The sequence below is a fragment of the Providencia sp. UF-183 genome, assembly GCF_058246155.1.
The window spans coordinates 57672-101710 of record NZ_JBSICD010000018.1 but is presented as its reverse complement, the minus strand read 5'-3'; the positions used below and the strand labels follow the sequence as shown (position 1 = coordinate 101710).

Annotated in this window: 37 protein-coding genes (1 of these 37 only partly in view); 25 read left to right on the top strand and 12 right to left on the bottom strand. The window is 44.3% G+C overall.

Annotation, left to right across the window (positions count from 1 at the left end):
* Positions 1 to 158: 158 nt before the first annotated feature.
* Together AC4IFT_RS16380 and AC4IFT_RS16375 are read right to left on the bottom strand one after the other, a co-directional pair.
* Positions 159 to 2417 (bottom strand): hypothetical protein, encoded by a 2259-nt coding sequence (locus tag AC4IFT_RS16380; RefSeq protein WP_490751918.1) that lies wholly within the window; start codon positions 2415 to 2417, stop codon positions 159 to 161.
* A 13-nt stretch (positions 2418 to 2430) separates the two neighbouring features.
* Positions 2431 to 4944, bottom strand: coding sequence for a type VI secretion system Vgr family protein (locus AC4IFT_RS16375; RefSeq protein ID WP_490751916.1), 2514 nt, complete (start codon positions 4942 to 4944; stop codon positions 2431 to 2433).
* Positions 4945 to 4947: 3 nt separating this feature from the next.
* Between AC4IFT_RS16375 and AC4IFT_RS16370 the strand changes: the two genes are divergently transcribed.
* Both AC4IFT_RS16370 and AC4IFT_RS16365 read left to right on the top strand, forming a co-directional pair.
* Positions 4948 to 5157, top strand: coding sequence for a hypothetical protein (locus AC4IFT_RS16370; RefSeq protein ID WP_490751914.1), 210 nt, complete (start codon positions 4948 to 4950; stop codon positions 5155 to 5157).
* 699 nt (positions 5158 to 5856) lie between these two features.
* Positions 5857 to 6636, top strand: coding sequence for an acetoin reductase (locus tag AC4IFT_RS16365; RefSeq protein WP_219246482.1), 780 nt, complete (start codon positions 5857 to 5859; stop codon positions 6634 to 6636).
* Between the two features lie 65 nt (positions 6637 to 6701).
* Here AC4IFT_RS16365 and AC4IFT_RS16360 read toward each other — a convergent pair whose 3' ends face one another.
* Positions 6702 to 7577: an alpha/beta fold hydrolase gene (locus AC4IFT_RS16360; RefSeq protein ID WP_490733657.1), complete on the bottom strand. Its 876-nt coding sequence runs from the start codon at positions 7575 to 7577 to the stop codon at positions 6702 to 6704.
* Positions 7578 to 7724: 147 nt separating this feature from the next.
* On the opposite strand from AC4IFT_RS16360, the gene AC4IFT_RS16355 reads away from it, so the two are divergent.
* A complete protein-coding gene (locus AC4IFT_RS16355; protein WP_273804555.1) occupies positions 7725 to 7973 on the top strand; it encodes a helix-hairpin-helix domain-containing protein in 249 nt (82 codons plus the stop codon).
* On the opposite strand, the gene AC4IFT_RS16350 is transcribed toward AC4IFT_RS16355, so the two are convergent.
* The 7 genes from AC4IFT_RS16350 to leuA form a co-directional block, all read right to left on the bottom strand.
* Complete coding sequence (locus AC4IFT_RS16350; RefSeq protein ID WP_273804554.1) at positions 7970 to 8701, bottom strand: TerC family protein; 732 nt, start codon at positions 8699 to 8701, stop codon at positions 7970 to 7972. The two genes, AC4IFT_RS16355 and AC4IFT_RS16350, sit on opposite strands and share 4 nt — an antisense overlap.
* Before the next feature lie 70 nt (positions 8702 to 8771).
* Positions 8772 to 9455 (bottom strand): DNA mismatch repair endonuclease MutH, encoded by a 684-nt coding sequence (gene mutH, locus AC4IFT_RS16345; RefSeq protein WP_490733652.1) that lies wholly within the window; start codon positions 9453 to 9455, stop codon positions 8772 to 8774.
* A gap of 564 nt (positions 9456 to 10019) precedes the next feature.
* The gene (gene sgrR, locus AC4IFT_RS16340; protein WP_490751912.1) at positions 10020 to 11699 is read right to left on the bottom strand and encodes an HTH-type transcriptional regulator SgrR; all 1680 of its coding nucleotides are present in this window, start codon (positions 11697 to 11699) and stop codon (positions 10020 to 10022) included.
* A 518-nt stretch (positions 11700 to 12217) separates the two neighbouring features.
* Positions 12218 to 12820: a 3-isopropylmalate dehydratase small subunit gene (leuD, locus tag AC4IFT_RS16335; RefSeq protein WP_490733648.1), complete on the bottom strand. Its 603-nt coding sequence runs from the start codon at positions 12818 to 12820 to the stop codon at positions 12218 to 12220.
* 11 nt (positions 12821 to 12831) lie between these two features.
* Positions 12832 to 14235, bottom strand: coding sequence for a 3-isopropylmalate dehydratase large subunit (gene leuC / locus AC4IFT_RS16330; RefSeq protein WP_490733646.1), 1404 nt, complete (start codon positions 14233 to 14235; stop codon positions 12832 to 12834).
* Positions 14236 to 14237: 2 nt separating this feature from the next.
* Positions 14238 to 15326 (bottom strand): 3-isopropylmalate dehydrogenase, encoded by a 1089-nt coding sequence (gene leuB, locus AC4IFT_RS16325; protein WP_490751910.1) that lies wholly within the window; start codon positions 15324 to 15326, stop codon positions 14238 to 14240.
* 2 nt (positions 15327 to 15328) lie between these two features.
* Positions 15329 to 16906, bottom strand: a complete 1578-nt coding sequence (gene leuA, locus AC4IFT_RS16320) for a 2-isopropylmalate synthase (RefSeq protein ID WP_490751909.1) — start codon at positions 16904 to 16906, stop codon at positions 15329 to 15331.
* 909 nt (positions 16907 to 17815) lie between these two features.
* Between leuA and leuO the strand changes: the two genes are divergently transcribed.
* Both leuO and AC4IFT_RS16310 read left to right on the top strand, forming a co-directional pair.
* Positions 17816 to 18784, top strand: a complete 969-nt coding sequence (leuO, locus tag AC4IFT_RS16315; protein ID WP_490733640.1) for a transcriptional regulator LeuO — start codon at positions 17816 to 17818, stop codon at positions 18782 to 18784.
* A 256-nt stretch (positions 18785 to 19040) separates the two neighbouring features.
* Positions 19041 to 20873 (top strand): AMP-dependent synthetase/ligase, encoded by a 1833-nt coding sequence (locus tag AC4IFT_RS16310; RefSeq protein WP_490751907.1) that lies wholly within the window; start codon positions 19041 to 19043, stop codon positions 20871 to 20873.
* Here the strand turns inward: AC4IFT_RS16310 and AC4IFT_RS16305 are convergent.
* Positions 20864 to 21034: a hypothetical protein gene (locus AC4IFT_RS16305; protein ID WP_490751905.1), complete on the bottom strand. Its 171-nt coding sequence runs from the start codon at positions 21032 to 21034 to the stop codon at positions 20864 to 20866. The two genes, AC4IFT_RS16310 and AC4IFT_RS16305, sit on opposite strands and share 10 nt — an antisense overlap.
* Positions 21035 to 21227: 193 nt before the next feature.
* On the opposite strand from AC4IFT_RS16305, the gene ilvI reads away from it, so the two are divergent.
* The 19 genes from ilvI (at position 21228) to lpxC (ending at position 43008) form a co-directional block, all read left to right on the top strand.
* Positions 21228 to 22955, top strand: a complete 1728-nt coding sequence (ilvI, locus tag AC4IFT_RS16300) for an acetolactate synthase 3 large subunit (RefSeq protein ID WP_490733636.1) — start codon at positions 21228 to 21230, stop codon at positions 22953 to 22955.
* Positions 22956 to 22957: 2 nt separating this feature from the next.
* Complete coding sequence (ilvN, locus tag AC4IFT_RS16295) at positions 22958 to 23449, top strand: acetolactate synthase small subunit (RefSeq protein ID WP_206082710.1); 492 nt, start codon at positions 22958 to 22960, stop codon at positions 23447 to 23449.
* Positions 23450 to 23533: 84 nt separating this feature from the next.
* Entirely contained in the window at positions 23534 to 24544 is a 1011-nt protein-coding gene (gene cra / locus AC4IFT_RS16290; RefSeq protein ID WP_490733634.1) for a catabolite repressor/activator, read from the top strand.
* A 695-nt stretch (positions 24545 to 25239) separates the two neighbouring features.
* Positions 25240 to 25698, top strand: a complete 459-nt coding sequence (mraZ, locus tag AC4IFT_RS16285; RefSeq protein WP_206082708.1) for a division/cell wall cluster transcriptional repressor MraZ — start codon at positions 25240 to 25242, stop codon at positions 25696 to 25698.
* Between the two features lie 2 nt (positions 25699 to 25700).
* Positions 25701 to 26654 carry a 16S rRNA (cytosine(1402)-N(4))-methyltransferase RsmH gene (rsmH, locus tag AC4IFT_RS16280; protein WP_490733632.1) on the top strand — a complete coding sequence of 318 codons (954 nt, stop codon included), beginning with the start codon at positions 25701 to 25703 and terminating at the stop codon, positions 26652 to 26654.
* A complete protein-coding gene (gene ftsL / locus AC4IFT_RS16275) occupies positions 26654 to 26974 on the top strand; it encodes a cell division protein FtsL (protein ID WP_206082706.1) in 321 nt (106 codons plus the stop codon). Before rsmH ends, ftsL begins: the two co-directional genes overlap by 1 nt.
* A gap of 12 nt (positions 26975 to 26986) precedes the next feature.
* Positions 26987 to 28753 carry a peptidoglycan glycosyltransferase FtsI gene (gene ftsI, locus AC4IFT_RS16270; protein WP_490733630.1) on the top strand — a complete coding sequence of 589 codons (1767 nt, stop codon included), beginning with the start codon at positions 26987 to 26989 and terminating at the stop codon, positions 28751 to 28753.
* Positions 28740 to 30227, top strand: a complete 1488-nt coding sequence (gene murE / locus AC4IFT_RS16265) for a UDP-N-acetylmuramoyl-L-alanyl-D-glutamate--2,6-diaminopimelate ligase (protein ID WP_490751903.1) — start codon at positions 28740 to 28742, stop codon at positions 30225 to 30227. The genes ftsI and murE overlap by 14 nt, the downstream gene beginning before the upstream one ends.
* On the top strand, positions 30224 to 31588 hold the full coding sequence (murF, locus tag AC4IFT_RS16260; RefSeq protein ID WP_490751901.1) for a UDP-N-acetylmuramoyl-tripeptide--D-alanyl-D-alanine ligase: 1365 nt from the start codon (positions 30224 to 30226) through the stop codon (positions 31586 to 31588). The genes murE and murF overlap by 4 nt, the downstream gene beginning before the upstream one ends.
* Complete coding sequence (gene mraY, locus AC4IFT_RS16255; protein ID WP_353242965.1) at positions 31582 to 32664, top strand: phospho-N-acetylmuramoyl-pentapeptide-transferase; 1083 nt, start codon at positions 31582 to 31584, stop codon at positions 32662 to 32664. Before murF ends, mraY begins: the two co-directional genes overlap by 7 nt.
* A 1-nt stretch (position 32665) precedes the next feature.
* On the top strand, positions 32666 to 33976 hold the full coding sequence (murD, locus tag AC4IFT_RS16250; protein ID WP_490751899.1) for a UDP-N-acetylmuramoyl-L-alanine--D-glutamate ligase: 1311 nt from the start codon (positions 32666 to 32668) through the stop codon (positions 33974 to 33976).
* Positions 33976 to 35169, top strand: coding sequence for a cell division protein FtsW (ftsW, locus tag AC4IFT_RS16245; protein WP_490733623.1), 1194 nt, complete (start codon positions 33976 to 33978; stop codon positions 35167 to 35169). The genes murD and ftsW overlap by 1 nt, the downstream gene beginning before the upstream one ends.
* Entirely contained in the window at positions 35166 to 36239 is a 1074-nt protein-coding gene (murG, locus tag AC4IFT_RS16240) for an undecaprenyldiphospho-muramoylpentapeptide beta-N-acetylglucosaminyltransferase (RefSeq protein ID WP_490751897.1), read from the top strand. The genes ftsW and murG overlap by 4 nt, the downstream gene beginning before the upstream one ends.
* A 44-nt stretch (positions 36240 to 36283) precedes the next feature.
* Positions 36284 to 37747 (top strand): UDP-N-acetylmuramate--L-alanine ligase, encoded by a 1464-nt coding sequence (gene murC / locus AC4IFT_RS16235; protein ID WP_225819189.1) that lies wholly within the window; start codon positions 36284 to 36286, stop codon positions 37745 to 37747.
* Positions 37748 to 37749: 2 nt separating this feature from the next.
* Positions 37750 to 38670: a D-alanine--D-alanine ligase gene (locus tag AC4IFT_RS16230; protein ID WP_490751896.1), complete on the top strand. Its 921-nt coding sequence runs from the start codon at positions 37750 to 37752 to the stop codon at positions 38668 to 38670.
* 1 nt (position 38671) lies between these two features.
* Complete coding sequence (gene ftsQ, locus AC4IFT_RS16225; protein ID WP_490751894.1) at positions 38672 to 39478, top strand: cell division protein FtsQ; 807 nt, start codon at positions 38672 to 38674, stop codon at positions 39476 to 39478.
* A gap of 35 nt (positions 39479 to 39513) precedes the next feature.
* Positions 39514 to 40770, top strand: coding sequence for a cell division protein FtsA (ftsA, locus tag AC4IFT_RS16220; protein WP_225819186.1), 1257 nt, complete (start codon positions 39514 to 39516; stop codon positions 40768 to 40770).
* Between the two features lie 60 nt (positions 40771 to 40830).
* Positions 40831 to 41991, top strand: a complete 1161-nt coding sequence (ftsZ, locus tag AC4IFT_RS16215) for a cell division protein FtsZ (RefSeq protein ID WP_206082694.1) — start codon at positions 40831 to 40833, stop codon at positions 41989 to 41991.
* 99 nt (positions 41992 to 42090) lie between these two features.
* Positions 42091 to 43008 (top strand): UDP-3-O-acyl-N-acetylglucosamine deacetylase, encoded by a 918-nt coding sequence (gene lpxC, locus AC4IFT_RS16210; RefSeq protein ID WP_206082693.1) that lies wholly within the window; start codon positions 42091 to 42093, stop codon positions 43006 to 43008.
* Between the two features lie 27 nt (positions 43009 to 43035).
* Here the strand turns inward: lpxC and AC4IFT_RS16205 are convergent, their stop codons facing one another.
* Complete coding sequence (locus tag AC4IFT_RS16205) at positions 43036 to 43557, bottom strand: DUF721 domain-containing protein (protein WP_490733615.1); 522 nt, start codon at positions 43555 to 43557, stop codon at positions 43036 to 43038.
* 77 nt (positions 43558 to 43634) lie between these two features.
* Here AC4IFT_RS16205 and secM point away from each other — a divergent pair, with 77 nt between their 5' ends.
* Positions 43635 to 44039, top strand: partial view of a secA translation cis-regulator SecM gene (gene secM / locus AC4IFT_RS16200; protein WP_490733613.1) — the 5' portion only. It continues 123 nt past the right edge of the window; 405 of the gene's 528 nt are visible here — the first part of the coding sequence; the start codon lies at positions 43635 to 43637; its stop codon lies beyond the right edge, outside the window.

Genomic DNA, 44039 nt, shown 5'->3' with positions numbered 1-44039 from the left:
ATAAACACCATATTGTTTAGCGAATCATTAACCAGTTGTTGTTTCTGACTTTCTTGCTCGGCGGTGAGTTGTTGATCACAGCCTGTTGTGAGTAAAATGGCACTTAATAAAAGATAGATAGCGTTATAATTCATGCAAACCTCGCGGTTATTGGTGGGTTATTTGGTAAAGAAAATTGTTGACTGGCTTTCAACCATCCCAGCAGTAACAAATTCTTGATAGGGCTCATTGGCATAACTATGGGCTAATGTGTCATCGGGTAAGCGCTGCTCTATTTTGCTAAAAATATCGGCGTAATGGCTGGGGTTAATCATTGGTGTCGGGATCAGCGGGGCAACTTTTTTACTTAACCCATGGTTAGGGATAAGCTTTGATTCCTCCCCCATTTTCATAAATGTTGCAATGCGTAATTTATTTTCAGTAATGCTCTCTTTGGTTTCGGAGGGAATTAAGCTGGCGTGTTGCAAAATATTGTCAAAATCCCGCCTTGACTGTGCCCAGCGCAGTATATGCAATATGGCACGTTTGCGTTGGCTAAACACCGCCATGGCCTCACCACTGGCTTGTGCATGGCTGGCAGGGCTCATATAGTCATCCCAAAAATTATGTTCGAGTAAGGAGGCGATGGCTGCACCTTTGGTTTCTGGGGGGCAATATTTTAAAAACTCACCTTGGGTTTTTATAATGGTTTCCATTAAGGCCACACGTTTATTTTTATTTTTCCAAGAGTCAGATAATTTATCCATTACCTGATTTATCTCCCTTAATGCAATATTTGATATTTCCATACCAATTAATAAGGGTAACGAGCAAACGGCATAAAAGTCTGCCGGCTCCATCATGGCAACAAGTTTTTGATAATCCATATTTTTTAGCATATAACCAAAACAGGGCATAAAATCCTGCATAATTTTATCTGCATTGATTTCAAAAGAGGTACTGCCTTTGGCGCCCGCCCCCCAGCAAAGCCCCCCTTGAACGGTGACGAGGATTTTGCCATTAAAGTAAGTAAAGGCCAATGTCCCCGATGCCCCCGCGCCGAGTAGCCCCTCAATGCCTGCACTTAGCTCACCTAAGGTGGCAAAACCGTCGTTTTCTGTGGCGGGTTTTTCCGGGTTACGCCACAGCAGTTCGCCAGACATTTTTGCCCCCACTTTTATCCCCGCGAACACTTCCCCTTGAGCCACAACGCCAAGGTCATTGGCTTGTTTTGTGATATCAATCCCTTTGATTTCATTAAGGTCTTTGGGTTCATCCACCGCGGTCTTTGACGGTATACCCATAATGCCATTTTGTGAAAAATTGGCACTGCCTTGCAGCCCAACACTGGCGCCTATATGGCCGCTAAGGGATAGAACAAGGTCAAAGCGTAATGCGCCCATTAGGGCGAGCTCATCAGTGCCTCGTTTCGGGTAGCGAATTTGAATACCTTGGCGGCAAGGCAAATGCACTTTCCCTTGTGTTTGGGCTTCCGCTAAGGCTAAGTTAGCATACAGCGCCACTTTGGCACTGGCTTTGGGGTTGGAGGCATCCCCAAGATTGCCTTTGGTTAATTCGAGGTCGCCACTGCCACCAAAACTAAAGCGCATTAATTGGGCGTTTTTATCAAAAGAGGCGTATTTACCGCGATAAGGCGGGGTTTCATTTAAGCTCTCATTGATGTTTTCAGCCCAGTGATATAAGCCACTGACCCAGTTATCATCATCTTTATAATCTTCAAAGATACTGTAATTTTTATTTTTAATTTCAAAGAGTTGGTATTTTAACGTGGGGGCAATTTCAGACAGTTGTTTTTTTAGCTCTTGCGTATCAATTTTTTTAACGGTGATTTCTTCATTCGTTTCATTGTTTTTAACCGTTTCGGTTTTAACCAATGTGCTGGTTTCGCTTTTAATATCCTCTGTGCCTAATTTATGGACAATATGGCGCTCGCCGAGTTTGTTTGAGCGAATATAGCTGTATTTGAATTCACCGCCTTTTTTTAACTGGATTAATTCCAAAATACTGTTGTCGAAACCGGTTGAATTTGAATCCAAAGAGGTGGTTGGAATTTCTTCGCCTTGGGCGTCTTCTGGGATTGCATTAAGTTCTTTAATGATGGTATTCAGTTCTTCAGAGGCCACATCATAGTCTTGGTAGAGCGCTAAGAGCTCGTGCTGATAATTTTGAGGGTTTCTTTCCCTCAGCCTAAGGGGATATTTATCATTGAGTTCATCAATTTTAAACTGTAGCACGCGCTTTTTGATGACGAGGTCGCAAAGGTATTGGCTTTCCCTTTCGAGTTCATCATTGGGCACTTCAATCAGTTCATGGGTATTGGGGTGGTAATACAAGACAGGCCCACAGGTTGAAAAGGCATCGGTGCTGCCGGTTCCGCAATTGGTCTTTGATGTGGTTTGGTTTTTGGTATTTGACATAACTCGGCCTTGTTTAACGGTGGATTTTTATCGAGATTTTTTGTGGGGTTGGCGTATAAATTTCCACCGTTTTTCCATGTTCATCTGATTTCCCTTCATAAACTTCACCATCTTCCGTTGTCAGGGTGTAAAGCGTCTTGACAAGGATTTCATGGGTGATTTCATCTTTTAGCGTAAATTGTTCACGAAAACCGGTTGGAATGACCTGTGAAGGCAGCTGCAAATTAGCCGGTCCCATTTTTTGGACACTCGTGGTTTTTAAAATGACATTATTTGGTGTGCCGACTTCGATATTTCCATTGGCAATTTTGATATAGGCTCCGCCACAACTTAAGATAATTTCCTTTTTGGCGCTGATATGAATGGCATCTTCTAACGATTCAACGGCGATATGTTTTTTCGCCAACAGGGACATGCCATCGTTTTGAGCTTCAACGTTGATATCCCCGTTTTTTGCCATCACATTAATGCCTTTTGCTTGGGCAAATAAGTTAGCGGAATGCCTTGCATTGAAGGTGAGGTGCTGATTAGCGCTTAAGTTAATATGTTGATTTGCCGTTAACGCAATACTCTCTTCCCCTGAGCCAAAATGTAATGCCTTGGGCGAAAAGACCCCAATGCCCGCAGGGGCATGAACCAGTATGGCGGGGTCAGTCAGGCCTTTGACTTGCTGCTTAAGGTTATCTTGTGACGCTAAATCGCTGGCCTCTGCACCGCTGGTTTCGGCGGACTTCGACAAACTTCGTGCAATTGCCAGCGCTTGCTCCAGTTGGGCAATGGCCTCTTCCATCGCCAGCACATCGCCGCCGGCTTTCTCTTGCTTATCGGTGGAGATAAACAACCCTTTACCCGCGCGAATTGCGCCCCAGCTGTCGGTGCGCAGCTCAAAGCCATCGCCGCGTTTTTTTCCCTCACTATCCACCAAATGCCCCAAATTGAGCTGGGTTTTACCGCCGTATTCGGTACTGACTTTAATGTGCTCTTCCCCGCGGCGGTCTTCCATGCGCAGTTTGTTATTGGCGGGGGTGCGAATCACATTACGGGTGCGGTTGAGTTCCGTGATGTGATCGGGGTGGACGGAATCGTGCAGGGCGTGGGCGATATACGGCCTGTCGGGGTCACCCTCGTGGAAGGCAATCGCCACCTCGGTGCCTTGAATTAACGGAAAATGCATCCCATAAGTTCTGCCCGCGTAAGGCTTGGCAAGGCGCACGGGCATGCTTTCAAACCCCGCGGGCTTGTCGTCACGGTCGGCGTCAAACTTAACCCAATAATGGCCGTTTTCGTTTTGGCGGGCGTAGATGTCGCTCTCAATCGGGCTGGTGACACGGGCGGTTAAGGTGCCTGAAATCACTGGGCGGGGTTTTAGCTCAGGGCGCCAGCAGATGGCTTCTGTGTACGGCACGGCATCAAATTTCACGATAAGTGCGTTGGCGCGGCTGGCAGCAAAGTGCAAACGGGTTAATAACACGGGGGATTGAAATACCGTCGGCAGGGTGGAAATCGGCGAATTATCAGTGATTTTCAGCACCATCAATGGCACCACATCGGGGGCGGTGGTTTTCCCGTTCAATAAGGTTTGGCACGCCAGAAAGCGCTCGAGGTCTAAGTGTGCCCAAAAGTTCGCGGTTTCAGGCTCGGGCTGATATTTGTCCCCGCGAGTGAGGTGGCGCGCTTTGTAGTGGTAGACGTCACCGTATCTCGGCGTCTCATTTTCCCCGTGGCTTCTATCCACCACTCTGGAAACCAGTGGGTCATCGGCAATCAGCGGGTTGTAATCTTTGGTAAAAACACTGTTTTCAACCACTTGGTGGCGCAATGCTAAGCCCCAAACACTGTCGGCGTGGTTATCACTGAGCCCCGATGGGCTGTTTAATGGCAGGGATTTGCCGTAAATATAGCCGCGCTGGCTGTCGGTAAAGTTAATCACCTCGGTTTGGGTGTCGGGTTGTAGGGTAAAGTGATAAAAAATCCCCACCTCGCTAAGCAAACGCTCAATAAACTGCTTGTCATTTTCGTTAATTTGGTTGATTTGCAGGCGCTTGGGGTATTTTTGTTTCAACGTAAATTCAAACTGCCAGCCTTTAAAGTTGTGGTCACGCAGGACTTGCTCTACCACTTGGGGTATTGATTGGTTGATAAAAAAGCGGTGGGTGCGAAATTGGTGGCGCAGCAGGGCAAAAAATGGCTCGATAACCAGTTGGTAGCGCGCTTCGTCCGCCGAGCCCGATAAGCGCTGGAAATCCGTTACTGTGCCGTGTACCCGCTTGGTGACGGTGCGCGTTGCCACACCCAGCATGGTGGTGGCGGGGGCGTTAAAGGTTAACGTGGTATAGCGTCGCAACAGTTGCTCGGGTTGCAGGTCTTTATCGGTGCTGGTAAAGGTGATTTCGTAGCGATAGGTGTCGCTAACGGCTTCATCCCCGGTGAAGTGCTCCACATCCAACAAGCCTTGGTAGCCTTGCACGTCAAGCTGGTAGCGGTTTTGCCCGGGTAACAGGGCTTCGGCGATTTCGGGGGCTAGCATGTTTTGGCTCCATTTATTCAGTTGTCGTTAAGTACGCTACCGCCCATCACCACTCGCTTAGGTGCATTAGCATTTGTTTTCAGGGCTTTATCAAACATCAAACAGCCAATTGGCTGGTACCTAAAATTAATTATGGGTTGGTGTGTGCCATCAAATGGAGGGCGCTTTCTGTGGCTTGCATTTGCCTGCGTTTATGTAGCAATTGGCTGTTAAACGTAATGGGTTGAAAATGGCCTAACATTAAAGTCCCTCCTTTTACTGTTTATGTTTATTTTGAATGGTTAATTGTTCAACTATAGAAATTAATACGTAATAATTTGGCTTAAATTGAATTTTTTACTTATACGGAGACTTTAAGGTTAAATCAACTTTTCTTATCAATTGTTGATTTGCCGAAATTTGAGTTATTTTTGATTGGAGTTGTTCTTTTTTTAAATAAATCGATGATTATCAATGTATTGTAATTTTATTTTAATGGTTTATGTAAAGCGTTCTAATAAAACAATTAATTTGTAACATTAAGTTTCAATGCGTTTAATGTGTAATTGATAAATAAATTTACTCTTATTAAGGGTGTAAGCTGAATAGCTAATTAAGAGGGCAAATAAACACAATTTAGATGGAAGGAGGGTGAGTGTTTTTCCTTACTCGCTTTTTACTCATAGCGTGTCACTTTCGCATTTTTTGTTTACTCATATGAGAATGATTTTTATTAACAAATACCTGTTAATTTACGAATTCGTGTACTTTTCGTTGGTGAGTAAAATAAATAGCGCTATCCGATAGTGAAATGTTTTTTATAAGTTCCAAATGGTAGGTTAAAATCATTTCTTTGTAACTTATTGTTATTATTGTTAACTTATAGACTATGGTGGACTAGTCATTTTGGCTATAAATAAGTAGGAGAACAGTATGGCTTTAAATAACAAAGTTATTTTAGTGACCGGAGCAGCACAGGGAATTGGTCGCGGTATTGCACTGCGTTTAGCAAAAGAAGGCGCAGATATTGCACTGGTCGATTTGAAAAAAGACAAGCTGCAAGATGTGGCAAAAGAAATTGAAGCATTAGGCCGTAAAGTGACAACATTTGCTGCGGATATCAGCCAACGTGACCAAGTGTTTGCCGCAGTTGCTCATGCAGAAGCTGAGCTAGGTGGTTTTGATGTGATGATCAACAACGCAGGGATTGCGCAAGTTAAGCCAATCGCTGATGTTCGCCAAGAAGATATGGATTTAATCTTCAAAATCAACGTGGATGGCACCATGTGGGGTATTCAAGCTGCCAGTGAGAAATTCCAAGAGCGTAAGCACAAAGGGAAAATTATCAATGCCTCTTCCATTGCAGGCCATGACGGTTTCGCTATGTTAGGTGTGTATTCAGCGACAAAATTTGCGGTACGCGCTTTAACACAAGCAGCGGCGAAAGAGTATGCAAGCTCAGGTATCACCGTCAATTCATATTGCCCAGGTATTGTTGGGACAGATATGTGGGTGGAAATTGATGAGCGCTTTGCTGAAATTACGGGCGCGCCAAAAGGTGAGACTTACAAAAAATACGTTGAAGGTATTGCATTAGGCCGTGCTCAAACCCCTGATGATGTCGCGGGTTTAGTGGCGTTCTTAGCAAGCGATGACTCTGACTATATTACCGGTCAATCTATTCTGACGGATGGCGGGATCGTTTACCGTTAATACAGCGTAGTGATACCAGAATGAAAGCAATAGCCGCTGTGAATTATTCACCGCGGCTTTTTATCTTATGCGGCGTGGCTATGCAGGTCAGTTAAAATAGCGTCGGCTTGCGTCCAAAGCAAAGAACCGCCTTCTTGTGTGTATAAATGGTGGTTGCAGTTGAAAAAACGATCTGCCAAAACATCCCCAAAATCAGGGGAGTGCACGGTGCTCATATCTAACTCGCCATACCATAAGGCGGTTGGGCAGGTGATGTCTTCAGGGGTGAATCCCCAGTTTTGCAAGGAAAGCAATAAATCTTGCACATAACCTTGATTGCCTTGAGAAAACGCACGGCACATACAATCGGTGTAGGCTTCTAAAAAGTGTTCTTCATTGTAGAGCTGTTGGTCGATTTCGGCACTGCAATTGAGGATGAACGCCAATAGCCATTCGCCAGTGACATTTTTCTGTAACCAGTCGGATAAGCTTTCTGGTGTATTCAGAGCTTGTTCCTGCATATTCACCACGTCAGCCGTTAATTTGGCGCGCGTGGCAGGGTGTTCGAATTGGTCTTGCCCAGACACAATAGACAGAGAAACAGGCTGGCAATAATGAGCAACCGCCATCGCGAACACACCGCCTTGTGAAAAGCCCAGCACTGAAAACTGTTTAATCGCTAAGTTATCAAGTAACGCTTGAATATCGAATGCAACGCTTTTTAATGATTTGTGGGCGTGAAAAGTAGAGTCGCCGAGACCCGCACGTTCTGGCACGATCAAACGAATATTGTATTTTTCCAGCAAATCTAAGCCAAAGCCGAGGTTGCCACTCATGCCTGCACCAGTACAGAAAACGACAGGGAAGCCCGTCTTTGGCCCTGATTCAAACCAGCAAAGTTGACGACCATCCGGTAGTGTCATGATATGTTGGCGAGGGTTAATCAACGGCGCATTGTACATGGTAAATTCCTAAAACAGGCACAGACTGGGTGATAAGATAGGTCAGTTAATTATTATTCAAACTGGCATTGTTATAATTGCAATTTTAAAGTATTAAAGAGGTAAATTGCAAAATATTAGCTTAATAATTAGCGAAAAGGAGCTCAAATGGCATTTTCAGAGTCAGAAAAACAGGTTTTATTAGCAGTTAAAGGCGTAGGGCCGATGGTGATCAGCCGTTTAGAACAGATGGGTTTCTCGTCATTGGCTCAGTTAAGTGATGCTTCTTATGATGAAATTTTAATTTCAGGCGCCGCACTTACAGGTTCAAGTTGCTGGAAAAACAGCCCGCAAGCTAAGAAAGCCGTCGAAGGGGCTATCTTAGCGGCAAAACAAGCACTTGAATCAGGTAATTAGTCGGCTTTGTGTTTCATCTTCCATTTTTTGCTGCGCAGAATGTTGAGCATTTGAACGGCCATGGAAAAGAACATGGCAAAGTAGATATACCCTTTAGCGACATGGACTTGTACGCTTTCGAGTATCAGTGTAAAGCCCACTAAAATTAAGAAAGAGAGTGCAAGTATTTTGACGGAGGGATAGCGCTCAACAAAATCCCCGATACTTTTTGCGGCTAACATCATGATAAGCACTGCAATAATCACCGCAGCCATCATAATAAACAGGTGGTCAGAAAGCCCAACGGCGGTGATGACGGAATCGAGGCTAAAAATAATATCTAACAGGGCAATTTGCACAATGGCACCCCAAAACGAATGCACTTGCCGCTGCGCAAGGTTGCTTTCGTCTTCCCCTTCAATGGTTTCAAAAATCTCTTGGCTGGCTTTCCATATCAAGAAAATTCCGCCTGCACATAAGATGATATCGCGAGCGGAAACAACATGGTCTGCAACGGTGAACAACGGGGTTGTCAGGCGCGATAACCACGCGATTGAGGCCAATAAGGCAAGGCGCATGACCATCGCCGCAATGAGCCCTGTGCGTCTGGCACTATTTTGTTGATGGGCAGGGAGTTTGCTCACCACGATACTCAAGAAAATAATGTTATCGATGCCTAAAACGATTTCTAAAATAGTTAGGGTGGCAAGAGCCATCCAAGCATTGGGGTCGAGTATCCACTCAAACATCTGTGTACCTTCTACAATAAAACAGTGATAAATGTTTATCGTCTGCTTGGTACAGGCGACACCTTGTTGATTAAGCGAGATTAAAATGCCGCGCTAGCAAAGGGGCGGTAAAGTCTTTTTTAAGGTAAAAGCCGCGGGGCAGCGTCATAATCGGTTGGCCGAACTCACCAATGGCTTCTGTTAGGGCTTTATTGTTTGCCGCTTTAGGGCGAATTTGCAAAACTTGCCCGTGGCGCGCTGTAATGGTTTCCACTTTGCCGAGCACAATCAAATCCATTAACTCTTCCCAATCTTGCCGCAGTAATTGTTCCTCAAGGGGGGACGGGCTCCAAATTAATGGGTTAGCGACCCGACGTTCCGCTAAGGGAATTTGGCGTTCACCTTCAATTGGAAACCACAATATTCGCGATAGCTTACGGCGCACATGGCTATTTTCCCACGTTAAACCGCTATTTCCCGTGAGGGGCGCGACGGAGACAAAGGTGGTTTCCAGTGGCACACCATGGCGGTCGATGGGGATCGTTTTTAGCTCAATACCAATGTGGGCAAAATCTTGCTCCGCCTTACTGCCTGCGCTCGCTCCTAAATAATACTCGAGTAACATGCCCACCCAGCCTTTATCACGCTTTAGATCAGGGGGGATAGGGATGCCTGCAATTTGGGCGAGATCACCCAAAGTATAGCCGGCAAGCGCTTGAGCCCGACTCATTAAGGTAGCTTCGTTATCCGGTGGTCGTGGTGGTGTAAATGACATAATGCTCTGAAAATTAAGTGTATAAAAAACAATCAAAAATAATTCACATAACGAAGAGAGTATAACACTTTTTCATGTTGATTTTTAACTGCATGATATTTAACTGTTTAATATTTTTTATTCCCTGTTCTTCAATGTTGGTTTTAGGGTTATTCACGTTCATCCCAAGATAATCACAGGATCATGCACTAGGTTATCCACAGGTTTTCTGGATAACTGTGTAAAACAGTGATTACTGTGTGTATTTACAGCCTTGACTAATGAGGTTTTATGACGCTCATCACAAAAAGTGAGTAAGTTAAACACATTAGTTGTGGATAAATACAACGTTGTTTGATATTTGTTCAGTTGAAGTCCTAAGCTTTTTAGCGAAAAAATTGACCAGTGGATAACGTGTTTTTTTTGGCTTTATTTCTTTGATTTATCAAAGTTTATTAGATTCTAATTATTTTTGATAAAAACCTGTTCTGGGGATATACCCTGATTGCTATAGGGTTGTTCACATAGATATCCACAGAAAAAGTGAATAACATCCTTATTATTCACTTTGGCTGTTTATAACTGTCACAAATTAGATGGGTTATCCTCAGATGGCTTAAACCATGCGGATTTAAAATCAAACCAACCAAAGGTATTCATGCGGACGCCGCGCATGGTGCGCTGGCCTTGTAACTCTAACCAATGATGAAATATCGGATGGAAAATTTGCGAGTCAATTAAGCTTTCACACCACGCTTCAACGTCGAAAGCGTTATTTCGCCATTGGCTTAATTGAGTATCAAGGTTATCACCAAGACATTGGCGTAAGAGGGGCATTTCGTACAACGTGGCGAAAATGGAAAACTCAAGGGGCTTAAAGAAGTTGGCCGTTGCTAACCAAATATCACTTTGAGAATTACCGTTAAACCAATCATCATAACCAATGATATTAATCCTCAACTCAACCCCTTGCTGATGCAAAACGCGCTTCATAATTTGGCTGATTGCGTAGAATTCATGATGATTATGGTAAAACGTCACGGTGAGTTCGGTGAGGTCTTCTGGTTTAGGAAATAGCGTGAGCATTTTACTGTGGTGCCAGTGCAGCAATAGGCCATAAGCTGGGGCCCAGTGGCGTTGATAGAATGGCTCACAATGGGCAAGTAAATTCACGGGTGTGAGAAAGCTGCATAACCATTTACGCACATCTTCCCGCTGGGATAGCTCAGAACGTTGATCCATTAGTAAAAAATAGCAACCTTCCTCCATGCGGCTTTCTAACGAATCATTATGGTGCTTGTCGCCATCCATTTTTAACGTGGTGCACACCATTTGTTCTGAAAGCTCTGGCACCACCCAAATCGTCACTTCATCCAACAGAGCGCGATAACCAAAGTAGCGGTCAAAGGCTGTAATGGTGAGCTTTTGTGGCAAATTTTTGTCAACTTGATAAGGGCCTGTACCAATAGGGCAACGGCTAAAGTTGTCTAGGCTTTTCCACTCTTTAGGCAAAATAGCCGCATGGTGGCTGCCTAACAACCAAGGTAGCTGTTTATCAGGCTGATTTAATTGAATATCAATGACATAAGGCTGTGGTGTGCTGACGGACTGAATATGGGAAAATAACGGCCAACACTGTTTTAAACGCAGTAAAGAGTGAATAATATCTTCTGCAAGCATTTCCCGCCCGTGGTGGAAATAAATAGCAGGGCGCAAATAAAAGCGCCAATGTGTGTCACTGATAGCTTGCCAGTGGTGAGCCAGCCCATCTTCGACTTCCCCTTTTTCCTCATTTATATGGGTTAAGCCATTAAAAATTTGGCTCATCAAATGAATTTCAGAGCGGCGCATGGGCGCACCGGGCAATAAATTGGGGAAATCACGGTAATAAATGATGCGTAATAGGTTTTTCCCTTGCCGGTAACTGCGTTCTAGTTCAGAAAGCACCATTTGCCGAATGGTTTCTTTGTCACCCACCAACGCGACAAGTTTTTCGATGCTCTCTTCTTTGAGTAATTGCTCAGCTTGGGCTTGTTGAAGTTCTAAACCATTCACGTGGAAAATAAGAGTAGAGCGCTTGCCACGACCCGCTTCGGCTTGCCAACTGAGCCAACCATGGCTCTGCATATTATTTAATAATGTTCGTACATGGCGACGAGAGCAAAATAAGGTGTCGGCAATATCCTGCAAAGTAGTTTCACTGTTTTGCCCTTGGAAATGCTGCCAGAGGCGAACGAATTGTGTTTGTAAGCGTGTATTGGACATAAAAGAGGAACTCCGGCAAAAATTGCATCAATTTTAATTTCCTAATATCCGCGGATAATAGGTGGCAGTAAGTAGCTCGTTTGGCGTGCAATTGCAGGCCGACTCCCCCATTTAGAGTAGTGGTGTCTGTCACCAAGCCGGTTTTTACCGGCTTTTTTTTATTTTTTCGTCATATTTCACGTTATGGCTGTGTTGGCTTCGCTCGAATACCCTAGTCACATACTGATGTATGCTCCTAGGGATATCTTCTCTTGCCGCCTTGCCATAACGCGAACTATTTAGAAAAAATCGTTAATCGTTAATCGTTAATGGTTAATCGTTAATTGTGGCATTTCGTTTAAATAATTATACAGGAAGAAACTAATGGGGAAGTGATCTTTGAGGGGGAAAAGTGTAAAGAAGGAAGAGTTCCGCATTTGAGAGCGTGAAAATTTGAAAATGGGGATAGTCTAAAGAGTTCACACAGCGTGTAGTGGAGCGGTGCTAACACCCACGCCATGTGAAATATGACGAGTATCTTAGTTCATAAAGGTCGGGATTTGTTGCTCATAACCCTTAATTTGGTCGACGTGTTGCAACGTCAAGCCAATGCTATCTAACCCATTCATCATGCAATGGCGGCGGAAGCTATCAATCTCAAAATGATAGGTTTTATCGCCAGCGGTGACCGTTTGAGCTTCTAAATCAACAGTGAATTGGCAACCTTCGTGGCTGTTAACGTAGTTAAACATCTCATCCACTTCTTGCTCGCTTAATTTGATAGGTAACAGCTGGTTATTGAATGAGTTACCGTAAAAAATATCAGCGAAACTTGGGGCGATAACCACTTGAATGCCAAAATCCGTCAATGCCCATGGCGCATGCTCACGGGATGAGCCGCAGCCAAAGTTTTCACGAGCTAATAAGATACTTGCCCCTTTGAAAGCCGGCTTGTTCAGCACGAAGTCAGGGTTAGGTTGCTGGCCATGTTCATCTAAAAAACGCCAGTCATTGAATAAATGCTGACCAAAGCCTGTGCGAGTCACTTTCTGCAAAAATTGCTTTGGAATAATGGCGTCAGTGTCCACATTCGCGGCGTCTAAAGGAGCAACAATGCCCACATGGGTGATTAACTTTTCCATTTTTCTCTCCTTTAAATCTGAATATCGCGAACGTCAGCAAAATGGCCATTAATCGCCGCTGCGGCTGCCATGGCTGGGCTGACTAAGTGGGTGCGACCTGCGCGGCCTTGGCGGCCTTCAAAGTTACGGTTACTGGTAGATGCGCAGCGCTCGCCCGGGTTTAAACGGTCATTGTTCATCGCTAAACACATCGAACAACCCGGTAAACGCCATTCAAAGCCAGCATCAATAAAGATTTTATCCAAACCTTCTTGCTCTGCTTGGGCTTTGACAGGGCCTGAACCCGGAACCACGATAGCTTGTACGCCATTTGCCACTTTTTTACCTTTGGCAATCGCCGCGGCGGCACGTAAATCTTCAATACGTGAGTTCGTGCATGAGCCGATAAACACTTTGTCGATTTTAACATCAGATAACTTAATGCCTGACTCTAATCCCATATAAGCTAACGCTTTTTCAGCAGAAGCGCGCTCAACGGGATCCGCAAAAGATTCTGGTGCAGGGATCGGTTGGTTGATTGCAATCACTTGCCCCGGGTTAGTTCCCCAAGTCACTTGTGGCGCAATACTGCTTGCTTGAATGGTGATGATTTTATCGAATTTGGCATCGTCATCCGTTTTCAACGTTTTCCAATAAGTAACGGCGTCATCCCATTGTTGGCCTTTTGGTGCAAATTGGCGGCCTTTCATGTAATTAAAGGTGGTCTCATCTGGGGCGATAATACCCGCTTTTGCGCCCAACTCGATGGCCATGTTACACACGGTCATACGGCCTTCCATGCTCAGGTTTTCAATGGCTTCACCGCAGAATTCGACGATATAGCCCGTACCGCCTGCACTGCCAGTGGTACCAATGATAGCCAAAACAATATCTTTTGCCGTAATGCCCGCAGGTGCCTTACCAACCACTTCAATTTTCATGGTTTTTGCACGCGCTTGTTTCAGCGTTTGCGTCGCCATGACATGCTCAACTTCGGATGTCCCGATACCAAACGCTAACGCACCGAAAGCACCGTGGGTCGCGGTATGTGAGTCCCCACACACAATTGTCATGCCCGGTAAAGTGATCCCTTGCTCTGGGCCCATGACGTGAACAATCCCTTGGTATGGGTGGTTCAAGTCATACAGAGTGACGCCAAACTCTTCGCAGTTTTTCATCAACTCTTGCATTTGAATACGTGCCATATCACCGCAAGCATTGATATCTTTGGTTTGCGTGGATACGTTGTGGTCCATCGTTGCAAAGGTTTTGCTGGGTTGGTGCAATGGGCGGTTTTTAGTTCTTAATCCATCAAACGCTTGTGGTGAAGTCACTTCGTGCACCAAATGGCGGTCGATATAAATCAAAGGGATTTCATTTTCGACTTCACGCACGACGTGAGCATCATATAATTTTTGATATAAAGTCTTGGCCATGATTAAACCCCTTGTGCAATATAACGAGCAATAATATCGCCCATTTCACTGGTACTGATTGATTTGCCTGCACCCGCTAAATCGGATGTTCTGTGACCATCTTCTAACGCTTTATTTACCGCGCGTTCAATCGCATCTGCGGCATCAGTTTGGTCCAAGCTAAAGCGTAATAACATTGATGCCGATAAAATTTGTGCGATTGGGTTCGCAATATTTTTACCCGCGATATCCGGTGCAGAGCCGCCCGCAGGTTCATATAAGCCAAAACCATCTGCATTTAAGCTCGCCGAAGGCAACATGCCCATTGAACCGGTGATCATCGCGCACTCATCGGAAATAATGTCACCGAATAAGTTAGAGCATAAAACCACATCAAACTGAGAAGGCGCTTTGATCATTTGCATCGCGGCGTTATCGATATACATATGATTAACTTCAACATCGGGATATTCTTTAGCGATTTGATTCACAACTTCGCGCCATAATACAGAGCTTTGTAAGACGTTCGCTTTATCGATTGACGTCACTTTATGGGTACGTTTACGGGCAGATTCAAACGCGATGCGTGCAATGCGCTCGATTTCGTAACGGTGATACACTTCCGTATCAAAGGCGTATTCTTCACTGCCTTCGCCTTTGCGTCCTTTCGGTTGGCCGAAATAAATACCGCCAGTTAACTCACGAACACACAGAATATCAAAGCCTTGCGCAGCAATGTCTGCACGTAATGGGCAAAATGCCTCTAAGGCTTGGTATAAACGTGCAGGCCGTAAATTACTGAATAATTTAAAATGCTTACGTAATGGTAATAAGGCACCACGCTCAGGTTGGCTGTCTGGTGGCAAATGTTCCCATTTTGGACCGCCAACTGAACCGAACAATACCGCGTCGGCTTCTTCACAACCTTTTATTGTCGCTTGCGGCAGTGGCTCGCCGTGATTATCGATGGCCGCACCGCCAACATCGTATTCTTTAGTATTAATCGTAATGGCAAAGCGTTTGCTTATTGCATCCAACACTTTATGTGTTTGTGCCATTACTTCTGGACCGATGCCATCTCCCGGTAATACGGCAATTTGATAACTAGACATGGTTACACTGCTTCCTTTGTGTTTGATTGTGATTCTTGGTTTATTTTTTGTTTTTCGATTTCGACTTGTTCAGAACGCCAAATGCTGTTTAACACGTGAACCATCGCTTTTGCTGAGGATTCAACGATGTCTGTCGCTAAGCCCATACCGTGGAACTTACGGTTATGGCATTCCACCACGATATCCACTTGGCCTAATGCATTTTCGCCATGGCCTTTGGCAGATAACTGGTAAGAAACTAATTTCATTGGGTAATTGGTAATGTTGCTAAAGGCTTGGTAGATAGCATCAACAGGGCCATTGCCCGTTGCAGCTTCCGATTTCACTTCATCACCGCACTGCATTTTGACTGTCGCGGTTGCCACAATGCTTGAACCAGATTGTGTGCTGAAATAATCCATCACAAAGTGGTCGGTTTCATCTTGTTGCTTAGTAAAGAAAGCCAAGGCTTCTAAATCATAATCAAACACTTGACCTTTTTTGTCCGCTAAATTCAAAAATGCGGTATACAATTCGTCCAATTTGAAATCTTTGCCTTCGTGATAGCCCATTTCTTCCATACGGTGTTTCACGGCAGCGCGACCAGAACGCGAGGTTAAATTTAATTTTTCTGCTTTTAAACCAATCGACTCAGGGGTCATGATTTCGTAAGTTTCGCGGTTTTTTAACACGCCGTCTTGGTGAATACCGGAAGAGTGGGAGAATGCATTGCTACCCACCACGGCTTTATTGGCTGGAATTGGGGTATTGCATAATTGGCTAACTAATTGGCTGGTACGGTAAATTTCTTTGTGATTAATATTGGTATGGACATTTAACATTTGCTCGCGCAATTTAATCGCCATGATGACTTCTTCTAAGGCGGTATTCCCTGCGCGCTCACCTAATCCGTTGATTGTCCCTTCCACTTGGCGTGCACCCGCTTGTACAGCACTGATGGAGTTGGCAACTGACATGCCTAAGTCATCGTGGCAGTGGACTGAAATAATCGCTTTATCAATATTTGGAACGCGGTTATATAAATCCGTAATGATCCCGCCAAATTGATAAGGAGTGGTGTAACCAACAGTATCAGGGATATTAATGGTTGTTGCCCCTGCATTAATTGCAGTCTCAACGATACGGCATAAATTATCTGGGTCAGTACGGCCCGCATCTTCGCAAGAAAACTCAACATCATCGGTGTAACGACGGGCACGTTTGATTGAATTGATTGCCATATCCATTACGCCATCAAACGATTTATTTAATTTTTTCTCCATATGCAAATTGGAGGTGGCTAAAAAGATATGGATACGAAAAGCTTCAGCGACTTTTAATGACTCTGCTGCAACGTCGATATCATTTTCGACACAACGTGCCAATGCGCAGATGCGGCTATTTTTAATTTCACGTGCGATAGTTTGCACAGATTCAAAGTCACCAGGGGAGGAAACAGGGAAACCTGCCTCAATAATATCAACACCTAAACGTTCTAACGCAAAAGCGATTTGTAATTTTTCTTTGACTGATAAACTGGCCTGCAATGCCTGCTCGCCATCACGTAATGTGGTATCGAAAATAATGACTTGGTTGCTCATATTGTATTCCTCATATCGAATTTTGTTTTAATAAATTGAGTTTTATGTTCTTCCAAAGCCGCAGGCATAAAAAAACCCGCGGGTTGCGCGGGTTCTTAATGTTTGTGGACAGTGTATTTCTATTTTCCGTCCATAAGCATACCGCGCAAATTTAATGCGAGTAGTAGTAGGCTTAGTAGGCGGATAGAAAATGTCATTTAAACTGTCTCTCATAGGTTTCTAAATCAACTGTATTTATAGATACGTGATCTTAAAGTTAATGTCAATGATGGATTTCTGACTGTTTTTTACCAATTGTGAATTATGGAGTTGAGTTAGGGAATGTGACTGTTTTTGCTAATTTCAGTGATGTTTTTGCCTATATTTGAATTGAAAATTCAGGGTAAAATTCTTCTGGTGAATTTTTTTGATGCTTTTATTTATGTAAGTTATTGTTTTATCATTATCTTTTGTTTTTTTTAATTCAAGAATTTCCAGAAAAGATAAAACCCGTAAAATTAATCACTAACATCAATGGCTATTGATTAACTTAGTTATCTAATAAATGAATAAGTAAAAATTAATCTGATAATGAGAATATTTACAGAATCCAAATGCGATTTATTATGATTTCTTCGGGAAATTGCTTTATTATTTTTACTGAGAGTAATTGTGATTTTAATATAAAAATATCACTCATTACTTTGGTGAATATTTGCGTTTTATAATGATATCTATTCTGTGAATCATAATTAATGAGTAAAGTAATAGAAACGTCGTTTTAATAAATGCAGGGAAAGCGAAATAGCTTACTATCTATAAGTTGTTTCAGAAATAATATTTAGCGAGTTTATATATTCGTCGGTGTTTTTAAGGTGAATACGTCTTTTCGTTAATGAAAAATGATAAATATATTTAGTGGAGTAAAAAATGACTGATTTTGATACGATTTCAACAGGTAAAAAAGAAAGCAGCGATATTCACCTACGTAATGTTGATTTAAATTTGTTAACAGTTTTTGATGTGGTTATGCAGATGCAAAATGTCACTAAAGCCGCTCAAGTGTTGGGCATGTCTCAACCGGCGGTGAGTAATGCTGTTTCGCGTTTAAAATCAATGTTTAACGACGAATTATTTGTGCGTTACGGTCGTGGGATTCAGCCGACTTCGCGGGCGAAACAGCTATTTGGGCCAGTAAGACAGGCGTTGCAATTAGTGCATAATGAGTTACCAGGGGCGGGTTTTGACCCGCAAGATAGCGATCGCGTATTTAATTTATCAATCTGTTCTCCTCTAGATATTCGTTTAGCTGCGATGATCGTGGCGAAGTTTAAAATGGCCTCACCTAATATTAATGTATTTATTCATTCATTTTTGGATAATAACATTGCACATCAATTAAAATATCAGGAAATAGATTTCTTTATTGGGTATAACCAATTCGAAAAACCCGAATACCAACATCAGGTTTTATTTAATGATGAATTAGTTTTAGTTGCCGCAAATAACCATCCACGTATTGTTAATTCAATTTCAGAAACTGAATTAATGAGCGAGAAACATGCAATTATGTCAATGGATAATATAGGGTCATTTAGCACACCGTATTACAATAACACTGAGTTATCTCATACGATTAACTATAAGGGAACAGATCTAAGCAGTGTATTGAATATTGTTGCACAAACTGACTTAGTCGCTATTGCGCCGAAATGGCTTGTTGAACATTATTCAGGGCAGTTAAAACTACGTATGTTGCCGTTACCTTTAGAAAATGATACCCGTCCTTGTTATCTAACATGGCATGAATCGACTGCTAGGGATAAAGGCCATCAATGGATGAAATCACAATTTAGCCAGATGATCGCAGAATTGCTCGATCAAGCGGTTGCGGCTTAGTCTCACTCCTTAATATAAATTTGTTGTCGTGCTCTGAACCACAACATTCAGAGCACTAAGGCAAGTTAAATCACTCATCGTAGCGAGAGCAACGGTGAGTTTTGCAGCGAACATAACATTTGCAGAAAATTTACATATAAAAACTTTCCTCCTACGTTATTAGTCGATACACTGCCGATATTCAGCTAACACTTGTAAGCTGAAAATAGTGAAACGGTTAAGTTCTTGTGAAGATACCGAGTGACTTATATCAATAATGACCTATAGGGAATTAACTTTGATTACTGAAAATCTATATCCATACCATTTAGTAAATCGCTTACGTAGCAGAATCAATGCAAACGAATCAGCGAGTCGGATAGCTTTCAGTCAATGGAATAATGGGCAGCAAAGCTCATTAACATGGAATGAGGTGGGTGAACGCACGTCTGCGATCTCTCGTCACCTTTTAGCATTAGAAGTCTCAACACAAGAAAATATTGGGTTATTTGCCCATAACAGCATGGATTGGTCACTGATTGACTTAGCATCATTACAGATCAGAGCGGTGACGGTTCCACTTTATGCGACCAGCAGTGTTGAACAAGCCGCTTATATCATTAACGATGCCAACATTAAGGTGTTGTTTGTCGGTGAACAAACGCAATATGACATTGCGTGCAAATTACCTGCGCTTTGCCCCCAATTAAAAATGATTGTCGTCATAGATGAGGAAGTTGAACTGACTGATAACTCAGTGGCAACCTTGCATTTATCGACTTTTATGGCACAAGCTCAGCCTGAATATCAAATGGAGCTGGATGCACGCATTGCAGCCCATAATCTCAGTGATTTATTTACGATTATCTATACATCAGGCACTACAGGTGAGCCAAAAGGCGTAATGTTGGATTATTACAACATGGCTGCTCAGTTGTACCTGCATGATGAGCGTTTACAACTAACGGAAGAGGATATTTCGTTAAGCTTTTTACCCCTTTCTCATGTCTTTGAACGTGCTTGGAGTTTCTATGTTATGCACGTAGGGGCGCTTAATGTTTATTTAACGGATACCAACTTAGTGCGAGAAGCACTGGCAGATGTAAAACCTACCGTGATGTGTGCTGTGCCGCGTTTCTATGAAAAAGTCTATAGTGCAGTGCAAGGTAAAGTATCGAAAGCGCCATGGGCACGTAGAATGCTGTTTAAGATGGCTATCTCCCTTGGTAAGCATCGTGTGAAAGCGTTGTCAAAAGGCGGCGTACCATCATTAATCAATCGCGCTATCTTTCCATTAGCGGATAAGCTGGTTTTAAGTAAAATTCGCGAGGGGTTGGGTGGGCGTATTCGTTTTATGCCAGCCGCTGGGGCGCGTTTAGATGATGATGTTATTGCCTTTTTCTTATCCGCAGGCGTGGATATTAAATACGGCTATGGTATGTCAGAAACCTGCGCGACGGTTTCATGTTGGGAAGAGGGCAAATATCCTCTAGGTTCGATTGGTACACCATTATCTTCGGTTGAAGTACGTATTGGTAAAGATGATGAAATCCAAGTAAAGGGCCCTGTTGTGATGAAAGGTTACTACAATCGCCCAAATGAAACCTTAGATACGTTTACCTCTGATGGCTGGTTAAAAACGGGTGATGCAGGGAAAATAGACGAGCAAGGCAATTTATATATTACGGATAGGCTAAAAGACTTAATGAAAACGTCTAACGGTAAGTATATCGCACCTCAAATGATTGAAGGGGTGTTAGGCCAAGATAAATTTATTGAGCATATTGCCGTCATTGCCGATACACGTAAGTTTGTTTCTGCACTGATAGTGCCGTGTTATGACAGCCTAGAAGAATATGCACATTCGATTAACTTAAAATATCGTGATCGTCTTGAGTTACTGAAAGACTCTAATATTGTGGCGCTTTTTGAAGCCCGTTTAAAAGAACTGCAAAAAAACATAGAGAATTTTCATCAAGTTAAACGTTTTACCTTGTTACCAACGACGTTTTCAATGGAAAAAGGGGAGTTAACACCAACCTTGAAATTACGTCGTAAAATCATTTCTGAGCGCTATCAATTAGAAATTGAATCTATGTATCAAGAGTAATTAAGCGTTTTATTATCAGGCTTATCTATTTCGATAGGTGAGCCTGATGCTCTTATATATAAATCCTGCCTATATCTTTTCTTTTTATTCACGGTCAGAACAAAATATTTCAAATCGCCAGTTGGCTGGAAAATAGTCAATCTTTCTTCCGTTTTTTCCATATGCAGTTATTCCCTCTGCGAACGGCAAATGTTCAAGATAATGTGAAATAGTCACTATTTTTGTGCTGAAATGATGTTTGCTTCGTTTCAGCCAGAGAGATATGTTAATAGCACGCATTAACCTGTTTAAATGATAAAAATAAAGGGGTAATTGATACCTCTTAACTTGCAAATAATGTCTGGGGGCAAACTCATGGAGAAGTTGTCGGGAGCTGAAATGGTCGTCAAGTCATTGATTGACCAAGGAGTAAAGCACGTGTTTGGGTATCCAGGCGGTGCAGTATTAGATATTTATGATGCGCTTCATACTGTAGGCGGTGTGGAACATATTCTGGTGCGTCATGAACAAGCCGCAGTGCATATGGCCGATGGCTATGCTCGCTCAACAGGGGATGTTGGCGTCGTTCTCGTCACTTCAGGCCCCGGGGCAACCAATGCGATTACTGGCATTGCAACCGCCTATATGGACTCTGTGCCGATGGTGGTGCTATCAGGGCAGGTTGCTAGTTCTTTAATTGGTAATGATGCGTTCCAAGAATGTGACATGGTGGGAATATCCCGCCCGATAGTGAAGCACAGTTTTTTAATTAAAAGTGCGGAAGAAATTCCTGAGACGATTAAAAAGGCCTTTTACATCGCAGCAAGTGGCCGTCCTGGCCCTGTTGTGATCGACTTTCCGAAAGATACGGTGAACCCTGCACTTAAATTTCCGTATCATTACCCTGAATCTGTTTCTTTACGGTCATATAACCCGACCCTGCAAGGGCACAAAGGGCAGATCAAAAAAGCACTTTCTAAATTAGTCGCGGCAAAAAAACCCGTTTTCTATATTGGTGGCGGAGCGATTAACGCTAATTGTTCAGCAGAACTCATTGAGTTAGCAGAAGCATTAAAACTGCCTGTTGTTTCGACCTTGATGGGGTTAGGGGCTTTTCCTGAAACCCATAAGCAATCCGTCGGCATGTTAGGTATGCATGGGACTTATGAAGCAAATAAAGTCATGCATAATTCAGATGTGATTTTTGCAGTGGGCGTCCGTTTTGACGACCGTACAACCAATAATTTAGAAAAATATTGCCCAAATGCAACGGTGATCCAAATTGACGTTGACCCAACTTCAATTTCAAAAACGGTAAATGCTGATATTCCGATTGTTGGTGATGCGAAATTGACCTTAAAACAAATGTTAGGGCAGTTAGACCAAGCTTCAGCTAAACAAGATGAAAATGCATTAAAAGATTGGTGGAAAGATATTGAAGAGTGGCGCAAAAAACAGTGCCTACGTTATGAAACCAATCAAACTAAAGTCAAACCTCAGCAAGCCATTGAAATGATTTATCGTTTAACAAATGGTGAGGCGTATGTGACTTCGGATGTCGGGCAGCATCAAATGTTTGCTGCATTGTATTATCCGTTTGATAAACCAAGACATTGGATAAATTCAGGTGGTCTCGGCACCATGGGCTTTGGTTTACCTGCCGCATTAGGGGTGAAATTAGCCCATCCAAACTCAACAGTGGTTTGTGTAACGGGCGATGGTAGCATCCAAATGAATATTCAGGAGCTATCAACGGCACTACAATACGGCTTGCCTGTCTTAGTCCTGAACCTCAATAATGGTTTTTTAGGCATGGTAAAACAGTGGCAAGATATGATTTATCAAGGCCGCCATTCCCAATCCTACATGCAGTCACTCCCTGATTTTATTAAATTATCAGAGGCTTATGGCCATGTTGGTATTTCGATTGCTTCTCCTGATGAACTTGAAGAAAAACTCAAGCAAGCGCTAGTTGAGGTGAATGAAAACCAACGCTTAGTATTTGTTGATATCAATATTGATGAAACCGAACACGTTTACCCAATGCAAATCCGTGGTGGAGCAATGGACGAAATGTGGTTGAGCAAAACAGAGAGGACCTGATCATGCGTCGTATTTTATCCGTTTTATTAGAAAATGAATCAGGTGCTTTGTCCCGTGTCATAGGTCTGTTCTCTCAGCGTGGTTATAATATTGAAAGTTTGACGGTTGCGCCCACTGATGACCCAACATTGTCACGTATGACCATCCAAACCAAGGGTGATGCAAAAGTGCTTGAGCAAATTGAGAAACAACTGCACAAGCTGGTGGATGTTCTGCGTGTGAGTGAGCTGACGGCTTCAGCACATATCGAGCGTGAAATCATGTTAGTGAAGTTGCAAGCTTCAGGTTATGGACGTGACGAAGTGAAACGCTGTGCGGATATTTTCCGCGGGCAAATCGTCGATGTCACGCCAACGCTTTATACCGTTCAGCTCGCAGGAACAAGCGATAAACTGGATGCTTTCATCGAATCAGTACGTGGTGTTGCTGAAATTGTTGAAGTAGTACGCTCTGGTATCGTCGGTGTTTCGCGTGGCGACAAAATTATGCGATGAAAAATTTATCTTCCAAAGGTAGAATACTCGGATATAAGGCCTCGAATGACTCGAGGCTGTTCCCGAAATTAAAAAGAGGTTAACGTGAAACTGGATGAGATAGCCCGTCTAGCGGGTGTTTCCCGCACAACGGCTAGTTATGTGATCAACGGCAAGGCCAAGCAGTATCGAGTCAGCGATAAAACTGTTGAAAAAGTGATGGCAGTCGTCAGAGAGCACAATTACCATCCAAATGCAGTTGCTGCGGGCTTACGTGCAGGGCGCACCCGTTCCATTGGGTTAGTGATCCCCGATCTGGAAAATACCAGCTATACACGTATAGCTAATTATTTAGAAAGACAGGCACGTCAACGCGGCTACCAATTGTTAATCGCGTGTTCTGAGGATCAACCAGACAACGAAATTCGTTGTGTTGAACACCTTTTGCAGCGCCAAGTTGATGCCATTATTGTGTCGACTGCACTGCCACCAGAGCACCCTTTTTATCAGCGTTGGGCAAACCGTTCGCTCCCTATTATTGCACTGGATAGAGCCCTTGAAAAAGAGCACTTTATTAGTGTTGTAGGGGATGACCAAGAAGATGCTTTCATGATTTCAGCAGAGTTACGCAAGTTCAAAGCTGAATCGGTATTGTACTTAGGGGCATTACCTGAGCTGTCTGTCAGCTATTTACGTGAGCAGGGTTTTCGTAAAGCATGGAGTGATGATGCGCGTGAAGTTGACTATTTGTACGCAAATAGCTACGAGCGTGATTCTGCCGCAGACGTGTTTGCAAATTGGCTTGATAGCGGCAATGAGATGCCTGATGCGTTATTTACAACGTCTTTCTCATTGCTCCAAGGCGTACTGGATGTTGCACTCAAACGCAGTGGTCGTTTGCCTGAGCATATGGTTATTGCGACCTTTGGAGATAACGAATTATTGGATTTCCTCGGTTGCCCTGTGTTGTCACTTGCACAGCGCCACCGCGATATCGCAGAGCGCATTCTTGAGCTCGTGTTAGCGAGTCTTGATGAGAAGCAAAAACCCGATACAGGCATCACTCGCATACGTCGTGATTTATGTCGTCGTGGAAGTTTAGGCCGTAAGCAATAAATAGCCTGAACTTTGGGCAATCAGTGTAAAGCTTCTCAATAATGAGTGATGTTGATCACGATTATGAGTAATATAAGGGCCCCTACAATGTAGGGGTCTTTTTTTTATCGGTTAAAAATAGGTAAATATTTAACTTTAGGAATTATCTTAATCGATTGTTTGTTTATTTTGTAACAAAAGCTAAATGCAATAAAAATAAAAATAAAGCGAGTTTTTATTCATCGCTGTATTGGGTTGGCATTTTTTTTATTAACTTAAGTACTGTTTATTAAAACAGTTGTTTAGTGGTCTGAAATATAACGATTTTATTTTTCTAGAGCCGTGTTTTAGTCCTCGAAGGGGATTAACCCAGTTTTAAGAACAGATTAAAAGTAAAGAATTGGTACGAAATAGGCTGATTAAAAATGAGATAGAGATTGGATTTAGCGTGATTTTTATGATTTCTCAGCAATAAACAGTTGTTTTGTTATTTTGTGTGAAATTTATAAAATTAGCTAATTATATCAATTTGTTATTTCTTATTTTCTTTCCAAGTAAGATTTTACCCATCCTTATATTTTCTGAATTGTTCTGTAAATAAACCTAAAGCTGAGCGTGGCTGGCTTGACAAGGTTTTCATACCATTCGTAAACTTTATATGTGGAGAATTGTGGGGTAAAGTGGGTGACTAGGAAATGAAAGGGGTTTAATCGGGTATGTTTCGTGGGGCAACACTGGTTAATCTCGACAGCAAAGGGCGGCTAACCGTGCCTACTCGTTATCGAGGAATGCTGACCGAGGAAGCGAAAGGGCAAATGGTTTGTACCATTGACCTTCACCAGCCGTGCCTGCTGCTTTATACCCTACCTGAATGGGAAATCATTGAGGAAAAACTGTCTCGCTTATCCACCATGAACGAAGCTGAGCGACGTGTACAACGGCTTTTACTGGGTCACGCTAGCGAATGCCAAATGGATAATGCAGGACGTCTTTTGTTAGCCAATACATTGCGCCAACACGCAGGGCTAACCAAAGAGGTCATGTTGGTTGGCCAGATTAATAAATTTGAACTTTGGGATGAGCAAACTTGGTACAAACAAGTGGAAAATGATATCGCTGCGGAGCGCCTCACCACTGAACCACTCTCAGCCCGCTTACAGGATTTGTCACTATAACAATGACGCAACAGCAATTTAAGCACGTAACCGTATTATTGGATGAAGCCGTTAATGGCTTGAATATTAAGCCAAATGGCATTTATATCGATGGCACTTTTGGTCGTGGCGGGCATTCTCGCTTAATTTTAAGCCAACTGGGTGAGCACGGGCGTTTAATCGCCATTGACCGTGACCCAGAAGCGATTAAAGCGGCACAAGCCATTGATGATCCGCGTTTTATGATTAAGCACGGCCCGTTCTCAGACATTGCACAATACGTGGAAGAAGAAGGGCTGGTGGGGCAAATTGACGGTGTTTTATTGGATTTAGGCGTGTCTTCGCCGCAGCTAGATGACCCAGAAAGAGGGTTTTCATTTATGCGTGACGGGCCATTAGATATGCGTATGGACCCAACCAAAGGGCAATCAGCGCAACAATGGTTGATGAATGCAGAGGCTGATGACATTGCATGGGTACTCAAAACCTTTGGTGAAGAGCGTTTTTCGAAGCGTATCGCAAGGGCGATTGTGGAACGCAATCATAACCCAGAAGAAGAGCCATTGACCCGAACACGCCATCTGGCTGAGTTGATTTCTAAAGTTAGTCCGATGAAAGACCGACATAAGCACCCTGCAACTCGCAGTTTTCAGGCTATTCGTATCTACATCAATAGCGAGTTGGAAGAGATTGAGCAGGCGTTAAACGGTGCAATGGGTGTTTTGGCACCAGAAGGGCGCTTGTCGGTGATCAGTTTCCACTCTTTGGAAGACAGACTAGTTAAACAATTTATCCGCAAAAACAGTAAAGGGCCAAGTGTACCTGCTGGGATCCCACTGACGGAAACGCAAATTAAAGCATTAGGTGCAGCGCAGTTACGTGATTTAGGCAAAATGAAGCCATCGGATAACGAAATTGACGAAAACCCACGCGCACGCAGTTCAGTGCTGCGTTTTGCAGAGAAGGCGGCGCAATAATGGTTCCTGAAAGGCACAGCCTAGCACGCGTGATTGGACGTGATTTATTTCGCTACGGCATCGTTCCTTTGATTTTATTGGCTGCGATTATTATTAGCGCGGTATTTGTGGTTACTACGGCACACGAAACGCGCTTATTAACCGCGGCCAAAGACAAATTATACGAAGAGAAAGACTCGCTGGATATTGAATGGCGCAATCTGATCCTCGAGGAAAATGCCTTAGCGAGCCATAGCCGTATTGAGCGTTTGTCCGTTGATAAATTACAGATGGTTCAAGTTGAGCCATCACAAGAAAAAATTATTGTTTCTCAGCAATAAAAAAGGTTCCCAATGAAAGCACCAAAAACAGCAAAAAATAAGAAACAAGAAGAAAGTACCAGCTTTGTCCGCTGGCGCTTTATTTTGCTGTGCGGGTGCATTGTCTTGGCGCTAGCAGGGTTATTAACCCGTGTCGCCTACTTACAAATTATCGCCCCTGAAAAGCTAGTTAAAGAGGGCGATTTGCGTTCTTTACGTGTTCAGGAAGTTGCGACGGCGCGTGGTATGATCAGCGACCGTGAAGGTCGGCAGCTTGCGGTTAGTGTCCCCGTCAACGCAATTTGGGCTGATCCAAAAGAAGTGTTTGAGAAAGGCGGGGTTAGCAATGATGAGCACTGGAAAGCCCTTGCAGACGCACTCGAAATTCCACTCGAACAAATTACCAACAAAATATCGGCCAACCCGCGTGGCCGTTTTGTGTATTTAGCGCGCCAAGTTAACCCGTCTATCGGTGACTACGTTAAAAAATTAAAAATCCCGGGTATCTATCTGCGTAAAGAATCCCGCCGTTATTACCCGTCAGGCCCTGTAACTGCTCACTTACTGGGGGTGACAAACATTGACGGGGAAGGTATTGAAGGCGTTGAAAAGAGCTTTGACCGTTGGTTAAAAGGTTCGCCGGGAGAGCGTACTGTTCGTAAAGACCGTAATGGTCGCGTGATCGAAACCATTTCGTCTGTCGATAGCCAAGCGGCACATAACTTAACGTTGAGCATCGATGAACGTATTCAATCGATTGTTTACCGTGAACTGACCCGCGGCGTACAAGAAAACAAAGCGGAATCAGGCGTGGCGATTTTAGTGGATGTGCACACAGGGGAAATTTTGGCGATGGCAAATAGCCCATCTTATAACCCAAATAACCTTGCTGGCACCGCAATGGACGCCATGCGTAACCGTGCAATTACCGATATTTTTGAGCCGGGCTCAACGGTGAAACCGATGGTGGTAATGAGCGCGCTGCACAACAAAATTATCAAAGAAAACTCAGTGATTAATACCTATCCATATCGTATTAGCGGCCATGAAATTAAAGACGTTGCACGCTATGCGGAGCTAACTATTACTGGGATTTTACAGAAGTCGAGTAACGTGGGTGTTTCTAAACTGGCGTTAGCGATGCCTGCCACAGAGCTGGTGGATGTGTATAGCCGCTTTGGGTTTGGCAAGCCGACTAATCTGGGGTTAGTCGGGGAAAGTAGTGGCATCTTTCCAAGTAAAAAAACACGGTGGTCTGATTTAGATAGGGCCACCTTTTCTTTTGGCTACGGGCAAATGGTAACGCCGTTACAATTAGCGCGAGCCTACGCGACAATCGGTAGTTTTGGTATCTACAGGCCGCTGTCTATCACAAAGGTTGACCCACCAGTGCCGGGAACGCGTGTTTTCCCTGAGCCAATTATGCGCACGGTGGTGCATATGATGGAAAGCGTGGCACTGCCCGGCGGTGGTGGAGCACGTGCAGCGATTAAAGGTTACCGAATTGCAATTAAAACCGGGACCGCGAAAAAAGTCGGTCCTGAAGGGCGCTATGTTGATAAATACCTTGCTTATGCAGCGGGTGTCGCGCCAGCCAGTAATCCACGTTATGCGCTTGTTGTCCTGATCAATGAGCCGAGCGGCGGTAAGTACTACGGAGGGGCAGTTTCTGCTCCCGTGTTTGGCTCAATTATGGGCGGTGTCTTACGACTGATGAATGTTGAGCCAGATGCATTACAACCTAACGATAAAAATGAAATTGTGAACAGTCAAAAAGAGGTTAAAAGTGGCAGATCGTAATCTTTGTGATCTCCTTGCGCCATTTGGTGTAAGCACAACTCCTATCTCACTGCGTGAGATGACGCTAGACAGTCGAAAGGCTGCCGCGGGTGATCTGTTTATTGCTATAAAAGGCCATCAATCGGATGGTCGGCACTATATTCCTCAAGCGATTGCCCAAGGGGTTGGTGCGGTGATCGCTGAGGCTCAAGGGGAAGCGGAAGAAGGTGAGATCCGCTTTGTTCACGGCGTGCCAGTGATTTATCTCAATGACTTAAACAACCGTTTATCGGCTCTGGCGGGTGAGTTTTATGACCAGCCTTCAGCCAAAATGAAATTAGTGGGCGTTACAGGAACAAACGGTAAAACAACCACAACTCAGCTGATTGCGCAGTGGGCGAAAGGCCTTGGCGAGACAAGTGCAGTGATGGGGACGGTTGGAAATGGCCTGTTAGGGCAAGTTTCACCGACAGAAAACACCACAGGCTCGGCGGTAGATATCCAGCTTGAGCTCACGCAACTGTTAAATAAAAAAGCCACGTTGACTGCGATGGAAGTGTCTTCCCACGGTTTAGTGCAAGGGCGTGTGGCAGCATTGCAATTTGAAGCTGCTGTGTTCACCAATCTAAGCCGTGATCACCTTGATTACCATGGTGATATGGAAAATTACGAAGCAGCAAAATGGTTACTGTTTTCGACGCATCAAACCAAAAATCAAATTATTAATGCAGATGATGACGTTGGACTGAAATGGTTACAGCGCTTACCACAAGCGTGCGCTGTGACGATGGAAAACCGTATCCCCGCAAACTGGCAAGGCCCATGGTTAAAAGCCACTGAAGTGGAATACCATGATAAGGGCGCTACCATTCATTTTGACTCCTCGTGGGGCAAAGGCGCATTTGAAAGCCCATTGATGGGGGCGTTCAACGTCAGTAACTTATTAGTTGCGATGGCGACATTGTTAATGATGGATTATCCGCTCGAGCAATTATTAGCATCGACCTCATCCCTTTCCCCAGTTTGTGGTCGAATGGAAGTCTTCAGCGCACCGAACAAACCAACGGTTGTTGTCGACTATGCACATACACCTGACGCATTAGAAAAAGCCCTTGCGGCGGCTCGTTTACATTGTAAAGGGCAACTTTGGTGCGTATTTGGCTGTGGTGGCGATCGCGACAAAGGTAAGCGCCCACTTATGGGTGCCGCTGCGGAAGAGTGGGCCGATAAAATCGTGATCACTGACGATAACCCACGCAGCGAAGACCCTATTGATATTATCAACGACATCATGGCGGGCTTATTAGATTCAAGTCGCGCATTAGCCATTCCAGGTCGCCCAGAAGCGGTCACCAATACGATTTTGCAAGCCTCACCCGATGATGTGATTGTTCTTGCCGGTAAAGGCCACGAAGATTACCAAATTATTGGTAACCGTAAATTAGATTACTCTGACCGCTTAACGGTAGCGCGCTTATTGGGGGTGATCGCATGATTTCATTAACCCTCGCGCAGCTTGCAAAAATCACATCAGGGCAGATTGAGTCTGCACCTAATAGCGAATTCGTGATTGAAAACGTGAGCACAGATAGCCGTAAAATAGGTGAAAGTTGCCTGTTTATCGCCCTTAAAGGCGAACGTTTTGATGCTCATGATTTTGCTGAGCAAGTGGTTGCTGATGGTGCAAAAGCATTATTAGTCGACCATAAATTAGTCGTAAATTGCCCGCAAGTGGTTGTAGACGATACCCGTATTGCGATGGGGCAATTGGCAGCATGGGTTCGCCAGCAAGTGAGTGCTCGCATTGTCGGTTTAACCGGGTCATCGGGTAAAACCTCTGTAAAAGAAATGACCGCCTCTATTTTGGCAGAGCGTGGTAAGACTTTGTATACCGCAGGCAACTTAAACAACGATATCGGCGTGCCGTTAACACTGTTTCGCTTAACGCCAGAGCATGATTTTGCTGTGATTGAAATGGGTGCTAACCACCCAAATGAAATCGCCTATACCACCAATATCGTGAAGCCTGAAACCGCATTAGTGAACAATTTATTTGGTGCACACTTAGCAGGGTTTGGTTCGCCAGAGGGTGTCGCTAAAGCCAAAGGTGAGATTTACCAAGGTATCCCAGAAGAAGGGACGGCGATTGTCAACTTGGATAGCTACAGTGAAAAATGGCAATTCCAACCGCGCCAAACCGTGTGGTATTACTCATTAACACAGCAGCCTAAAGCTGATTTCTACCCGACCGATATTCAAATCAACCAATTAACAACGGATTTTGTGTTGCATACCCCCGTTGGGCACGTTGATATCACGTTACCTTTGCCGGGCGTACATAATATTGCCAACGTGTTAGCGGCGAGTGCATTAGCCATTTCGGTGGGTGCAAGCCTCGAAGATATTAAGAATGGCTTAGCAAATACTAAAGCGGTGCCGGGGCGTTTGTTCCCTGTTCGCTTAGCGGAACACAAAGTGGTATTAGACGACACATACAATGCTAATGATGGCTCTATGATTGCCGCCATTCACGTACTGGAAAAAATGCCGGGTTACCGCATTTTAGTTGTCGGTGATATGGGTGAGCTGGGTGATTACGCCGAAGAATGCCATCAGCGTGTTGGTGTTGCAGCTAAACAGGCGGGCTTAGATAAAGTATTCAGCGTTGGTCAACTGAGCGAGTTGATCAGCGAATTTAGTGAGTGTGGTGAGCACTTTACGGTAAAAAGCGATTTATTAACCCGACTAATTCCGCTAGCACAGCAGAATGATGTTGTTTCTATTTTAGTTAAAGGTTCACGCAGCTCCGCGATGGAAGATGTCGTGAATGCATTGAAGGAGTGCTTCGAATGTTAGTCTGGCTTGCCGAAATGTTGGTCCACAAGTTTTCTGTCTTGAACGTTTTTTCATACTTAACGTTCAGAGCCATTGTCGGTTTGCTGACTGCACTTGCGATCGCCTTATGGATGGGCCCGCACCTGATTGCTTATCTGCAAAAAATGCAGATTGGTCAAGTTGTCCGTAGCGAAGGCCCTGAGTCACACTTTAGCAAGCGTGGCACACCAACCATGGGCGGTTTATTAATCCTGTTTTCAATCACCGTGTCTGTCTTATTGTGGGCGCGTTTAGATAACCCTTACGTTTGGTGCGTATTGCTGGTGTTAATCGGCTATGGCATCGTGGGCTTTGTGGACGATTACCGCAAAGTGGTAAGAAAAGATACGCGTGGCTTAATCGCTCGCTGGAAATATTTCTGGCAGTCCGTTATCGCGTTAGTGGTGGCATTTTCTATGTATGCGATTGGGAAAGACACGCCAGCAACGCAACTGGTGGTGCCATTTTTCAAAGACGTGATGCCACAACTGGGCATGTTATATATTTTACTGACCTATTTTGTGATTGTCGGTACCAGTAACGCCGTGAACTTAACTGATGGCCTTGATGGTTTAGCCATCATGCCAACCGTGTTTGTGGCGGCGGGTTTTGCGTTAGTGGCATGGGCGACAGGTAATGTCAATTTTGCGGGCTACCTGCATATTCCATTCTTACCACACGCAGGTGAATTAGTGATTGTCTGTACCGCCATTGTTGGGGCAGGTTTAGGCTTCCTCTGGTTTAACACATACCCAGCACAAGTTTTCATGGGGGATGTGGGCTCACTGGCGCTTGGTGGTGCACTGGGCACTATCGCCGTGTTACTGCGCCAAGAGTTCTTATTAGTGATTATGGGTGGGGTGTTTGTGGTTGAAACCTTGTCCGTAATTTTACAGGTTGGTTCGTTTAAATTACGCGGTCAACGGATCTTCCGCATGGCTCCAATTCACCATCATTATGAATTGAAAGGCTGGCCAGAACCTCGTGTTATCGTGCGTTTCTGGATTATTTCCTTGATGCTAGTGCTGATTGGGCTGGCAACGTTGAAGGTGCGTTAATATGGTCGATTATCAGGGTAAGAACGTTGTCATTATAGGTCTGGGAGTTACAGGCCTATCTTGCGTTCAATTTTTCATTGAGCGTGGTGTTGTGCCACGCGTGATGGATACCCGTGCAACACCTCCGGGTGTGGATAAACTGCCTGAAAATGTGCAGTGCCATAGCGGAAGTTTGAACAACGTATGGCTTCAAGAAGCGGATTTGATTGTTGCAAGCCCAGGGATTGCATTAGCAACACCACAATTGCAGGAAGCTGCGCAAAACGGTATTGAAATCGTCGGCGATATTGAGCTGTTTTGCCGTGAAGCGGATGCGCCAATTGTGGCGATTACAGGGTCAAACGGGAAAAGCACAGTCACCTCGTTAGTGGGGGAGATGGCGAGCGCGGCAGGGATTTCTGTCGGTATAGGCGGCAATATTGGCACGCCAGCGCTGTCTTTACTCAATTCAGGCCATGCATTGTACGTTTTAGAGTTATCCAGTTTCCAACTCGAAACCACATCAAGCCTAAAAGCGGCTGCAGCAACGGTACTGAATATTAGCGAAGACCATATGGATAGGTATCCTCTGGGCTTAGCGCAATACCGCAGCGCGAAATTAAAAATTTATCAGGGTGCACAAAATTGCATCGTGAATAGGCAAGATGCGTTAACACTGCCTGAAAACCAATCAGCGGATGAATGTATTGGTTTTGGGGTAAACAGTGGCGAGTATTGTTTTGATTCAAAAAAACGTGTGTTGATGGTCAACGGCGAAACACTGTTAGACGTCAAAGAGATGCACCTGTCAGGGCAGCATAACTATTTGAACGCATTGGCTGCGTTAGCCCTTGCGGATGCAGTGAACATTCCGCGTCCAGCGTGTATTGAGGTATTGAAAACCTATGCAGGTTTAGCACATCGCTTTGAATTAGTGTTATTTAACAATGGTGTACGTTGGATTAATGACTCTAAAGCCACCAATGTGGGTAGCACTGAAGCGGCACTGAATGGTCTGCACGTTGACGGCTCAGTCTATTTATTGTTAGGTGGTGATGGTAAATCAGCCGATTTTTCATCATTAAAACAATATATTGCAGCGGATAACTACCATTTATATTGCTTTGGTCGTGATGGCAAATCATTAGCCGCTTTAGCCCCTGAAAAATCAGTATTAACTGACACGATGGAACAAAGTTTACGCCAAATTGCGCCGCAATTAAAAGCAGGGGACATGGTGTTATTATCGCCAGCTTGCGCCAGTTTAGATCAGTTTAAAAACTTTGAGCAACGTGGCGCTGTTTTTGCGCAATTAGCGAAGGAGCTTGGGTAATGACTATACCGGGTGCGATGCGTTTAAAAAATTGGGTCATTGGCGAAAAAAATGGCGTGATTTCAGGCTCAACGCTGTACGACCGTACATTAGTATGGTTGGCATTCGGTTTAGCGGCAATCGGCTTCATTATGGTGACCTCTGCTTCGATGCCTGTTGGGCAACGTTTGACAGAAGACCCGTTTTACTTTGCAAAACGCGACGTGGTCTATTTGGTTATAGCTTTCGCCTTATCATTAGCGGTTATGCGTATCCCGATGGCCTTTTGGGAAAAGTATAATTTCCTATTTCTGATGGGCTCATTGGGCATGTTAGTGGTGGTATTAGTCGCAGGGAGCTCAGTTAACGGGGCATCTCGCTGGATTGACGTCGGGCTTGTGAAAATTCAGCCTGCTGAAATTTCGAAATTTACCCTATTTTGCTATGTTTCAAGCTACTTAGTACGCAAGTCAGAAGAAGTTCGCACTCGCTTCCTCGGGTTTATCAAACCGATGTGTATTTTGATTGTGATGGCGTCATTACTGCTTCTACAGCCAGACTTGGGTACGGTCATTGTATTAGTCGTCACCACATTAGGTTTACTGTTTTTAGCGGGTGCAAGGTTAGCACCGTTTATTATTGGTATCGCCACCTGTGCGGTGGGGGTATTAGCGCTGATCTGGTTTGAGCCTTACCGTCTGCGCCGTGTAACCTCGTTCTTGAACCCATGGGATGACCCATTTGGTAGTGGTTACCAGTTAACACAATCGTTAATGGCATTTGGTCGTGGTGAAATGTTAGGCCAAGGGTTAGGTAATTCCGTTCAAAAACTGGAATACCTCCCTGAAGCACACACTGACTTTATTTTCTCCGTGTTAGCGGAAGAACTGGGCTATGTGGGAGTTGTATTAGTCCTGTTAATGGTATTTATGTTGGCATTTAGGGCGATGATGATTGGTCGTCGCGCGCTGATGTCTAACCAATTATTTGGCGGCTATATGGCTTGTTCAATCGGCATTTGGTTTACTTTCCAAGCCTTGGTTAACGTCGGTGCAGCCTCCGGTATGCTGCCAACGAAAGGGTTAACGTTACCCCTAATTAGTTATGGTGGTTCCAGTTTATTAGTGATGGCCGCAGCAATAGCGGTATTACTGCGAATTGATTTTGAAACACGCCTAGAAAAAGCGCAGGCGTTTGTAAGGAGTACCAAATGAGTCAGCCCAAAAAATTACTCGTCATGGCAGGTGGAACAGGAGGGCATGTCTTTCCGGGGCTCGCTGTGGCGCATTATTTGCAGGCTCAGGGCTGGGAAATTCGCTGGTTAGGTACTGCAGATAGAATGGAAGCGACCTTAGTGCCAAAACATGGCATAGACATTGAATTTATTCAGATTTCAGGTCTAAGAGGCAAAGGCATTGCTGCACAGTTAGGCGCACCATGGCGTATTTATAAAGCAATACGACAAGCGAAAACAATCATCAAGCGTTATCAGCCCGACGCGGTATTAGGCATGGGCGGGTATGTTTCAGGCCCCGGCGGTATTGCGGCCTGGCAGTGTGGTGTTCCGGTTGTTTTGCATGAGCAAAATGGCATAGCGGGCCTGACGAATAAATGGCTATCACGCATTGCAAAACGGGTTTTGCAAGCATTTCCGGGAGCTTTCCCTGATGCGCCTGTCGTTGGTAACCCTGTTCGTGAAGATGTGTTGGCACTTCCTGCGCCTGCTGCTCGCTTAGCTGGGCGAGAAGGCGCGATACGCGTATTAGTTGTTGGTGGTAGCCAAGGCGCACGAATTTTAAACCAAGTGATGCCTCAGGTTGCTGCAAAAGTAGGCAAACAGTTAAATATCTGGCATCAAGCGGGAAAAGGCAGTAAGGAATCCACTGAAGCGTTGTATAATGAACAGCTGCAAGTTTCAGGCAATTCTGAGTATAAAGTTACTGAATTTATTGACGATATGGCGCAAGCTTATGCTTGGGCAGATATTGTTGTATGCCGTTCTGGCGCATTGACCGTCAGTGAAGTTGCAGCGGCAGGTTTACCTGCTATTTTTGTGCCTTTTCAGCACAAAGACCGCCAACAATATTGGAACGCATTACCACTGGAAAAAGCAGGCGCCGCGAAGATTTTAGAGCAGCCACAATTTACCGCAGAAGCGGTAGCAAGCTTGCTGGATCAGTGGGATAGAGCAGAATTGTTGTCGATGGCTGAAAAAGCCCATGATTGTGCGATTAGTGATGCAACCGAGCGTGTTGCCGCCGTAATTTGCGAAGTGGCTAAATAGCTTTAGTCACATTTGATACGAATTTATAAAGAAGCGAAAACAGAGTGAATACACAACAATTAGCGAAATTAAGAACATCAGTGCCAGAAATGAGAAGAGTCAGGCACATCCATTTTGTCGGCATCGGTGGTGCTGGCATGGGTGGTATCGCTGAAGTGTTGGCAAATGAAGGCTATGAAATTAGTGGTTCAGACTTGGCGCCCAATGCTGTGACTCAACAATTAACCGAATTAGGTGCAACGATTTATTTTAATCACCGTCCGGAAAATGTTGAGAATGCCAGTGTGGTTGTCGTTTCAACGGCGATTTCAAGTGAAAACCCTGAAATTCAGGCAGCGAAAGAACTCCGTATTCCGGTTATTCGTCGCGCTGAAATGCTCGCTGAACTCATGCGCTACCGTCATGGTATCGCCGTTGCAGGGACTCACGGTAAAACCACTACGACCGCAATGATTTCAGGTATTTACGCTCAAGCAGGTTTAGACCCAACGTTTGTTAACGGTGGGTTAGTGAAATCAGCGGGCACACATGCTCGCTTGGGTAGCAGCCGTTACCTGATTGCAGAAGCGGATGAAAGTGATGCCTCGTTCTTGCATTTGCAGCCATTGGTGGCAGTCGTGACCAATATCGAAGCTGACCACATGGATACTTACCAAGGCAACTTTGATAATTTAACGGACACGTTCATTAATTTCCTGCATAACTTACCATTCTATGGCCGTGCAGTGATGTGCATTGATGACCCTGTTATCCGTTCATTGCTACCAAAGATTGGTCGTTACATCACTACTTATGGTTTCAGTGAAGACGCCGATGTGCGTATCACCAAATATGAACAAAAAGGTAATCAAGGCTTTTTCACTATTGCCCGTGAAAATATGCCGGAATTGACGGTCGTATTGAACGCACCAGGTCGCCATAATGCACTAAACGCCACTGCTGCAGTTGCGGTTGCGACGGAAGAAGGCATTGATGATTTACACATTTTGTCTGCACTAGTGGAATTCCAAGGCACTGGTCGCCGTTTTGATTTCTTGGGTAATTTCGCATTACGCAATGTTAACGGCAAAGAGGGTGAGGTCATGTTAGTGGATGACTATGGTCATCACCCAACTGAAGTGGATGCCACTATTAAAGCGGCGAGAGCAGGCTGGCCAGATAAACGCATTGTGATGATATTTCAACCTCATCGTTATACACGTACCCGTGATTTATACGATGACTTTGTCAATGTATTAGGGCAAGTGGATGTGTTATTGATGCTGGATGTGTATTCAGCGGGTGAAAAACACGTTGCAGGGGCAGATAGCCGCTCATTATGCCGCACAATTCGCGGTCGTGGCCAGATTGATCCGATTTATGTTTCGGAGCCGGAACAGATTTCTCATCTTTTAGCTCAAACTCTTGATGAAAATGATTTAATTTTAGTTCAAGGCGCAGGAAATATTGGTAAAATAGCCAAAACACTCGCGGAAACGAAATTACAGCCGCCGATGGTCGAGGAATAAACATGGCAGAGAAAATTGCGGTGCTATTTGGTGGGACATCAGCTGAACGTGAAGTATCACTTCAGTCAGGAAATGCCGTGCTGGCAGGGCTTCGTCAAGGCGGGGTTGATGCGCATCCTATTGATACCAAAACTTTCCCTGTTATTACGCTAAAAGAAGCAGGTTTTGATAAAGTTTTCATCGCATTACATGGTCGTGGCGGTGAAGATGGTACAATTCAAGGAATGCTTGAATACCTTGGCTTGCCTTACACGGGAAGTGGTGTGATGGCATCGGCACTGAGCATGGATAAACTCAGAACAAAACAATTATGGCAAGGTGCGGGACTAAGTGTATCTCCTTATATATACTTAACTAAACAGCAACATTTGCAGATGAGCCGTGAACAAATCACTGCAAAAGTTAACACACTGGGTTTGCCATTAATTGTAAAACCCAGTTTAGAAGGTTCGAGTGTTGGTATGAGCAAAGTGGATAGCTTAGATGCGCTGCCTGCGGCACTTGAATTAGCGTTTCGTTTCGACGAAACCGTATTAGTTGAAAAGTGGCTCAGTGGTCCTGAATACACCATCGCGGTGTTAGGTGATAAAACCCTACCGTCGATTCGTATCCAGCCACCGGGGATATTTTATGACTACGAAGCAAAATATTTGTCTGATGAGACGCAATATTTCTGCCCAAGTGGATTAGATGCACAGCGTGAGTCTGAGCTTGCCGAATTAGCGATGAACGCTTATTTAGCGGTTGGTTGTGATGGCTGGGGGCGCGTTGATGTAATGCAAGATAGCGATGGCCAGTTTTACTTGTTAGAAGTGAACACGTCGCCGGGTATGACAAGCCACAGCTTAGTGCCAATGGCTGCGCGTCAGGCAGGTTTAGATTTTTCGCAGTTAGTTGTGCGAATTTTAGAATTGGCTCGTTGATATGTCACAAGCAGCGTTAAACGTCAGGCATCATAAGAATCACAACGATGATGACCCACGTTCTGGTCCAAGTAATGGGGCATTTTTAGGTGGGTTGTTCTTCTTTCTCATCGTTGTGGGCACCATCGTTTGGAGCGGTTGGATGGTGATGACATGGATGAAAGATGCCGACAGATTACCGATGTCAAAGCTTGTCCTAACGGGTGAGCGGCATTACACCAAGAATGACGATGTCAGAAAGGCGATTTTATCATTAGGGCAACCGGGTACGTTTATGACTGTTGATGTCAACGCTATCCAGAACCAAATAAGCATGATGCCATGGATACGCCAAGTCACAGTGCGTAAACAATGGCCTGATGAATTAAAGATTCATATTGTTGAGTATCGACCATACGCCAGATGGAACGACCAAAACATGGTGGATGCGGAAGGCAGGGTATTTAACTTGCCCGCAAGCGAAAGTGGCAAAGGGGATTATGTCTTGCTTTATGGCCCACAAGGGAGCCAAAAAGAGGTCCTAAAAGAGTTAGCCAACTTTCAAAGTACGTTAGCGACAAACAAACTAAAACTTAAATCGTTATCAATGACAGCCCGTCATGCGTGGCAGATTATTTTGGATAACGACACCCGAATCGAACTGGGTAAAAAAGATGTTTTAGAGCGGTTAAATCGGTTCCTTGAACTGTATCCGCTCTTGCAGCAAACAACGGATAAACGAGTCGACTATGTTGACTTACGTTATACCAGTGGTGCTGCGGTGGGCTGGGCACCAGTTTTGGTCGATGCACCACCGGGGTTACAATAAAAAATATTGCTAATAACTCAAATTAGGCAGAAGAAATGATTAAAGCAACGGACAGAAAATTAGTGGTAGGCCTTGAAATTGGAACTTCCAAGGTATCGGCCCTTGTTGGCGAAATTCTGCCCGATGGTATGGTTAATATTATCGGGGTGGGAAGCTGTCCATCTCGTGGAATGGATAAAGGCGGCGTAAACGACTTAGAGTCTGTCGTAAAATGTGTTCAAAGAGCTATCGACCAAGCAGAACTGATGGCAGATTGCCAAATTTCCTCTGTCTATCTGGCGCTTTCAGGTAAACACGTCAGCTGCCAAAATGAAATTGGTATGGTGCCAGTTTCTGAAGAAGAAGTGACGCAAGAAGATGTTGATAGTGTTGTGCATACGGCGAAATCAGTGCGTGTTCGTGATGAACATCGAATTTTGCACGTGATCCCGCAAGAATTTGCTATCGACTACCAAGAAGGGATTAAAAACCCCGTTGGTTTGTCGGGTGTGCGTATGCAAGCAAAAGTTCATTTGATTACTTGCCATAATGATATGGCGAAAAATATTGTGAAAGCTGTTGAGCGCTGTGGGTTGAAAGTTGACCAGCTGATTTTTGCTGGTCTCGCAGCAAGCTATAGCGTCTTAACCGAAGATGAACGTGAATTAGGTGTGTGTGTGGTTGATATCGGTGGTGGTACCATGGATATGGCCGTTTATACAGGCGGTGCGTTACGCCACACGAAAGTGATCCCTTATGCAGGGAATGTCGTGACCAGCGATATTGCCTATGCTTTCGGTACGCCACCAAGTGATGCAGAAGCCATTAAAGTACGTCATGGTTGCGCTGTTGGTTCGATTGTGAGTAAAGACGAAACGGTGGAAGTGCCGAGTGTCGGTGGTCGACCACCAAGAAGTTTACAGCGTCAAACCTTAGCAGAAGTCATCGAGCCGCGGTATACTGAGCTGTTAAACTTAGTAAATGAAGAAATTTTAAATTTACAGGAACAGTTACGTCAACAAGGTGTCAAACACCATTTAGCGGCAGGTATTGTCTTAACGGGCGGTGCCGCACAGATTGACGGTTTAGTTGAATGTGCGCAAAAAGTGTTCCATACCCAAGTAAGAATCGGCACTCCGCTAAATATTACAGGGTTAACAGATTACGCGCAGGAGCCATACTACTCTACAGCAGTTGGGCTTCTGCATTACGGTAAAGAAAGCCATCTTGGTGATGATACCGAAACAGAAAAGCGTGCCTCAGTCACAGGTTGGTTCAGTAAAATCACCAGTTGGTTGAGAAAAGAATTCTAATTTTAATAAAGAAGCTTATTATTAGCTTCGAAAGTAGTAAGCACAAAACGGAGAGACATTATGTTTGAACCAATGGAGCTAACTAACGATGCGGTGATTAAAGTCATCGGCGTTGGTGGCGGCGGCGGTAATGCCGTTGAACACATGGTGCGTGAGCGTATTGAAGGCGTTGAGTTCTTCGCCGTCAACACGGACGCACAGGCACTGCGTAAAACCGCAGTTGGACAAACTATCCAGATCGGTACCGGTATTACAAAAGGTCTGGGTGCAGGTGCAAACCCTGAAGTCGGCCGCAATGCCGCAGAAGAAGACCGCGAAGCACTACGTAATGCATTAGATGGCGCGGACATGGTCTTCATCGCTGCGGGTATGGGCGGTGGTACAGGCACTGGTGCGGCTCCGGTCGTTGCCGAAGTGGCTAAAGAATTGGGTATTCTGACAGTTGCAGTCGTGACTAAGCCTTTCAATTTTGAAGGCAAAAAACGTATGGCATTTGCAGAAGCGGGTATCACTGAGTTATCAAAACACGTAGACTCACTGATCACTATCCCAAATGACAAATTATTAAAAGTTCTTGGTCGTGGTATCTCATTACTGGATGCTTTTGGTGCGGCAAACGACGTACTTAAAGGTGCAGTACAGGGTATCGCAGAACTGATTACTCGCCCAGGTTTAATGAACGTGGACTTTGCTGACGTGCGTACAGTTATGTCAGAAATGGGCTACGCGATGATGGGTTCTGGTGTGGCACGCGGTGAAGATAGAGCCGAAGAAGCTGCTGAAATGGCAATTTCTAGCCCATTACTGGAAGACATCGACCTGTCAGGCGCTCGTGGTGTGTTAGTCAACATCACCGCTGGTTTCGACCTGCGTTTAGATGAGTTTGAAACGGTAGGTAACACTATCCGTGCATTCGCATCTGATAATGCGACTGTGGTAATCGGTACTTCTCTCGACCCAGAAATGCACGAAGAGCTGCGTGTTACAGTTGTTGCAACAGGTATTGGTATGGACAAACGTCCTGAAATTACCTTAGTTAGCAACAAAATGTCACAGCAAGCGTCAATGGAGCAACGCTATCAGCAAATGCAAAATAGCATGTCTTCATTAACCGAAGAGAAACCAGCAGCGGCTAAAGCGGTCAATGACCAAAATACGCAAACAAACAAAGAACCAGATTATCTCGATATTCCTGCGTTCTTGCGTAAGCAGGCCGATTAATTTTATTTATATTGGATTCTCCGCTTTTTGTGCTAAAATTTCCTACTGATTATCTTGTATGATGATCAGTAGGACTTATAACATTGCGAGAAATAGACGATGATCAAACAACGGACATTAAAACGTATTATTACAGCGACTGGTGTTGGTTTACATACCGGCAAAAAAGTTACGCTGACTTTACGTCCAGCGCCGGCAAACACCGGGGTCATCTACCGTCGTACTGACCTTAATCCACCGGTTGATTTTCCGGCAGATGCGAAATCAGTTCGTGATACCATGTTATGTACTTGCTTAGTCAATGAAGATAACGTACGTATTTCGACTGTTGAGCATTTGAATGCTGCATTAGCAGGGTTAGGTATCGATAACATTGTTATTGAAGTCAATGCGCCTGAAATCCCAATTATGGATGGCAGTGCTGCACCGTTTGTTTTCTTACTGCTAGATGGCGGTATTGAAGAATTGAATTGTGCGAAGAAATTTTTACGTATTAAAGAAACTGTTCGTGTTGAAGATGGCGATAAGTGGGCAGAAATGAGACCTTATAATGGTTTCAGTCTGGATTTCACTATCGATTTCCAACACCCGGCGATTGATAGCAGCACTCAGCGCTATTCACTTGATTTCTCTGCGGAGTCATTTGTGAACCAAATCAGCCGTGCACGTACATTTGGTTTTATGCGTGATATCGAATATCTGCAATCCCAAGGCTTATGCTTAGGCGGTAGTTTCGACTGTGCTATCGTTGTTGATGACTATAAAGTCCTCAATGAAGATGGCTTACGTTTTGAAGATGAATTCGTTCGTCACAAAATGTTGGATGCAATTGGTGACTTATTTATGTGTGGGCACAACATTATTGGCGCATTCACTGCGTTCAAATCTGGCCACGCACTGAATAACAAACTTCTGCAAGCGGTTCTTGCGAAAGAATCAGCTTGGGATCTGGTCACCTTTGAAGATGAAGCTGAACTGCCTGTGGCATTCAAAGCGCCTTCAGCTGTATACGCATAATTATTATGCGGCTAGCCCAAAACTGGGTTAGCGCTTTCTGTTGGTTGCACTAGTACTCTCTCCGGCTAGTGCAGCCAGCCGCTCAAACCTTTCTTTTAATCCTTTCGGGCTATTTTCTGCCAATTTCAATAATGCTTGTGCCGTTTGTGTGCTTATCTGCCTTTCGTTCATTTTTTGTGTTGATGCGACTGTTCGGTTAGTTAGTGAACTATTTTGTTTAGGTTTTCGCATTAAATCGGGATTGATTCTGATGTCGATAGACGATAATGATGGTAGAATAGATGTTCTTAATGCGGAAAGTAGGTTTAATTTTTCGTAATTAAGACGGGTCATCCAACTGGCATTTGCTACTTCAATGACCATAATATTATTACGGTAGTTTGCAACACGGCACATTGGCTTAACTTCAGCCGGCAATAAGCCCTTTACAGCGCGGTTCAGCTTGATAATAGCTTTCGCATTTCGCTGAATAGTTTGTAAAGTATTTGATGAATTTGCCAATGATCCCTCAAGAACATCGAAAAGTGCTTGTGGATGACTATCTCTCATTTGTGGCTCCGGCTAACAATGATGAAAACTAATGTACAGATAATAATATTGTCACGTATTCATTATATAAGAGTTTAATGGGCATTTTAAATTTTTGGCGACAACTTGGTAGAAAATACTTTTGGTCCCACTTACTATTAGGTGTGGTTGCCACGGGTGTCGGCTTGCCTACAATTTTAAATGCCCTTTCTGAATCTCAGCTTACGCAAGTTAGCTCATCGCCTGCAAACCGCCAAAACCAAGCGGTTAATGCTTTCGATAACTTGTTTGCGCAGCAAAATTCTCAGCGTTCTTCTTCCTCATCATCATACTCGGTTAATTATTGGCAGCAACATGCGGTGCGCAATGTTATTCGCCAGCTCACCTTTGCTTTTTCTGCCAATGAAGATGATGACGTAGCGACTGCAAAAGAAGAATCAGAACAGCTTATTGCACCACAGTTGATGCTAGATACGCTCTATGCCATGTTGGCACAGCGTTCG

Excerpts from the sequence above, each read along its gene's own strand:
- AC4IFT_RS16380 (WP_490751918.1), bottom strand. The coding sequence starts at position 2,417 with ATGTCAAATACCAAAAACCAAACCACATCAAAGACCAATTGCGGAACC.
- AC4IFT_RS16375 (WP_490751916.1), bottom strand. The coding sequence starts at position 4,944 with ATGCTAGCCCCCGAAATCGCCGAAGCCCTGTTACCCGGGCAAAACCGC.
- AC4IFT_RS16365 (WP_219246482.1), top strand. The coding sequence starts at position 5,857 with ATGGCTTTAAATAACAAAGTTATTTTAGTGACCGGAGCAGCACAGGGA.
- AC4IFT_RS16360 (WP_490733657.1), bottom strand. The coding sequence starts at position 7,577 with ATGTACAATGCGCCGTTGATTAACCCTCGCCAACATATCATGACACTA.
- AC4IFT_RS16355 (WP_273804555.1), top strand. The coding sequence starts at position 7,725 with ATGGCATTTTCAGAGTCAGAAAAACAGGTTTTATTAGCAGTTAAAGGC.
- AC4IFT_RS16350 (WP_273804554.1), bottom strand. The coding sequence starts at position 8,701 with ATGTTTGAGTGGATACTCGACCCCAATGCTTGGATGGCTCTTGCCACC.
- mutH (WP_490733652.1), bottom strand. The coding sequence starts at position 9,455 with ATGTCATTTACACCACCACGACCACCGGATAACGAAGCTACCTTAATG.
- sgrR (WP_490751912.1), bottom strand. The coding sequence starts at position 11,699 with ATGTCCAATACACGCTTACAAACACAATTCGTTCGCCTCTGGCAGCAT.
- leuD (WP_490733648.1), bottom strand. The coding sequence starts at position 12,820 with ATGGAAAAGTTAATCACCCATGTGGGCATTGTTGCTCCTTTAGACGCC.
- leuC (WP_490733646.1), bottom strand. The coding sequence starts at position 14,235 with ATGGCCAAGACTTTATATCAAAAATTATATGATGCTCACGTCGTGCGT.
- leuB (WP_490751910.1), bottom strand. The coding sequence starts at position 15,326 with ATGTCTAGTTATCAAATTGCCGTATTACCGGGAGATGGCATCGGTCCA.
- leuA (WP_490751909.1), bottom strand. The coding sequence starts at position 16,906 with ATGAGCAACCAAGTCATTATTTTCGATACCACATTACGTGATGGCGAG.
- leuO (WP_490733640.1), top strand. The coding sequence starts at position 17,816 with ATGACTGATTTTGATACGATTTCAACAGGTAAAAAAGAAAGCAGCGAT.
- AC4IFT_RS16310 (WP_490751907.1), top strand. The coding sequence starts at position 19,041 with ATGACCTATAGGGAATTAACTTTGATTACTGAAAATCTATATCCATAC.
- AC4IFT_RS16305 (WP_490751905.1), bottom strand. The coding sequence starts at position 21,034 with ATGGAAAAAACGGAAGAAAGATTGACTATTTTCCAGCCAACTGGCGAT.
- ilvI (WP_490733636.1), top strand. The coding sequence starts at position 21,228 with ATGGAGAAGTTGTCGGGAGCTGAAATGGTCGTCAAGTCATTGATTGAC.
- ilvN (WP_206082710.1), top strand. The coding sequence starts at position 22,958 with ATGCGTCGTATTTTATCCGTTTTATTAGAAAATGAATCAGGTGCTTTG.
- mraZ (WP_206082708.1), top strand. The coding sequence starts at position 25,240 with ATGTTTCGTGGGGCAACACTGGTTAATCTCGACAGCAAAGGGCGGCTA.
- rsmH (WP_490733632.1), top strand. The coding sequence starts at position 25,701 with ATGACGCAACAGCAATTTAAGCACGTAACCGTATTATTGGATGAAGCC.
- ftsL (WP_206082706.1), top strand. The coding sequence starts at position 26,654 with ATGGTTCCTGAAAGGCACAGCCTAGCACGCGTGATTGGACGTGATTTA.
- ftsI (WP_490733630.1), top strand. The coding sequence starts at position 26,987 with ATGAAAGCACCAAAAACAGCAAAAAATAAGAAACAAGAAGAAAGTACC.
- murF (WP_490751901.1), top strand. The coding sequence starts at position 30,224 with ATGATTTCATTAACCCTCGCGCAGCTTGCAAAAATCACATCAGGGCAG.
- mraY (WP_353242965.1), top strand. The coding sequence starts at position 31,582 with ATGTTAGTCTGGCTTGCCGAAATGTTGGTCCACAAGTTTTCTGTCTTG.
- murD (WP_490751899.1), top strand. The coding sequence starts at position 32,666 with ATGGTCGATTATCAGGGTAAGAACGTTGTCATTATAGGTCTGGGAGTT.
- ftsW (WP_490733623.1), top strand. The coding sequence starts at position 33,976 with ATGACTATACCGGGTGCGATGCGTTTAAAAAATTGGGTCATTGGCGAA.
- murG (WP_490751897.1), top strand. The coding sequence starts at position 35,166 with ATGAGTCAGCCCAAAAAATTACTCGTCATGGCAGGTGGAACAGGAGGG.
- AC4IFT_RS16230 (WP_490751896.1), top strand. The coding sequence starts at position 37,750 with ATGGCAGAGAAAATTGCGGTGCTATTTGGTGGGACATCAGCTGAACGT.
- ftsQ (WP_490751894.1), top strand. The coding sequence starts at position 38,672 with ATGTCACAAGCAGCGTTAAACGTCAGGCATCATAAGAATCACAACGAT.
- ftsA (WP_225819186.1), top strand. The coding sequence starts at position 39,514 with ATGATTAAAGCAACGGACAGAAAATTAGTGGTAGGCCTTGAAATTGGA.
- ftsZ (WP_206082694.1), top strand. The coding sequence starts at position 40,831 with ATGTTTGAACCAATGGAGCTAACTAACGATGCGGTGATTAAAGTCATC.
- lpxC (WP_206082693.1), top strand. The coding sequence starts at position 42,091 with ATGATCAAACAACGGACATTAAAACGTATTATTACAGCGACTGGTGTT.
- AC4IFT_RS16205 (WP_490733615.1), bottom strand. The coding sequence starts at position 43,557 with ATGAGAGATAGTCATCCACAAGCACTTTTCGATGTTCTTGAGGGATCA.